This is a genomic window from Streptomyces sp. (assembly GCF_019510245.1).
Classification (GTDB): Bacteria; Actinomycetota; Actinomycetes; order Streptomycetales; family Streptomycetaceae; genus Streptomyces.
Genome location: NZ_JAEKKT010000128.1, coordinates 114,097 through 171,767, shown reverse-complemented (window position 1 = coordinate 171,767; position 57,671 = coordinate 114,097). Strand labels below are relative to the sequence as shown.

38 protein-coding genes and 5 pseudogenes (2 of these 43 only partly in view) are annotated in these 57,671 nt (G+C 71.9%); 24 read left to right on the top strand and 19 right to left on the bottom strand.

What is annotated here, in order from left to right; all coding sequences use genetic code 11:
- Nucleotides 1–279 carry the end of an alpha/beta hydrolase gene (locus JF597_RS16300; protein WP_293994901.1) on the top strand. Its footprint begins 591 nt before the window's first position, so the window shows 279 of its 870 coding nt (coding positions 592–870); its start codon lies off the left edge, out of view; it ends in the stop codon at nt 277–279.
- 133 nt (nt 280–412) lie between these two features.
- On the top strand, nt 413–1,660 hold the full coding sequence (locus tag JF597_RS16295; RefSeq protein WP_293994899.1) for an NADH:flavin oxidoreductase/NADH oxidase family protein: 1,248 nt from the start codon (nt 413–415) through the stop codon (nt 1,658–1,660).
- Nucleotides 1,661–1,871: 211 nt separating this feature from the next.
- Here the strand turns inward: JF597_RS16295 and JF597_RS16290 are convergent.
- Nucleotides 1,872–2,009, bottom strand: a pseudogene (locus JF597_RS16290) (zinc-binding dehydrogenase); the annotation flags it as partial.
- A gap of 190 nt (nt 2,010–2,199) precedes the next feature.
- On the opposite strand from JF597_RS16290, the gene JF597_RS16285 reads away from it, so the two are divergent.
- Nucleotides 2,200–2,505, top strand: a complete 306-nt coding sequence (locus JF597_RS16285) for a CGNR zinc finger domain-containing protein (protein ID WP_293994919.1) — start codon at nt 2,200–2,202, stop codon at nt 2,503–2,505.
- 228 nt (nt 2,506–2,733) lie between these two features.
- On the opposite strand, the pseudogene JF597_RS16280 reads toward JF597_RS16285, so the two are convergent.
- Nucleotides 2,734–2,931, bottom strand: a pseudogene (locus JF597_RS16280) (winged helix-turn-helix transcriptional regulator); the annotation flags it as partial.
- A 157-nt stretch (nt 2,932–3,088) separates the two neighbouring features.
- Here JF597_RS16280 and JF597_RS16275 point away from each other — a divergent pair.
- Nucleotides 3,089–4,102: an NADP-dependent oxidoreductase gene (locus JF597_RS16275; protein WP_293994897.1), complete on the top strand. Its 1,014-nt coding sequence runs from the start codon at nt 3,089–3,091 to the stop codon at nt 4,100–4,102.
- Between the two features lie 502 nt (nt 4,103–4,604).
- Here the strand turns inward: JF597_RS16275 and JF597_RS16270 are convergent.
- Nucleotides 4,605–4,763, bottom strand: a pseudogene (locus JF597_RS16270) (enoyl-CoA hydratase/isomerase family protein); the annotation flags it as partial.
- Nucleotides 4,764–5,293: 530 nt separating this feature from the next.
- Between JF597_RS16270 and JF597_RS16265 the strand changes: the two are divergent.
- The 3 genes and pseudogenes from JF597_RS16265 to JF597_RS16255 form a co-directional block, all read left to right on the top strand.
- A complete protein-coding gene (locus JF597_RS16265; protein ID WP_293994895.1) occupies nt 5,294–6,205 on the top strand; it encodes an alpha/beta hydrolase in 912 nt (303 codons plus the stop codon).
- Between the two features lie 169 nt (nt 6,206–6,374).
- Nucleotides 6,375–8,264, top strand: coding sequence for a propionyl-CoA synthetase (locus JF597_RS16260; RefSeq protein ID WP_293994893.1), 1,890 nt, complete (start codon nt 6,375–6,377; stop codon nt 8,262–8,264).
- 26 nt (nt 8,265–8,290) lie between these two features.
- Nucleotides 8,291–9,253: pseudogene (locus JF597_RS16255) on the top strand (ATP-binding SpoIIE family protein phosphatase); the annotation flags it as partial.
- Nucleotides 9,254–9,649: 396 nt separating this feature from the next.
- On the opposite strand, the gene JF597_RS16250 reads toward JF597_RS16255, so the two are convergent.
- Nucleotides 9,650–12,421, bottom strand: a complete 2,772-nt coding sequence (locus JF597_RS16250; RefSeq protein ID WP_293994869.1) for an AAA family ATPase — start codon at nt 12,419–12,421, stop codon at nt 9,650–9,652.
- A gap of 684 nt (nt 12,422–13,105) precedes the next feature.
- On the opposite strand from JF597_RS16250, the gene JF597_RS16245 reads away from it, so the two are divergent.
- On the top strand, nt 13,106–13,678 hold the full coding sequence (locus JF597_RS16245; protein WP_293994867.1) for a TetR/AcrR family transcriptional regulator: 573 nt from the start codon (nt 13,106–13,108) through the stop codon (nt 13,676–13,678).
- Nucleotides 13,679–14,077: 399 nt separating this feature from the next.
- On the opposite strand, the gene JF597_RS16240 is transcribed toward JF597_RS16245, so the two are convergent.
- Nucleotides 14,078–14,947, bottom strand: a complete 870-nt coding sequence (locus JF597_RS16240) for an alpha/beta hydrolase (protein ID WP_293994865.1) — start codon at nt 14,945–14,947, stop codon at nt 14,078–14,080.
- 535 nt (nt 14,948–15,482) lie between these two features.
- On the opposite strand from JF597_RS16240, the gene purB reads away from it, so the two are divergent.
- From purB to JF597_RS16225, 3 genes are all read left to right on the top strand, one after another.
- A complete protein-coding gene (purB, locus tag JF597_RS16235; RefSeq protein WP_293994863.1) occupies nt 15,483–16,928 on the top strand; it encodes an adenylosuccinate lyase in 1,446 nt (481 codons plus the stop codon).
- A 65-nt stretch (nt 16,929–16,993) separates the two neighbouring features.
- On the top strand, nt 16,994–17,482 hold the full coding sequence (mug, locus tag JF597_RS16230; protein WP_293994861.1) for a G/U mismatch-specific DNA glycosylase: 489 nt from the start codon (nt 16,994–16,996) through the stop codon (nt 17,480–17,482).
- Between the two features lie 134 nt (nt 17,483–17,616).
- On the top strand, nt 17,617–18,774 hold the full coding sequence (locus JF597_RS16225) for an ROK family transcriptional regulator (protein ID WP_293994859.1): 1,158 nt from the start codon (nt 17,617–17,619) through the stop codon (nt 18,772–18,774).
- A gap of 72 nt (nt 18,775–18,846) precedes the next feature.
- Here the strand turns inward: JF597_RS16225 and JF597_RS16220 are convergent, their stop codons facing one another.
- Complete coding sequence (locus JF597_RS16220; protein WP_293994857.1) at nt 18,847–19,608, bottom strand: GntR family transcriptional regulator; 762 nt, start codon at nt 19,606–19,608, stop codon at nt 18,847–18,849.
- A gap of 396 nt (nt 19,609–20,004) precedes the next feature.
- Here JF597_RS16220 and JF597_RS16215 point away from each other — a divergent pair, with 396 nt between their 5' ends.
- The 5 genes from JF597_RS16215 (at nt 20,005) to JF597_RS16195 (ending at nt 28,569) form a co-directional block, all read left to right on the top strand.
- Nucleotides 20,005–20,835, top strand: coding sequence for an alpha/beta fold hydrolase (locus JF597_RS16215; RefSeq protein WP_293994855.1), 831 nt, complete (start codon nt 20,005–20,007; stop codon nt 20,833–20,835).
- A 296-nt stretch (nt 20,836–21,131) separates the two neighbouring features.
- Nucleotides 21,132–22,712: an alkaline phosphatase D family protein gene (locus JF597_RS16210; protein ID WP_293994853.1), complete on the top strand. Its 1,581-nt coding sequence runs from the start codon at nt 21,132–21,134 to the stop codon at nt 22,710–22,712.
- 152 nt (nt 22,713–22,864) lie between these two features.
- Nucleotides 22,865–24,319 carry an SWIM zinc finger family protein gene (locus tag JF597_RS16205; RefSeq protein WP_293994851.1) on the top strand — a complete coding sequence of 485 codons (1,455 nt, stop codon included), beginning with the start codon at nt 22,865–22,867 and terminating at the stop codon, nt 24,317–24,319.
- The gene (locus tag JF597_RS16200; RefSeq protein WP_293994849.1) at nt 24,319–26,985 is read left to right on the top strand and encodes a DUF6493 family protein; all 2,667 of its coding nucleotides are present in this window, start codon (nt 24,319–24,321) and stop codon (nt 26,983–26,985) included. Before JF597_RS16205 ends, JF597_RS16200 begins: the two co-directional genes overlap by 1 nt.
- A 144-nt stretch (nt 26,986–27,129) precedes the next feature.
- A complete protein-coding gene (locus JF597_RS16195) occupies nt 27,130–28,569 on the top strand; it encodes a GNAT family N-acetyltransferase (RefSeq protein ID WP_293994847.1) in 1,440 nt (479 codons plus the stop codon).
- Between the two features lie 103 nt (nt 28,570–28,672).
- On the opposite strand, the gene JF597_RS16190 is transcribed toward JF597_RS16195, so the two are convergent.
- Entirely contained in the window at nt 28,673–29,851 is a 1,179-nt protein-coding gene (locus tag JF597_RS16190; RefSeq protein ID WP_293994845.1) for a PLP-dependent transferase, read from the bottom strand.
- 59 nt (nt 29,852–29,910) lie between these two features.
- Here JF597_RS16190 and JF597_RS16185 point away from each other — a divergent pair, with 59 nt between their 5' ends.
- From JF597_RS16185 to JF597_RS16160, 6 genes are all read left to right on the top strand, one after another.
- Complete coding sequence (locus JF597_RS16185; RefSeq protein ID WP_293994844.1) at nt 29,911–30,402, top strand: Lrp/AsnC family transcriptional regulator; 492 nt, start codon at nt 29,911–29,913, stop codon at nt 30,400–30,402.
- Between the two features lie 33 nt (nt 30,403–30,435).
- A complete protein-coding gene (locus JF597_RS16180; protein ID WP_293994842.1) occupies nt 30,436–32,124 on the top strand; it encodes a DUF885 domain-containing protein in 1,689 nt (562 codons plus the stop codon).
- A gap of 181 nt (nt 32,125–32,305) precedes the next feature.
- Nucleotides 32,306–32,977, top strand: coding sequence for a hypothetical protein (locus tag JF597_RS16175; protein WP_293994840.1), 672 nt, complete (start codon nt 32,306–32,308; stop codon nt 32,975–32,977).
- A gap of 145 nt (nt 32,978–33,122) precedes the next feature.
- Entirely contained in the window at nt 33,123–33,350 is a 228-nt protein-coding gene (locus JF597_RS16170) for a ferredoxin (protein WP_293994917.1), read from the top strand.
- Nucleotides 33,337–34,731 carry an FAD/NAD(P)-binding oxidoreductase gene (locus JF597_RS16165; protein WP_293994839.1) on the top strand — a complete coding sequence of 465 codons (1,395 nt, stop codon included), beginning with the start codon at nt 33,337–33,339 and terminating at the stop codon, nt 34,729–34,731. The genes JF597_RS16170 and JF597_RS16165 overlap by 14 nt, the downstream gene beginning before the upstream one ends.
- A gap of 34 nt (nt 34,732–34,765) precedes the next feature.
- The gene (locus JF597_RS16160) at nt 34,766–35,995 is read left to right on the top strand and encodes a cytochrome P450 (RefSeq protein WP_293994837.1); all 1,230 of its coding nucleotides are present in this window, start codon (nt 34,766–34,768) and stop codon (nt 35,993–35,995) included.
- A gap of 7 nt (nt 35,996–36,002) precedes the next feature.
- On the opposite strand, the gene JF597_RS16155 is transcribed toward JF597_RS16160, so the two are convergent.
- Both JF597_RS16155 and JF597_RS16150 read right to left on the bottom strand, forming a co-directional pair.
- Nucleotides 36,003–36,518, bottom strand: a complete 516-nt coding sequence (locus JF597_RS16155; RefSeq protein WP_293994834.1) for an immunity 21 family protein — start codon at nt 36,516–36,518, stop codon at nt 36,003–36,005.
- A 47-nt stretch (nt 36,519–36,565) separates the two neighbouring features.
- Nucleotides 36,566–37,042, bottom strand: coding sequence for a rhodanese-like domain-containing protein (locus tag JF597_RS16150; protein WP_293994831.1), 477 nt, complete (start codon nt 37,040–37,042; stop codon nt 36,566–36,568).
- A gap of 136 nt (nt 37,043–37,178) precedes the next feature.
- On the opposite strand from JF597_RS16150, the gene JF597_RS16145 reads away from it, so the two are divergent.
- On the top strand, nt 37,179–37,625 hold the full coding sequence (locus JF597_RS16145) for an Lrp/AsnC family transcriptional regulator (RefSeq protein ID WP_093505783.1): 447 nt from the start codon (nt 37,179–37,181) through the stop codon (nt 37,623–37,625).
- A 99-nt stretch (nt 37,626–37,724) separates the two neighbouring features.
- Here JF597_RS16145 and JF597_RS16140 read toward each other — a convergent pair whose 3' ends face one another.
- The 10 genes and pseudogenes from JF597_RS16140 to JF597_RS16095 form a co-directional block, all read right to left on the bottom strand.
- Nucleotides 37,725–40,715 (bottom strand): SMC family ATPase, encoded by a 2,991-nt coding sequence (locus tag JF597_RS16140; protein ID WP_293994824.1) that lies wholly within the window; start codon nt 40,713–40,715, stop codon nt 37,725–37,727.
- A 40-nt stretch (nt 40,716–40,755) separates the two neighbouring features.
- A complete protein-coding gene (locus JF597_RS16135; protein ID WP_293994821.1) occupies nt 40,756–41,919 on the bottom strand; it encodes an exonuclease SbcCD subunit D in 1,164 nt (387 codons plus the stop codon).
- Nucleotides 41,920–42,240: 321 nt separating this feature from the next.
- Nucleotides 42,241–43,026 carry a cupin gene (locus JF597_RS16130; protein ID WP_293994914.1) on the bottom strand — a complete coding sequence of 262 codons (786 nt, stop codon included), beginning with the start codon at nt 43,024–43,026 and terminating at the stop codon, nt 42,241–42,243.
- Nucleotides 43,023–43,949, bottom strand: coding sequence for a PmoA family protein (locus JF597_RS16125; RefSeq protein WP_293994819.1), 927 nt, complete (start codon nt 43,947–43,949; stop codon nt 43,023–43,025). Before JF597_RS16125 ends, JF597_RS16130 begins: the two co-directional genes overlap by 4 nt.
- The gene (locus JF597_RS16120) at nt 43,946–45,064 is read right to left on the bottom strand and encodes a Gfo/Idh/MocA family oxidoreductase (protein WP_293994816.1); all 1,119 of its coding nucleotides are present in this window, start codon (nt 45,062–45,064) and stop codon (nt 43,946–43,948) included. The genes JF597_RS16125 and JF597_RS16120 overlap by 4 nt, the downstream gene beginning before the upstream one ends.
- A 277-nt stretch (nt 45,065–45,341) precedes the next feature.
- Nucleotides 45,342–45,956 carry a cytochrome P450 gene (locus tag JF597_RS16115; protein ID WP_293994813.1) on the bottom strand — a complete coding sequence of 205 codons (615 nt, stop codon included), beginning with the start codon at nt 45,954–45,956 and terminating at the stop codon, nt 45,342–45,344.
- On the bottom strand, nt 45,844–46,467 hold the full coding sequence (locus JF597_RS16110) for a hypothetical protein (protein WP_293994811.1): 624 nt from the start codon (nt 46,465–46,467) through the stop codon (nt 45,844–45,846). Before JF597_RS16110 ends, JF597_RS16115 begins: the two co-directional genes overlap by 113 nt.
- A 159-nt stretch (nt 46,468–46,626) precedes the next feature.
- A pseudogene (locus JF597_RS16105) lies at nt 46,627–46,947 on the bottom strand (exonuclease SbcCD subunit D C-terminal domain-containing protein); the annotation flags it as partial.
- Nucleotides 46,948–47,327: 380 nt separating this feature from the next.
- Nucleotides 47,328–47,669 (bottom strand): hypothetical protein, encoded by a 342-nt coding sequence (locus JF597_RS16100; protein WP_293994808.1) that lies wholly within the window; start codon nt 47,667–47,669, stop codon nt 47,328–47,330.
- Between the two features lie 17 nt (nt 47,670–47,686).
- A complete protein-coding gene (locus JF597_RS16095) occupies nt 47,687–54,415 on the bottom strand; it encodes an RHS repeat-associated core domain-containing protein (protein WP_293994806.1) in 6,729 nt (2,242 codons plus the stop codon).
- A 390-nt stretch (nt 54,416–54,805) separates the two neighbouring features.
- On the opposite strand from JF597_RS16095, the gene JF597_RS16090 reads away from it, so the two are divergent.
- Nucleotides 54,806–57,671 carry the 5' portion of a LamG-like jellyroll fold domain-containing protein gene (locus JF597_RS16090; RefSeq protein ID WP_293994804.1) on the top strand. Its footprint extends 3,290 nt past the window's final position, so the window shows 2,866 of its 6,156 coding nt (coding positions 1–2,866); it begins with the start codon at nt 54,806–54,808; the stop codon falls past the right edge of the window.

Here is a 57,671-nt window from a genome sequence, read left to right as displayed (position 1 = left end):
CGCGACAGGAACGTCTCGCCGCCGTCGCTGCGCGCCCAGCTGAAAGCCGTCAGACGATGGGGCCGCCAGGCACCGTCGGACCTTTCGGCCATCCGCCAACCGGTCCTCGTGGCCAACGGTGAGAACGACCGGATGGTGCCCAGCCAGAACACGATCGACCTGGCCGCCCTTCTGCCCAACAGCGAACTCGTCCCTCTCTACCGTGACTCCGGCCACGGGGGGATCTTCCAGCACCACGAGGACTTCGTCGCAAGGGCGCTCGGCTTCCTCGAGTCCTGATCCTGATCGGATGCCGCTGGAGCGGGCCTCACATTCGCCGGCCGCGTCTCACGTGCACCGGGATTCGCTCCTCAACCCGTCATGCACGCTCGGCGCACCTTCCCGTCACGCTCTACCACACCGAAAGGTCCCGATGAACACGCTGGACACCCCCCTCACTCTCCCGAACGGCCAGATACTGCCCAACCGCCTGATGAAGTCGGCGCTCAGCGAGTCGCTCGGGGACAAGAACAACGCCCCCGACAAGCGCCTGGGCCGTCTGTACTCCACATGGAGCCGAGGCGGCTACGGCCTGATGATCACCGGCAACGTCATGGTCGATCGCGCACAGCTCGGTGAACCGGGCAACATCGTCATCGAGGACGAGCGTGATCTCGACGCGCTCTCTCGCTGGGCCAAGTCAGCCCAGGACTCGGGCGGTGCGATCTGGGCACAGCTCAACCACCCCGGCCGCCAGGCCAATCCCCTGGCACTCGGACATACGCCGGTGGCCCCCAGCCCGATCCCGACGAAACTGCCCGGAGCCACGACGCCGCGCGAACTGCGACCGGCCGAGATCGAGGAGATCATCGAGCGCTTCGCCACGGCCGCGGCCGTGTGTGAGACAGCCGGCTTCAACGGCGTACAGGTGCAAGCAGCCCACGGGTATCTCATCTCGCAGTTCCTGTCACCGCTGTCGAACCGGCGCGACGACGGCTGGGGCGGCGATCCCGAGCGGCGGATGCGTTTCGCCCTTGAGGTCGTCCGCCGCATCCGCGGCCGCGTCGGGCCCGGCTTCGCGGTGGGCGTCAAACTCAACTCGGCGGACTTCCAGCGGGGCGGGTTCACCGAAGACGAGTCCCAGGCCGTGCTGGCCGCGCTCGCCCACGAAGGCGTCGACCTCATCGAGGTCAGCGGCGGTAGTTACGAGTCCATGGCGATGAGCGGCTCGGCGGCGCCCAGTACCAGGGCACGCGAGGCGTACTTCCTGGAATACGCCCGCACTGTTCGCAAACTCGTGGGCGACATCCCACTCGCCGTCACAGGCGGATTCCGCACCCGTGCTGCCATGCAGCAAGCCGTACAGGCCGGCGAATGCGACGTGATCGGCATCGGCCGGCCGGCGATCACCACGCCGGACGCGGCCCGGCTCATCCTCGAAGGGCAGGCCGAGGCACTCACGGCACACCAGGTGCGCTACGGCATGAGAACCCTGCTGGGCAAGATCACCGACGTCAAGGTCCTGGACGGGGTACTGGACATCAGCTGGCACACCGACCAGATACATCGCCTCGGCAACGGCCTGCACCCCGACCTGAACCGCGGCAGCCTTGCCACCACCATCGCGATGGTGCGGCGAAACGGCCGCACCTCGTTCCGCGCCAAGCGAGGCGGGTCGTGAATCCCTGCGGCTGCAACGGTCGGAGCCCTCGCTGAGCCCCTCGGGGTTCAGGCAACAGACTGCGCCGGCCGACGGAGCATCTCGCCGTCGGCTCCGACAACGGCGCCTGCCTGTCGCCTGAACCCCGCTGAGACCGACGCGACCTCACCGATCCACGATGACGGTCGTGCCGCCTCCGTCGGAGACGGTCAGGGAGGGCTTGGACGGCGATCTATGTCGCCGACGTTTCCTCCACGGTCAGCACGATCTTGCCGGTGGTGCGGCCGGTCTCGCCCAGAACGTGGGCCTTTGCGGCCTCGGCGAGCGGGAAGGTGGCCTCGCTGCGGGCGCGCAGGGCGCCGGCCTCGACCCACAAAGCCCTGGCCGCACCACACAGGCCTTGACCTGGAATCCTGGACATCAGCCCCGCGGCTGGGGCCCAACGCCGCGTTATTAGGGGGCTGTTGGGCTCGTCACGGGAGGGGTGGTTTCCATGCGCCGGCAAGCACGTACTGCCCGTAACCGATCTTGCGGAGCCCCGCCGCTGCCGCCGTCCTGGCGTGGGGCCACGACTGTGCGAGACGGTCGACCGAGCCGTCCTCGCGGAGCCTGCCGGCACCACGAGCATCGCCACCGATGCCTCAACCGCGCCGGCACTGATCGCCCAGGACGCCGTCGAGCGGCTCCTGTCGGCGGAGATCCGGCGGGTACGTGTCTGCGGCGCGAACAGGTGCGCCCTGCGCTTCCTGGACCGCTCCCCCGCCCACAACCGCCGCTGGTGCTCCATGTCCCGCTGCGGCAACCGCACGAAGGTCCGCCTCCACCAGGCCCGGGCCAGACGCGGCGAGCACACGCCGGCAGACTGAGCCCGCCATGAGCCCCTGGCGCAACCGCGCCCGGTTCACTCGGCGGGCTTCAGACGAAATGCCGGGCCGGGGATGCTCTCGATGTCCTCCGCCTGCACGGCGTGGCCCCGTTCGCAGCGGATCTGGGCGTCGACGTGCGCGCCGCATCCACGGTGCCGCGGAGCCCGGCTCCCTGTAGGCCTCGGTGGCCAGGATCCCTTCCTCCACCAGCATCTTGAGCCGCGCCGCGAGGAGGTTGCGAGGACAGCCCAGGACGCGTTCGAACTCACCGAAACGGGACGAGCCGTACCAGACCTCGCGCAGGATCAGGATCGTCCACTTCTCACCCACGACCTCAAGGGTCCGGCCGATCGAGCAGTTTGACGTGTCCCGGTCCAGGCGGGGGTCCGCGCCGGCGTCCTGAAGGGTTTCGGTCCTCGCATCCATGCAGTGATACTAACCTCTCCTGAGTTTACTTTTCTATACCCAGCCAGTAGCGTCACGACCAGCAGCCCTCCCGGCCGACGCGAGAAACGGGCGCGCAGGGGACCTGCCCGAAGAATCACATCGACCACCGAAACACGCACGCAGAAAGGCTGCCGACATGAAGGCCTTCGTCGTCGAGAAGTACGGCAAGGACGGCGCGCGCGCCGCGGAGGTGCCCGAGCCCGCCGTCGGGGACCGGGACGTCCTGGTCAGAGTGAGCGCCGCCAGCATCAACCCGCTGGACAAGATGGTCCGCAACGGGGAGTTCAAGCAGCTCCTGAAGTACAAGACCCCGTTCGTGCTCGGCCACGACGTGGCCGGCGTCGTGACCCGGGCCGGCTCCGCCGTACACGGTCTCAAAGTCGGCGACGAGGTCTACGCCCGCCCGCGCGACCTGCGGGTGGGCGGCTTCGCGGAGTTCATCGCGATGGACATGGACGATGTCGCACCCAAGCCGGCCTCCCTCACCCTGCAGGAGGCGGCCGCGGTGCCGCTGGTGGCCCTGGCCGCCTGGCAGATCCTCGTCGACCGCGCCCACGTGAAGCCGGGTCAGAAGGTGCTCGTCCACGCCGGTGCCGGCGGCCTCGGGTCGACGGTCATCCAGCTCGCCAAGCACCTCGGCGCCACCGTGGCGACGACTACGAACACCGACACCGAGAAACTGGTCAGGAGCCTCGGTGCCGACGTCGTCGTCGACTACACCAAGGAGGACTTCTCCCAGGTGCTGTCCGGCTACGACCTGGTGCTGGACTCCGTGGGCGGAACGAACCTCGAGAAGTCGCTGACCGTGCTGAAGCCCGGCGGCCTGGCCATCAGTGTCGTCGGCCCGCCGGACGCCGCCTTCGCCAAGCAGCTCGGCGCCCCCTCCTTCCTGGGCCTGGTCATGAACACGCTCAGCCGTAAGATCCGCAAGCAGGCCAAGGCGCTGGGCGTGCGCTACCAGTTCTTCTTCATGCAGGCCAACGGCTCCCAGCTGCGCAAACTCGGCGCCCTCTACGACAGCGGGAAGCTCCGCCCGGTCATCGACAGCACCTTCCCGTTCGACCGGACACTCGAGGCGATGGCGCACGTCGAGCAGGGCCGCACCAAGGCCGGCAAGGTCGTGGTGTCGATGGTGCCCGGCAACGACTGAGACGCGGCCGGCCACAGACCCTCCGTTCCGGCGCGGTCACCGGAGGGGGCGATACATCACGAAGAGCCGCAGCTGTGGACGTTCGGTGCCATTCCGCACGCCGTATGCTCGCGGCACAGCACGCCGCGCGGCTCCAGACGGCCGCGCAGACTGTGCCCGGCCGTGCCAAACAATCCGGCAGACCTTTCCCGGTTACCACTCGGTCCAGAACGCGGCAACCGCGACGAACGGTCGCATGCTGTCGCCGTGGTCGACGAGATCGGACGCGGCCAGACACGCTTGCACCGACGGCGTACCGGCTGTCGTGGACAGCATCCGCCCGCATGGCTCCCGAGGGTCCGCTCGCGGTAAGCGCGAGGGCGCTCCGGATTCCTCCCGGCCCCGTCGAACGTCTGCCGCGGCAGTCTGCGGGGCCCGGCACTCTCTCTCGTTGACGCGCGCGCCCCTCTCTTGCACGACCGGCCCCTTACGCAAGGCGATGCCCTGCTCACGGCAGACATGCTCAGGACGGCGGCGTCCGTCCGCCGTGCGACGCATGTTGCCGGTGGGGAGTGCGGTCCTCGTCGACCAGGGCCGCGCGGACGCCCTCCAGGAAGTCGGGCGTGCGGATGGTCGTGCGGGTGAGGTCGAGTTCGCAGTTGAGGCACTCGCGCAACGTGTGCTCCCTGCCCCGGCCAGTGGTGCCGTCCTCGTGGCCGGTGCACGACTACCTCCCAGGCGTGCCGTCGGCAGTCATGCGCGCATCCTCGGGGGCTCATGGTTCGCTCGCCGTGGCGAGTTCAACCGGGTTCGACGACGGTGTCGCCTGGTTCGTCCTGCGGCTCGGCGGACTCGGCGCGGCACGCAGGCGGCCCGCGCCGGAAGGGCGGCCCGCGCCCTGGGATTGGCACAAGTGCACCCCCAGCACAGTAAGCACTCGCGAGGGAGGCGCCGAACCAGACCTCGCGCCGGACAAGGGTCGTCCTCGCCGCGCCCACGACCTCAGGGGCCCGGGCGATCGAGCCGTTCGGCGTTTCCCCGGTCGAGACGGGGCCCATCCCGACGCCCTGAAGAGCCTCCTCGTGTCCATGGGTCTGACTCCAACCCATCTGAGTTTACTTTCCTATACTCAGCCAGTAGCGTCATGGCCATCACTTCGGCCCGGCTGCCGCGAGCACCCGGTACGGCACCCGCCTGAGAAGGAGCCCCACCATGGGAGTAAGCCCAGAGGCCCACGAGTTCGCGCAGTTCCTCGCGAGTGTGAGCGCGAAGTCGGCGACACCCGGCCTCGATCTGGCCGTCATCCGTGACATCGTCGACTCGAACCACAAGGCGTCGACCGAGCCGGAAGGCGTCACCTACGCCGAGGTGGACGCGAACGGCGTCCCCGCCCTGTGGGCCATCCCCGAAGGCGCCGACCCCGACCGGGCGCTGCTCCACTTCCACTTCGGCGGATCCGTCACCGCCTCCATGCACTCGGACCGCAAGGCCGCCGGCCACATCGCCAAGGCGGCCGGTACCCGCTCGCTCGTCGTGGACTTCCGCCTGGCGCCCGAACATCCCCACCCGGCGCAGCTCGACGACGCCGAGACGGCCTACCGGTGGCTGCTCTCGCAGGGCTACGAGCCGCGGAACATCGGCAGCACCGGCCACTCGATCGGCGGCACCCTGGCGGTGATGCTGCCGCTGCGCCTGCTCGCCAAGGGCGAACCGACCCCGGGCGCGATCGTCAGCGTCTCCCCGTGGACCGACCTCACCATCCGGAACGCGTCGGTGGACGAGAACGAGGAAAGCGACAAGATGCTCAGCAGGGGCACGCTCGAACTCTTCCGGGGAGCCTGGCTGCAGGAGCCCGGAGTGGACTTCGCCGACCCGCAGATCAGCCTCGTGAACGCCGATCTGACCGGCCTGCCGCCCACGACCGTCCACTACGGTGAGTACGAGACCCTCGCCGACGACGGCGCCCAGCTCGGCCGCCGACTCGCGGAGTTCAAGGTCACCTCCGAAGTCCACCCGCTGCCCGAAGGCCAGCACTCGTTCGTCCTGGGCGCCGGTCGGGTACCCGAGGTGGATCAGGCAATCCAGCAGATGGGCCAGTGGCTCCGTAAGCACCTCGGCGCGTGAGCAGAAGCTGCACCTGACGGCCAGGCCGCCGCACCACCGACATTGCCGGTGACAGGTCGCCGATCTCCGGCATCCTGCTCCGCATACCGGCCGGCATGCGGTACTTGTGTCCGACACCGTTCCGCACGCAGCCCCACCACCGTCCCTCGATGCCACAAAGGAGTGCGCGATGGGAACGTACGAGGATGTCTTCCGCGCCAGTACCGAGGACCGGGAGAGCTTCTGGCTGAAGGCGGCAGAGGGCATCGACTGGGATGTCACTCCGCAACGCGCCCTGGACTCCTCGGGCGCCCCGTTCCACCGCTGGTTTCCCGACGGGCGGCTCAACGTCTGTTTCAACGCGCTCGACCGGCACGTCGAAGCCGGCCGGGGCGAACAGCCCGCGCTCGTCTACGACTCCCCCGTGACAGGCACCCGCCGCACCTACACCTACGCGCAGCTGAGGCACGAGGTGGCGGCCTTCGCCGGAGCGCTCGCACAGCTCGGCGTGGGGCACGGCGACCGGGTGGTGATCTACCTGCCGATGGTCCCCGAGGCCGCCGTCGCGATGCTGGCCTGCGCACGGATCGGCGCGGTCCACTCGGTCGTCTTCGGTGGATTCGCCCCGCACGAACTCGCCCTCCGCATCGACGACGCAGCCCCCAAAGTGGTGGTTTCCGCCTCCTGCGGCGTCGAGGGCAAGCGTGTCGTCGCATACAAGCCCCTGCTCGACCGGGCGATCGAACTCGCGGTCCACAAGCCCCAGAAGAGCGTGATCCTGCAACGCCCCCAGGAGCGGGCCGAGTTGGGGTCCGACGATCTCGACTGGGCCGATCTGGTCGCCGCCGCCGCGCCGGCCGACTGCATTCCCGTCCCCGCCACCGACCCCCTCTACATCCTCTACACGTCCGGGACGACCGGAAAACCCAAGGGAGTCGTACGCGACTGCGGCGGCTACGCGGTCGCCCTGCACTGGTCGATGGGCGCCGTCTACGACGTGGGCCCGGGCGAGACGATGTTCACCGGCTCCGACGTGGGCTGGGTCGTCGGGCACTCGTACATCGTCTACGGCCCGCTCCTGGCCGGCGCCACCACCGTGCTGTACGAGGGCAAGCCGGTCGGCACGCCGGACCCGGCCCAGTTCTGGCGCGTGGCAGCCGAGTACCGGGTCAAGACCATGTTCACGGCGCCCACCGCCTTCCGCGCGATCCGCAAGGAGGATCCGAAGGGCACGCTCACCGCGGGCTACGACCTCTCCGGCCTGCGTTATCTCTTCCTCGCCGGCGAGCGCCTCGACCCCGAGACCTATCACTGGGCGAGCGGCCTGCTGGGTGTGCCGGTGATCGACCACTGGTGGCAGACCGAGACCGGCTGGCCCATTGTCGCCAACCCGGTCGGAATCGAGGCCGCGCCCGTCAAGCCCGGCTCCCCCACCCGCCCGCTGCCCGGATGGGACGTCCGCGTCCTCGACCCCACCGGGCAGCCCGTGCCACCCGGCGTCGACGGCGCGATCGTCGTCAAGCTCCCCCTGCCACCCGGCGCCCTGCCCACCCTGTGGAACGACGACGCCCGCTACATCGCCTCCTACCTGTCCGCCTTCGACGGTTATTACCTCACCGGCGACAGCGGACACATCGACCAGGACGGCTACGTCTTCGCCATGGGCCGCACCGACGACGTCATCAACGTCGCCGGACACCGCCTGTCCACCGGCAGCATGGAAGAGGCCCTGGCCACCCACCCCGACGTCGCCGAATGCGCCGTCATCGGCGTCGCCGACGCCCTCAAGGGACAGGTGCCGCGCGGCCTCGTCGTCCTCAAGGCGGGCACCACCCGCGAACCGGCCGAGGTCGAGGCCGAACTCGTCCAACTCGTGCGCGAGCGGATCGGCGCCGTCGCCTCCCTCAAGGACGTCACGGTCGTCGCCGCCCTGCCAAAGACCCGCTCGGGCAAGATCCTGCGCAGGACGATGCGCGGCATCGCCGACGGCCGTGACGAACCCATCCCCTCCACGGTGGACGACCCCAGCGTCATCGAGGTCCTGCGCCCCGTTCTCCGCCGCGCCGGTCACACACCGTGAACGCCCGACACTCTCGACCCGGCCGTGCCGCGGCCACCATGGGGCGGCTGCGGACGGCCGTCCGCACTCTCGCGGACATCGACCTGCCACCCGACGAGCTGCTGACACACCTTGATGACGTGGTCATCCGCATGCAGCGCGAGGAGGAACGGGGTACGGACGAGATCAGCGCCACCTGCCTGTACGCGGTCTACGACCCTGTCTCCCGTGTGTGCTCCCTGGCCAGTGCCGGACACCTTCCGCCGGCCGTCGTGACTCCCCCGACCACCGACGGCAACGCCACCGCGGCCCACCCGGTCGACGTCCCGGAGCTGCCGGTCGGCCCGCCCCTGGGCCTGGGCGGCCTCCCCTTCGAAACCACCCAGTTCGAACTGCCACAAGGCAGTCGGCTGGCGTTGTACACCGACGGCCTCGACCAGAGCCGCTCTCGCGACGTCGAGACCGCCCTCGCGCTGCTGCGCGACGTGCTCGCCCGAGCACCGGCGTCGCTCGAGGAGACCTGCGACGAACTGCTCTCCGCGCTGCTGCCCAGCCGTCCCGCGGACGACGTCGCCCTCCTTGTGGCACGAACAGAGGTGCTCGACGCCGACCACGTCGCCACATGGGATCTCCCCAGCGACCCGGCAGTGGTATCGAAGGCCCGCGTCCATGCAGCCGATCAGCTGGCCGCCTGGGGTCTGGAAGAAATGGCCTTTCCCACAGAGCTGGTCGTCAGCGAACTGGTGACGAACGCCATCCGCTACGGCAAGAGCCCCATCCGGCTGCGGATGATCCTTCAGTCCGCGCTGACGTGCGAAGTTTCCGAGGCCAGCAGCACCGCCCCGCACCTGCGCCGCGCCCGGGACTTCGACGAGGGCGGTCGCGGCTTGTTCCTGGTCTCCCAGCTCACCCAACGCTGGGGTACTCGCCACGGCCGCGAAGGCAAGGTCATCTGGGCGGAGCAGCCGATTCCGGCATCCCCTGCCGAAGTCCCGTCCGCTCTGCGGTGACAAGCTGCTGTCTTTCCGGGGTTGAGGACTGCGTTTCCACTGGTCAGGTCTGGGGGCGACGGTTCAGTCGCGGTGACGAACCGTCGAGTTGCCGTTCCGGTGGAGGTCGGAGATGCCGTCGGATGTGGGACTGCTGGAACAGCGCGAGTGCGCCCCTCGCCGTCGTGTCAGCACCACCGGAGCCCGGCACCGGCAGTCCATAGATCGACAAGCGACATATCGCGAGGCCGTCGAGCCCGGGCCATGACATCTGGCGGTCGTGCCCAAGGAGGTACTGCCGCCACCGGCCGCGGCATCACCGTATAGGGGGACGCCCCGGGTGTGAACGGCGACGAACTCCACCCAGCGCAGCGCTGGGCATCAGCGGAGCCCCGGTCCAGCCCCGAAGGCGGCCCGTCAGCCGATCAGGTGCAACCCGTCCCCGAAGTCGATGCGGGCGAGGTCGGCGCGCGAGACGATACCGAGCTTGGGGAACACGTTGGCAAGGTGATGGGCCACGGTGCGGGGACTGATCAGCAGCTGTGCCCCGATCTCCCGGTTGGTGAGCCCCTGCGCGGCCAGCCGTGCGACTCTCAGCTCCTGCGGGGTGAGGATGGCTGCGGTGTCCCGGACCGGTGCGAGGTCGCGGTGCAGGTGCTGCCCGGTCAGTTCCTGTTCGGCCCGGGTGCGGGCGAGCAGGGGCGCCGCGTGCAGCCGCCGGAAGATCTCCGCTGCTTCGGCGAGCTGGGTCCGGGCGTCGGTACGGCGGCGGGCCCGCCGCAGCCACTCGCCGTACAGCAGGCGGGTGCGGGCGTGGTTGAAGGGCCGCGACCGCGCTCCGGGAACATCCAGCGCGAGCCGGAACTGCTCCTCCGCGTCCGCCCCCGACGCCAGCAGGGCATTCACCAGGTGCGTCGCGGAGATCGCCCACGCCGCCCCGGTCCGCTCGGCCCACCGCCGCAGCAGCCGCGCCTGTTCCTCGGCCGTCGCCCGCTGCCCGCTCTGGAGGGCGGCCTCGGCGGTGTCCGGCGCGGCGAGCACCGCGATGGTGGGGTGCGCCGCGTGGTGTCCGCCCTCGGTCAGGCGGACCAGGTAGTCCAGGGCTTCTTCGGCCCGGCCGGCGAAGAGCGCCGACATGCCGAGGGTCCACTGCGCGGCGGCGCTGAGCAGGCGCACACTGCGCGGCACGGAAACCTCGAAGGCCCGGGCCGCGTAGTCCGCGACGGCCGGCTCATCGCCTCGCGCGGCTGCCAGCCATCCGAGGCAGCTGTGGCACTGCGACGCCAAGTGGTCGTCACCGATCTCCCCGGCCACCTGGAGCCCTTCCAAGGCGTTCGCCGCGGTCGACGTCCAGGAGCCCTGCGCGACGCCCAGCGCAGCCGCCTGTGCCAGCGCCTGGGTCAGGGCGGTCACCTGGTCCGTGGGCCGCAGCAGGTCGATCTCGAAGCGCAGAGCCTCCTCCTGGGCGGACTCGATTCCCCAGGCGATCGCCACCGGCGCCGGCGGCATCAGGAACCAGGAACTGCCGCTGAGCCGGCTGAGGACCTCGGCGTCGGGGGCCACGGCCTGGTCGCTGTCGTCGGCTCCGTCGCTCAGGTCCTGCGTCCACCACTGGCGCAGCGACGGCAGCAGATCGGCGTTCGGGAAGTTCCCCTGCGGGAGGCGCCGCTCGAGCCGCTCGAGCGCCTCGCGCTGCAGCTCGCCGTGCCCGGCCGCCCACGCCGCCCGCAGCGCCACGCTGCCGAGCTTGAACGCCTGCCCCGCGTCGGCCACCCGCTCCATGTCCCGGATGAGACGACGGCAGGCGATTCCCAGATCGCCGTGCGCGTACTCGATCAGCCCGCTCAGCCCTTCGCTGAGCTCCCCGACCGTGGCTTCGGAGGACATCCCTTCCGCCCGCTCCAGCATGCCCCGCGCCGCATCGACCTGTCCGGCCTCCCAGGCCGCCCTCGCCCCGTAGGACAGTCGCCGTGCCGCGTCGTCCGCGGCGGGTGACAGCCTCGCCGCACGCTGCAGGGCACGGGCAGCCGTGGCACAGCCGCCGCGCGCCCAGGCACGGCGGGCCGACTCCTCCAGCAGCCGGGCCACCTCCTCGTCGGTTCCGCCCGTGGCTTCCACAGCTGCGGCGAGATGCCAGGGCCGCAACTCGCCGGCGTGCTCGCCGCTCAGCACGGAGGCGAGAGCGTGATGCACAGCCTGCCGGTCCACGGGCGGCGCCACGTCGTAGACCACCGCCCCCATGAGCGGGTGGCGGAAGCGGATCCGCCCGCCCGAGCCCGTGGTGAGCAGGCCCGAGTGCTGGGCCTCGTCCCACGCGGCCGCGTCGAGGCCGAGCACGCCACCGGCCTGGCGCACGGTGTCCCGGTCACTGCGGTCGTCGGCGGCGGCGAGGAGAAGCGCGGTGCGGGCAGGCGCCGACAACTTCTCGATCCGGGCGTGGAAGGAACGACGCAGGCGGGGCCCGACGGTGATCTGGTCGTCGCCCAGCGGATACGTCGAGAGGTCACCGGCCGCTTCGGACGTGGGCAGCTCCTGGAGTGCCAGCGGATTGCCGGCCGCCGCGCGGACCGTGCGGCGGATCACCGTCTCGTCCGCGTGCGGAGCGAGGGCACGGGCGAGGAGCCGTGCGTTGTCGTCGTCCAGCCCCCGGACCTCCATCGCCGACAGTTTCTCCCAGGGGCCCTCGACGGGATTGTCGTGGCCGGTGAGGAGCATGACCACGGCCTCGTCGCGCAGCCGGCGAGCGACGAAGGCCAGGCACTGGGCGGACGGCTCGTCCAGCCACTGGGAGTCGTCGGCGACGATCAGAACCGGCCGCTTGTCGGCCAGCTCGCCGACGAGCGTCAGTACGGCCACGCCGATCAGAAACCGGTCCGCCGCATCGTTGCTCGTACCGAGCGCCCCGTTCAAGGCGTTGGCCTGCGGCTCCGGGAGCGTGCTGATCCGCTCCGTCACCGGCCACAGCAGTTCGTGCAGTGCGGCGAAGGCCAGCTGCGACTCAAGGCGAGTGCCCCCGCATCGCAGGACGGTGAAGTCCGCGGCGGCCGACTCAGCCATGTATTCGAGCAGGGCGGTCTTACCGATGCCGGGGTCACCCCACAACATCACGCTCGCACCCAATCCCTGACGGGCACCGTCAAGGATCCGGTCAAGGGCTGCCTGCTCCTGGCGCCGTCCGTAGAGGTCCATTTGCTTGAAAGCTTAATGGGCTGCATTCGCCCCGAGCCACTGCCGCAACCCGAGCTCAATGACACCAGGCCATATGTGACGGACACGGTGACGGATCCGCTTGCCGCGCTTCCTTCGTAGCGTCGGGCGTGATCAGTGAACTCGCGCCTCACGGCAGCAGAAGGACATGGCGACAGGGACATGGCGACGGTGATCCGGGGTCGGGAGCGTCGGCAGGCCAGTGGCTCAGCTCGTTGTGACGGACGCCGATATCGCCGCGGCGGCCACGGACCCGAAACCGCGGCTGCGCTACACCGCCGTCCCGACCGCCGGCCGCGTCAGCACGTTGTGCCACGTCTCCCTGCCCGGCCCTCGGCCAGCAGCCCGGCGCACCCAGCCGGCCAGCTGACACCCCCTCGCCCGTCGGGGGCATCGAGGCAACGGCAAGGAGAAGCACGACATGGCCACGCGTCTGCGAGACCTGGTCCTGCGCGTCGCCTCTGTCAAGTCAGGGTGCCCTGACGAACACGCGTCCCTGACGAACCGTCAGGGGCGCCCTTGGAGCGAACGATGACGCAGAGGTGCGGTGGTCTCCCGGGCGCGGCGGATCGGCCGCAAAGTCGTCTTTCGATCGTAATATTACATGCGTCAGACCATAGATTAGGATGGGAGGCAATGGCCCGGCGGAACTGATGGAGGAACCCTGTGGCGCGCTACACCAAGGAGCACAAGCAGGTGACGCGGCAACGGATCATCGAACGGGCCGGTCATCGGTTCAAGCAGGACGGCATAGACGGCTCCGGCATCTCCACCCTGATGTCGGACGCCGGACTCACCAACGGAGCCTTCTACGCCCACTTCGAGTCCAAGGACGACCTCGTCGCCAACGTCGTCGCCGACCAGTTGCGTACGCAGAAGGAGAGCTACGGCGCGTTGCGGCCCGGCCGCGAGGGACTCGAGGATTTCGTTCGCGAGTATCTGTCGCCCCAGCACCGGGACAACCCCGGCGACGGATGCCCGTCCGCCGCCCTGCTCGACGAGATCGGCCGCTGCGGGGACGGGGCCAAGGGGGCCTACACCGACGGTGCCAGGGGCATCGTGGAAGAGCTCGCTGCCCGCCTGGCACCCGAGGATCCGCAGTCCGCCCGCGGTCAGGCCATCGGGCTCTTCACCATGGCGGTGGGTACGTTGCAGCTGTCCCGCGCTCTCTCCGACCGGAAGTTCTCCGACGAGGTACTTGAGCAGGGAATCGAGAACGCCCTCACCTTCATCCGCTGAGGGGGACGGTCAATCCCCGGGCGGGTGACCGCCTGCCCCCTGCCGCGCCCTGCGTGGTGAGGTTGCGTCCGCACGCGAATGCGATTCCCTGCACGCCGACAACGCGGCCAGCGGGACTTCTCCAGGCCGCCTCACCACTCAGCGGGAGCTCGCCCGACCCGCCTCGCACCGAGCAGCCAGCACCGGCTCAGCCCCCTGGAGGCTCCCGCCGCGTCACTGGCGGGGCGTACCACGCCGTTCTCCGCATCGCCGTCCCGCACGCCGACCACCTCGCCGGCGCCGCACGGCCGGGAAACGGCCAGGTCAGTGATGCCGGACAGACGCCTCGAGTCGCCCGCCCACCGGGCGTCACGACTCTGAGTCAACGTCCTCGGTTTGAGCGCCGACCGGACCGCGGACCTACGGCCGTTCGAGGAACTCGAGAGCGGTCGGCACGAACTGCTCATGGAACTGGAAGATGCCGCCGTGGCCGGCGTCGGGGTAGATCACCAGCTCGGCGTTCGGCAGTCGCCGGGCCAAGTCGACCGAGTTCTGCGTCGGAACCATCCTGTCGTCGTCACCGTTGGCGACGAGCACGGGCTGCTGGACCACGGAGAGATCCTGCGGACGTGCCAGCCCCCAGCGGTGGATGGCCTTGAGCTGAGAGAGGTAGGAGACGAGGGAGATCGCTTTGTCCCGGTCCTTCGTGCGCTCCTTCAGACGAGCCAGGAACTCCTTGCCGGCCCGACGCCCGTTCGCGGTGCGGGTGAAGAAGAGGAACTGCTTCGGATCCTGAAGGGTGAGCAGCGCTCGGAGCGTGTCGAAGTGGGAGATCCGGGTCACGTTCTTGATGCCCTCACCGCCGGCAGGACCGGTGCCCGCAAGGATCAGTCTGCGGATGAGTTGCGGGTCGGTCTGCGCGATCACCTGGGCGATCATGCCGCCCATCGAGAAACTGAGGATGTCCACCTGCTTGAGTCCGAGCGCCCGGATGAAGGTGACGGCGTCCTTGGCCATCTCCTCGATGGTCTTCGGCGTCGAACCGGTGGAGGCGCCGACGCCCCTGCTGTCGAACGTAATCACCCGGTGCCCGGCGGCGATGCCGTCGACGACCCGGGGATCCCAGTTGTCGAGCACTGCGGCGAGGTGGGTGAGGAAGACCACCGGGACACCCGACCGGGGACCGAGCTCACGGTAGGCGAAGGTCACTCCGCCGGCGGTGACGGTGCGGGTCGATGCGTTCTTGTACGACGTCACCACGTCGCCTCGTACTCCATGTGCGTCGTTCACGGTCGTGCCCTTCGATGTGAGGGGTGGCGCCAGTGTGCGCCGCCCCCTTCTTCCTTGCAGGGTGGGCGCAGGGCGGTAACCCGGTCTCCCGACTGCGGCTGCAGTCGGCGGCCAGAGGCCTCGGGCGGGGCCGCTCCGGGTCAGATCCCTGAGGTTTCCCGCGACCTTTAAAGTATGACCGTAATTTCATGAGGGGGCAAGAGGGGACGCGGAACGAGATGGGATAGCGACAGGGATCGCGGGTTCCGCCGAACGTCGGGATGCAGGCCACGCCCTGCCACCAGAACAGGACAGGCCCGTACATCAAGGTGCGTGCAGCCCAGCCACCGCAGTTGAGCTCTGCAGCTCTGGCCCGGCGCCGACAAACGGCCTTCCGCGTGGCGCAGGGCCCCCGGGCCGGTTCACCGAAGGAATGGCCCGGAGCTCGTCTCACAGACCCCACGGAAGAGCGCAGGTCGGAACGCGTCCGACCTGCACTCTCCGGACCGTATGGACGTTCCGGGGGCCCTCTGGATGCCGGGTAAACTCCGTACACGTGACTTCAGCCGCGCCCGCCAAGCCCCGCATCCCGAACGTCCTCGCCGGACGCTACGCCTCCGCCGAGCTCGCCACGCTCTGGTCGCCCGAGCAGAAGGTGAAGCTGGAGCGGCAGCTCTGGCTCGCCGTGCTGCGGGCCCAGAAGGACCTCGGGATCGAGGTGCCGGACGCGGCGATCGCCGACTACGAGCGGGTCCTCGACACCGTCGACCTGGCCTCCATCGCCGAGCGCGAGAAGGTCACCCGGCACGACGTGAAGGCGCGGATCGAGGAGTTCAACGCCCTCGCCGGCCACGAGCACGTGCACAAGGGCATGACCTCCCGGGACCTGACGGAGAACGTGGAGCAGCTCCAGATCCGGCTCTCCCTCGAGCTGATGCGGGACCGTACGACGGCCGTCCTCGCCCGCCTGGGCAGGCTGGCCGGCGAGTACGCCGAGCTGGTCATGGCCGGCCGCTCGCACAACGTGGCCGCGCAGGCGACGACCCTCGGCAAGCGCTTCGCGACGGCCGCCGACGAGCTGCTCGTGGCGTACGGCCGCGTCGAGGAGCTTCTCGGGCGCTACCCGCTGCGGGGCATCAAGGGGCCGGTGGGCACCGCCCAGGACATGCTGGACCTGCTGGGCGGCGACGCGGCGAAGCTGACCGAGCTGGAGGACCGGATCGCCGCGCACCTCGGCTTCTCGCAGGCGTTCACCTCGGTCGGCCAGGTCTATCCGCGCTCGCTGGACTACGAGGTCGTGACCGCGCTGGTGCAGCTGGCGGCCGCCCCGTCCTCGCTGGCCAAGACGATCCGGCTGATGGCCGGGCACGAGCTGGTCACCGAGGGCTTCAAGCCGGGTCAGGTGGGCTCCTCGGCGATGCCGCACAAGATGAACACGCGGTCCTGCGAGCGCGTCAACGGCCTGATGGTGATCCTGCGCGGCTACGCCTCGATGACCGGCGAGCTGGCGGGCGACCAGTGGAACGAGGGCGACGTGTCCTGCTCCGTGGTGCGCCGGGTGGCCCTGCCGGACGCCTTCTTCGCGCTCGACGGTCTCCTGGAGACCTTCCTGACGGTCCTCGACGAGTTCGGCGCCTTCCCGGCCGTCGTCGCCCGGGAGCTGGACCGCTACCTCCCGTTCCTCGCCACCACCAAGGTGCTGATGGGCGCGGTGCGCGCGGGTGTCGGCCGTGAGGTCGCCCACGAGGCGATCAAGGAGAACGCCGTCGCCACCGCGCTCGCGATGCGTGAGCAGGGTGCCGAGCGCAACGACCTGCTCGACAAGCTCGCCGCCGACGAGCGGCTGCCGCTGGACCGCGAGCAGCTGGCGGCGCTGATGGCCGACAAGCTGTCCTTCACGGGCGCGGCCGCCGCCCAGGTCGGTGTCGTCGCCGGCCGGATCGAGGAGATCGTCAAGCAGCACCCCGAGGCCGCCGGTTACACCCCCGGAGCGATCCTCTGACCGGCCGTTCCCCCCGCTTCACCGCGGCGGAACTGGAGGCCGCCCGCGACCGTCTCGTCCCGGACGTGCTCGCGGAGGGCCTCCGCGTCCTGTTCTGCGGGATCAACCCCGGCCTGATGACGGCGGCCACCGGTCACCACTTCGCCCGTCCCGGCAACCGCTTCTGGCCGGTCCTGCACCTGTCCGGCTTCACCCCGAGGCTGCTGAAGCCCGCGGAACAGGCCGAGTTGCTGTCGTACGGGCTCGGCATCACGAACGTGGTGGCGCGGGCGACCGCGCGGGCCGACGAGCTGACGGCCGAGGAGTACGCCGAGGGCGGGCGCCTGCTGACGGCCAAGGTGACGCGGGTGAGGCCGAGGTGGCTGGCGGTGGTGGGCGTCACGGCCTACCGGGCCGCGTTCGCCGACCGCGGGGCCCGGGTGGGTCCGCAGGAGCGGACGATCGGGGAATCCCGGGTGTGGGTCCTGCCGAACCCGAGCGGCCTGAACGCGCACTGGACGGCGGCGACGATGGCGGAGGAGTTCGGGCGGCTGCGGGTGGCGGCGGAGGCCTAGCCGACGCTTCCACGGTTCGCCGTACCCCGCTGATCGCGGATCTCGGGCAGATCGGCGGCGTCCGGCACTCGCCGGGGTCGTCGGCGCCGAAGTACGATCCGGCCAACGTGCAGGGTTAGCTGGGAGGACGGACGTTGGCGGGATTGACCGGCGGTGATCCGTCTCTGCTGCGAAGGATCAATTCCGCGGTGGTGCTGCACGCGCTGCGGGCCACGGACTGTGCGACGCTCACCGAGATCACCCGGGTGACCGGGCTGTCCCGGCCGACCGTCGAGGGCGTCGTGGAGGGGCTCATCGAGGCCGGGCTGGTCGTCGAGACCGCGGCCGAGGAGGGCGCCGCCCGCCGGCAGGGGCGGCCGGCGCGGCGGTTCCGGTTCCGGGCCGAGGCCGGGCACCTGCTGGGCCTGGAGATCGGCCCGCACCGCGTCGCCGCGCTCCTGGCCGACCTGGACGGCCGGGTGCTGGGGGCACAGGCCAAGGAAGTCGACGAGACCGCCGACGCGGACGAGCGGCTGGAGCGGCTGCGCACCGCCGTGGCCGAGCTGCTGCGCCGGGCCGGAGTGGCGCGCAGTTCGCTGCGGGCCGTCGGGGTCGGCACCCCCGGCATAGTCGAGGCGGACGGCCGGGTACGGCTGGGCACCGCGCTGCCCGAGTGGACGGGGCTGCGCCTCGGCGAGCGGCTGAGCCGGTCCTTCAAGTGCCCGGTCCTGGTGGAGAACGACGCCAACGCGGCGGCCGTGGCCGAGCACTGGAAGGGCGCCGCCACCGAGTCCGACGACGTGGTGATGGTGCTGGCCGGGCTGAGTCCGGGCGCCGGATCGCTGATCGGCGGCCGGCTGCACCGGGGGTACGGCGGGGCGGCCGGGGAGATCGGCGCACTGCATCTGCTGGGCCGGGAGGTGACCCCGGAGACACTGCTGTCCACCACCGACGAGCCGCTGCATCCGCTGGACGAACAGGCGGTCGCCGAGGTGTTCGCGCTGGCCCGCAAGGGGGATGCGCGGGCGCGGGCGGCCGTGGACCGGTTCATACAGCGGCTGGTCCACGACGTCGCCGCGCTGGTGCTGGCGCTGGACCCGGAGCTGGTGGTGATCGGCGGCTGGGCGGCCGGCCTCGACGGCGTCCTGGAGCCGCTGCGGCGGGAGCTCGCGCGTTACTGTCTGCGGCCGCCCCGGGTCGCACTCTCGCTGCTCGGTGAGGCGGCGGTGGCGACGGGTGCGCTGCGGCTCGCCCTCGACCATGTGGAGGAGCAGTTGTTCGCGGTGGACGGGACGGTCACCGCGCGCCGCTGAGCGGATGCCCCGCACGCGAAGCGTCGCGCCCCGGCGGATGACCGGGGCGCGACCTGGTGTCAAGGGCGGTGGCTAGGAGGCCTGCCGCTCGGGGCCGTGGTGGATCTCCACGCCGCCGGTGTCGCCGAAGGTCAGCCGGCAGGTGTCCGCGCGGTAGGTGGCGACGGAGAGCGCGGCGGTACGGCCGGCGGCCAGGAACCGGGTGGTGACGACCAGCACCGGGGCACCGGGGAGCCGGTCGAGTTCCTTGGCGTCGTCCGCGCGGGCCGAGCCGAGCTCCACGGCGCGGTCCTGGCTCTCCAGCTCCAGGCGCTGCAGCTCACGCAGCACCGCACGCGCGCGAGGTGCTCCGGACGGCGCGTCGATCGCCGTCAGTTCCGGGATCGAGGCCGCCGGGATGTAGAGCAGCTCGGCGGCGACGGGCTGGCCGTGCGAGACGCGGGAGCGGCGCACGATGTGCACGGGCTCCTTCGCGCCGGTCTCCAGGGCGGTCGCGACGGCGGCCGGCGGCACCGCGAGGGTGCAGTCGGCGGGCTGCCAGGCGTCCCCGGGGGCGCCCGGCCAGGCGTGCTGGTCGGTGCCGACCGCCACGCCCATGCGCGGGGGCGCGACCGTCGTGCCGACGCCGCGGCGGCGCTGCAGCCGGCCTTCGAGTTCGAGCTGTTCGAGGGCCTGACGGAGGGTGGCGCGGGCCACGCCGAAGCGGGCGGCGAGGTCGCGCTCGTTGGGCAGGATCTCGCCGACCGAGAACTCCGAGTCCAGTGCCTCACTGAGCACGGTCTTGAGATGCCAGTACTTCGGTTCCGGCACCGATTCCAGCTGCGTGGTCCCCACCCTGTCCTCCGCAATCGCCGTGGTCCGGCGGCGTTTTAGCGCCCTTGTTTATTAAAGGTTGTTTTACTTATCTGCGACCATAGGGCGGCGCAGACCCTTGGTCAAGACCAATCCTCGATCCCTTGGCCAACGCATAGAAAGCGGTGCCACGGAGCGTTCACGAGGCGTTCGCGCGGGTGGGTTTTCGTGACATGGCGGCAAAGCTCCGGTCGCACGGCGCGGCGTACGACACGTCCTCGCACGGCAGGGCGGAATCGCGGAGCGGCCCGCATCCCCGGCCCAGAATGATCCGGGGACCGTCGGCGTGCGACACGCCAGACCGGGGACTACCCGCGAGTAGTAATTGCTGACAAGCTGTCTACGGCGTCCGCCGAAGTCGCCAGACGAGGAGCCCCCATGTCCGCCACCGTCTCGTTCAAAGCCCCGGCCGCGCACGGCCGGCAGGATGTGACCGTCTCGTACGCGCGCGTGGGCCGCGGCGAACCGCTGGTCCTCATCCACGGCATAGGGCATCACCGGCAGGCCTGGGACCCCGTGGTGGACATCCTCGCGACCGAGCGCGACGTGATCGCCGTGGACCTGCCCGGCTTCGGCGCCTCCCCGGCCCTGCCCGACGGTCTCGCCTACGACCTGCCCACCACCAACGCCCTGCTCGGTGCCCTGTTCGAGGCCCTGGAGCTGGACCGGCCGCACGTGGCGGGCAACTCGCTCGGCGGGCTGCTGGCGCTGGAGCTGGGCCGCGAGAAGCTCGTACGGTCCGTCACCGCCCTCTCCCCCGCCGGGTTCTGGTCCCAGGCCGAACGGCGCTACGCCTTCGGTGTGCTCATCGCCATGCGGCGGATCGCGGAGCGGCTGCCGCTCCCGCTGGTCGAGCGGCTGTCCCGGTCGGCCGCCGGCCGGGCCGCCCTGACGAGCACCATCTACGCCCGCCCGGCGCGCCGTTCACCCGAGGCCGTGGTCGCCGAGACGCTGGCCCTCGCGCAGGCCAGCGGATTCGCCGAGACGCTGCGGGCGGGTGCCGCCGTCCAGTTCACCGACGACGTCCCCGGCATCCCGGTCACCGTGGGCTGGGGCACCCGGGACCTGCTGCTGGTGCGCCGCCAGGGGGTGCGGGCCAAGCAGATCATTCCCAAGGCCCGGCTGGTCCGGCTGCCCGGCTGCGGGCACTGCCCGATGAACGACGACCCGGCGCTGGTCGCCCGCGTCATCCTCGACGGCAGCCGCTGAGGAGGGCCGGGCACCGACGCCGCGTCCGATGCGGTCGGCCGGCGACCGGCGGCCGACAGCACGGAAGCGGTGCACCGACCGCTCGCCCGGAGTTTGACGGCCGCCTGCCACAGCAGCGCGGCCGTTTCCGTGGCGCCAGGGGCACCGGACCGGAACGACCGTGACAGCACCGCCCTCCGGAGAGACAGCGCTTGCGGGGTGGTCCAGTTGTTCACTCGCGGTTTGCGTGTGCGCTGCGGGGCCCCAGTAGTTGTGGCTGTGCACTACTGGCCGGATCCCGCTCTGGAGGCCCTCCCATGTCCTTTTCGCTCCCTGGCCGCCGCAGTGTGCTGCGCGGCTCGCTCGCCGCGTCGGCGGCCCTGACCCTGCCCACGGCGCTCGGTTCCGCGCCGGCGTTCGCACTGTCCGGGCGTCCCCGCGCGGACTGGGGCGTGCAGGCGGGCGACGTGACCGCCGACTCCGGCCTGGTGTGGGTCCGTTCGGACCGGCCGGCCCGGATGATCGTGGAGACCTCGGCCACCGAGTCGTTCCGGGGCGCCCGCAGGTGGCGCGGCCCGCTGCTCGGCGCCGGCACCGACTTCACCGGTACCACCCGGCTGCACGGGCTGCCGTCCGGCGAGCAGATCCACTACCGGGTGCTGCTCGCCGACCCCGACGACCCGCGCCGCACCGGCGATCCGGTCACCGGCACCTTCCGCACCGCGTCCGCGCGCCGCCGCCAGGGCGTGAAGTTCGTGTGGTCGGGTGACCTGGCCGGGCAGGGCTGGGGCATCAACGAGTCCATCGGCGGCTACCGCATCTTCGACGCGATGGCGAAGCTGGACCCCGACTTCTTCCTGTGCAGCGGCGACAACATCTACGCCGACGGCGTGATCACGGCCACCCAGGCGCTGCCCGACGGCAGCCTGTACCGCAACGTCACCTCCGAGGCGAAGTCGCACGTCGCGGTCACGCTGGACGACTTCCGCGGCAACTTCCGCTACAACCTGCTGGACCAGGCGCTGCGCCGGTTCAACGCCCAGGTGCCCAACGTCATCCAGTGGGACGACCACGAGGTCCGCAACAACTGGTACCCGGGCGAGGTCATCGGCACCGGCACCGCCTACCCCGCCGGTACGAAGCTGGACGACATGGCGCTGCGGTCGCGGCGGGCGTTCTCCGAGTACTTCCCGATCTCCACGATCAGCGGCCGCCCGGACGGCCGGATCTACCGCGTCCACCACCACGGTCCGCTCCTCGACGTGTTCGTGCTCGACATGCGGACCTACCGCAACGCGAACTCGCCCGACGACCAGACGACCGACCCGCAGGGCATCCTCGGCGCCGAGCAGCTGGAGTGGCTCAAGCGCGAGCTGTCCCGTTCGCGTGCGGTGTGGAAGGTGATCGCCGCGGACATGCCGCTCGGGCTGGTCGTGCCCGACCCGGTCGAGGGCAAGGCGAACTTCGAGGCCGTCGCCCAGGGCGACCCGGGCGCGCCGCTCGGCCGTGAGCTGCAGATCGCGGAGCTGCTGCGGTACATCAAGCACCGGAAGATCACCGGCACGGTGTGGCTGACGGCCGACGTCCACCACACCTCGGCCCAGCACTACGACCCCTCACGGGCCGCGTTCAAGGACTTCGCGCCGTTCTGGGAGTTCGTCTCCGGCCCGCTGAACGCCGGTGCCTTCCCGGCCAACGCGCTGGACGGCACGTTCGGCCCCGACCGGGTGTTCGTCAAGGCGCCGACCGCCTCGAACGTGTCACCCGCCGAGGGCTACCAGTTCTTCGGCGAGGTCGACATCGACGGTGACAGCGGCGAGCTGACGGTGCGGCTGCGTGAGTACGACGGCACCGTGCTGTTCACGCAGACCCTGCAGCCGGGCCGGGTCGGCCAGTAACTCCCGTACGCTCTTCACAGGGCCGCGCACCGGCGTCATCCCCCGGCGCGCGGCCCTGCCGCATTCTCCGAACTCGTCGTCACGCAGCATGCTTTCGCGGTTGTTGTCGCAGGTCAGGGCCGATTGTCAGTGGTCGCCTCTACGGTTTTTCCATGACGCGATCTTCACAGGCCGTGGCCTATCGCCAACCCTCCGTGCTGCGCTCCGGGGCCGACGGCCGCCACCTCGGGCTGGAGACCTCCCGGGGCGCGACGCCCACCGGGGTCGAGGACCATCCGCGGTTCTTCGCAGGCTTCCTGACCTCTCCTCAGGTGGCCGCGGCCGGGCTGCTCGCGGTGGCGGACGTGGCGGCGGCGCGGTACTACCAGCCGCAGCTGCGCGCCTCGCTGGACCCGGTGGTGACGGGCAACGGCGACCGGCTGCGCTTCGAGTCCTTCTCCGGCTGCGGCGGGGTGTACGCCCGGCTGGACGTCCTCGGCGCGGGACTGGACGGCGGCGAGGTGGGCCAGGGCACGACGAACGTCGACGTCAACAACCCGCTGCGGGAGGCGCTCTCCCGGCTCGGCTCGGACGATCCGCTCCATCTGCGCGTCGGACCAGAGGAGTTGGCGGTCACCACACTGGACGGCCCGCTGGTGGAGAAGAAGGTCCCGCTCCCGGACCGCTGGCTGCGCGGCTTCGCGGAGGCCCAGGTCATAGCCACCGGGTTCGACCTGCGGGCCGAGCTGCCGGCGGACGAGGCGGTGCGGTTCCTGCGCTCGCTCCCCCGCGGCGGTACCGCCCGCCGGGGTCCGGCGGGTCCCGGCTGGGTGGTGCCGGTGGGCCGGGGACTGCGGCCGACGACCCGGCCGGTGCCGGGCACGGTGTGCCTGCCGGGACCGGAGCGGCTGGCCGCGCTGCAGCGGGTGCTGCGCCATGCGACGGCCCTGCGCGTCTACGGCCCGCAGGGCGCCCTCGCCGCCTCCGGTACGGCCGCCGCCTGGGAGGTGGTGCTGCGGGGCATGCGGCTCACACTGACCCTGTCCCCGGACCCGGCCCGGGGGTTCTCGGGCGAGGGCGGTGTACTGGACGCGCTCGCCACCGACGAGGCCGCCGAGGACGCGGAGCTGATCGCGGTCCTGCTGGCCTGGGAGCCCCGCGTCGACGTCGCCGACCTGGCCGCCTCGGCCGGGCTGCCCACGGAGCGGGTCCGGGCGGCCCTGGTCCGCCTCGGCACCTCGGGACGCGTCGGCTACGACACGGCGGAGGCCGCCTACTTCCACCGCGAACTGCCCTATGACGCGGGGCGCGTGGAGCGGCACAACCCCCGGCTCAGGTCGGCCCGGGCGCTGGTGGCGGCGGGCGCCGTGGCGCTCGACGGCCAGCTGGGCACGGTGACGGCCGAGGACGGTCATGTGCACCGGGTGCGGGACACGGCGGGGGTGCTGAGCTGCAGTTGCCTGTGGTGGGCGAAGTACCGCGGCGGACGCGGGCCGTGCAAGCACGCGCTGGCGGTACGGATGGCGCGGCGGGGGGCTGCGACGGGGCACGACGCGCAGCGCAGCGCGGCGCAGGACGTGGCACGGGACATGGCAGAGGACACGGCACGGATCGGCGGGGGTGCGTGATGAGCGCGGTGCTGGAGGCGGTACGGGCGGGGCGCGTCGGGGAGACGGCCCTCCTCGTGGGGAAGCTGACGGATGCCGAACGGCGTGCGCTGCTTCCCGAGTTGCGGGCCCTGCGCAAGGAGCTGCGGGCCATGCCGTGGGAGAGCCGGTCCGAGCGCGCGTATCCGGCGCTCCAGGTGGCCGGGGCCATGTGTCACTCGGGGGCCGCGGCGGCCGCGACCTGGATCGCGGGGGCCGACATGCGCTGGCGCAAGGCACCGGCGGACGTGCTCCTGAAGGCGCTGGCGGACCGGGACACCGGCTGGCAGGCCGACGTGGCCCGGCGGCTGGCCGCCCGGCCGGTCTCCGCGGACGTGCCGTTCCTGCTGATGGCCGGGCTGGTGCGCCGCTCGGGGTGCGAGGCCCCGGTGACGGACGCCTATGTGGTCGGCTGGGTCCGGTACATCGGCCACAGCTGGGGGCGCGTCCCTCTCGTCGACCGGCTGCGCGCCGAACCCGATCTCGCGCCGCTGGTGAACGGCCTGTTCGAGCTCTCCGATCTCGGCGAGGTCCGCTGGCTGTTCGGTGACGGCCCCGGTTCCTGGCACAGCGCCCTCGCGGAGCTGACCGGCGCGGGCGTACTGGAGCGCAAGGCCGTGGTCGACGCCTGTGTGGCCCGGCTGCTGCGCGGCGGCGGCCCGACCGACCACCGGGTCTTCCTGCCGCTGCTGGGCGAGCTCGCCCTCACCCGGGAGGAGGAGCGAGAGCGCGTCGCCGACTGGACGGCGCTGGCCCGGGACGCCGCCTCCCCGGTCGCCGCCCACGCCCAGTCGGTCCTCGCCGCCCTGGCCCTGGACGGCGGCCTCACCCCGCGACGGCTGGCCGAGGCCGGCGAAGGCCTGCTGTTCCGCGCCGAGAAGAAGCTGGTGCGTGCCCAGCTGGTGCTGCTCGGCAAGGTGCTGGCCCGCGACCCGTCCGCGGCCGCAGAGCTGCTGCCGGCGGTGGCCCAGGCGTTCGGGCACGAGGACACCCAGGTGCAGGAGCGGGCGTTGAAGCTGCTGGAGCGGCATGCGAAGCGGCTCGACGGCGAGCCTGCGGTCCGGTCCGGGATCGCCCTCGCGGCCGACCGGCTGAGCCCGGCTCTGCGCGTCCGGGCGGCCGCTGCGCTCGGTGTCGCGGCGACACCGGTGCCCGAGGTGTACGAGGAGGTGCTGCCACCCGCCCCGGAGCCGTTCCGGCTCGCACCGGCACCGGACTCTGCGGTGGAGCTCGCCGAGGAGATCGGCGCCCTGCTGGCGTCCGAGGGGGACGTGGCCGCGTTCGAACGGGTGCTGGACGGCCTGGCACGCCACGCCCACCGTGACCAGGACGCGTTGCGGGAGGCGCTCGAACCGGTCGCGGCCACCCGGTGGTGGAGGCAGTCCGAGCCGGGTCGCGGGTGGCACACCGAGGAGTACTTCGGCAACACCCGCTACGGCCTCCTCGCCGCCCGGGACGGCCTCGAACTGCTGCTGGCCTCGCTGTACGGGATCGTGAGCTCCGACGTCCTGCTCACCGCCCTCCGCCGTGGTCCGGTCGGCCACGAGTGCCCGCACACCGGGTTCTCCCGGGTGTTCGACCTGCGCCTGCGCGAACTCGCCCACCGGATAAGGACGGATCCGCAGCCGCTGCTGCTGGCCACGCCGACCTGGAGCACCGGCCTGCTCGAACCGGGCGAACTGGTCGACCGGCTCGACGCCTACCACCGCGCGGGGGCCCGGGTCGGTGCCGCCGACTTCGCGCAGGCCCTGTTCCGGGTGCGCCGCGAAGACCGTGCGGCTGCCGTGGCGGCGGCCGAGCGCGCGGTCGCGCTCGGCACACCGGAGGGCGAGCGCCTGGCGCGCCTGCTGTCGGCCGAGGAGCCCGCCGCGCCCTTGTCCCGCCGCCGTACCTCGGGGTCGCGGATCCTGGTCGAGTCGGGTGAAGTCCTCGAGTTCCAGGCGGACTTCCCCGAGGAGTTCCGGCGGCTCGGCCGGCCGGTCACCGCCTTCGGCGAGAGCCGGTACTGCTACCACTGGGCCCAGGAGAACCATCCGCACTGGCTGGCCGCGCTCCCGGAGCGGCGTGAGCTGGTGGCCGTCCGGCTGGTGCACGACCTGTCCTGGTCCGCCGTGGGCGACCAGCGGGGCACGACCGCCGTCCTCCCGCTGCTCGCCGAGTCCGGCGGCCCGGCGGGCGAGAGCACCCACCTGTGCGTGGCGTACGGGCTGGGCGCCCGGCATCCGGAGGACCGGCTGGCCGCGGTGGACGCGCTGCTGGTGCTCGCCGCACGCGGACAGCTCGACGCGGAGCGGCTCGGAGCCGACCTCGGCCAGTTGGTCCGGCGCGGTGCGGTGAAGACGCTGCGGCTGGCCGAATCGGCCCGGACGGCGGCGGCCACGGGGGCGAACGCGACCATATGGGAGATGCTCCGGCACACCCTGCCCGTGCTCCTCGCCGACCTCGCGACCGGGGCGACGGCGGGCGCCCCGGTCGCGGCCCGCGGGCTCGGGGAGCTGCTCTCCGTCGCGGCCGACTGCGCCGAGCGGTCCGGGGCCCGGGGTGAGCTGCCCCATCTCTCCGGGGTGGCGGACCGGCGCGGCTCGTCCCGGGTGGTGGTCCAGGCCCGTCGGCTGCGGGACGCGCTGACCGTGGCGGTGGCCGCCTGACGGGGACAGGAACCGGTCGTTCCGCAGAGCCCTACAAGCGTGAAAACCGTCACAAAGACAACGTAAGCATGCTTTACCCATCGGTCACAGAGCGTTCGTGATCACGCAACACCGTTGCTTCACAGTGGCTGCATGAATCGAGACATGTCTGATGTGACGCGCACGAGGAACGGACGCCCCGTGCACCACTGGCGACGGGACGTCGTCGAGCTCGCCGCCCTGTTCACGGCCGTCGCGGTGGCCGACGCGGTGGCGAACCTGGTCGGGCACGGACCCGGCGGTCCGGCGCTGCTGGTGATCTCGGCGCTGGTGCTCGCGTCGACGGCGGGCTTCCACGTCTGGTGGGCGAGGCGCCCGGGACACGCACCGCCGGTGACGGATACCGATACCGGCGTCCGGCCGGCCGTTCCCGGGACGCGGCGGGCCGGACCCGGCGCGGACACCACGGGAACCGGCGACCGGGCGAGCACCCTGTGGCGGCTGCGGACGACGGTGCGGGACGAGCCCGGTTCGCTGGCGGCGCTGTGCGGCGCGCTCGCCGCGCACCGCGTGGACATCCTGAGCCTGCAGACGCATCCGCTGGGGGACGGCACGGTGGACGAGCTCCTGCTGCGGGCCCCGGCCGAACTGACCGCCGGCGAGATCACGCGGGCGGTCACCCCGGCCGGGGGCACGGACACCTGGATCGAGCGGGCCGACGCCCACGATCTGGTGGACGCGCCGACCCGGGTCCTCGGCCTGGCCACCCGAACCGCCCTGGACGCGGCGGAACTTCCGCTGGCCCTCCGGCAGTTGTTGGGGAGGTGCACGATCCGCTCGCTCCCCGCCCACCCGGTCGGCGGGGCCCGGAGCCCCGAGGCGGTTCCCGTCGAGGGGTCGCTGGAGGACACCGTGATGCGGCTGCGTGCCCCGGAGGGGGGAGTGATCACCGTGGAACGGCCGTATCTCCCGTTCACGCCGACCGAGTTCGCGCGTGCGCGGGCGCTGGTGGAGCTGGACGCCCGGCTCGGGCCGCGCATCCCGCGCAGCCAGGACGTGATCTCGTTGCCCGCGGGCAACGAGATCACCGTGCGCCGGGCCGACACCGGTGACCTGGCCGCGGCGAAGGCGATGCACGAGCGCTGCTCGACGCGGACGCTCGGGCTGCGCTACCACGGCCCGGTCGGGGACGCGGACCGTTACCTGAACCACCTGCTCAGCCCCCGCTTCGGCCGCACGCTGGCGGTGCAGACCGCGTCGGGCCGGATCGTCGGCCTCGGGCATCTGCTGTGGGACGGGGACGAGACCGAGGTGGCGCTGCTCGTCGAGGACGACTGGCAGCGGCGCGGAATCGGGAGCGAGCTGCTCGGGCGGCTGGTGAGGATGGCGGTCGAGGCGGGCTGCGAGAGCGTGTACGCGGTGACGCAGGCGTCCAACACCGGGATGGTGGCGGCGATGCGGGGCCTGGGGTTGCCGCTCGACTATCAGATCGAGGAGGGGACGCTGGTCATCACCGCCCGGCTGGAGGCGGTGCCGGGTGACGCCGTGACGGCCATGGGGTGGCTTTCCAGGGCGGGGGACGCGGGACGGGCCGAAGCGCCGTAGGGGGCGTGGACTGCGCGGCGGCTGCGGGTCCGTGCTGGCCGGTCGCGCAGTTCCTCGAAGAGCCTTCAGCCGGGGCCACGCCCAGCGCCCCTTCGGGGGCGAGCTACAGCGACCCCAGTGCCTGGTCCAGGTCCGCCCACAGATCGTCCGCGTCCTCCAGGCCCACCGAGAGACGCAGCAACCTGTCGCTCACCCCGGCGCCGCGGCGGTCCCGCTCGTCGACGACGCGGTGGCTGATGGAGGCCGGGTGCTGGATGAGGGTGTCGACGCTGCCGAGGCTGACGGCGGGGGTGATCAGGCGTACCCGGGCGATGACCTCGTGCGGGTCGTCGTAGACCTCGAAGGCGATCATCGCGCCGCCCAGCCGCGGGTAGTGGACGCGGGCGACGCGCGGGTCGGCGGTGAGACGGTGGGCCAGTTCGGCGGCGGTGGCGGAGGCGGCGCGGACCCGGACCGGAAGGGTGGACAGGCCGCGCAGCAGCAGGTAGCCGGCGAGCGGGTGCAGGACGCCGCCGGTGGCGAACCGTATCTTGCGGAGCTGCCCGGCGAACTCCTCGTCGCAGGCGACCACCCCGGCCAGCACGTCGCCGTGGCCGCCGAGGTACTTGGTGGCACTGTGCAGGACCAGCCGGGCGCCGAGTCCGGCGGGGCGTTGCAGCACGGGGGTGGCGAAGGTGTTGTCGGCGAGCAGCGGGACCGTGCCGCAGGCGTGGGCGACGGCCCGCAGGTCGAGTTCGGCGAGGGTCGGGTTGGCCGGGGACTCGACCAGCACCAGGCCGGTGTCGGGACGCAGCGCGTCGGTGATCCCGGCCGGGTCGGTCCAGGTGACCTCGGTGCCGAGGAGCCCGGCGGTGAGGAGGTGGTCGCTGCAGCCGTAGAGGGGCCGTACCGCGACGACGTGGCGCAGGCCGGCGGCCGCGCGGGCGAGGAGGACGGCGGTCAGGGCGGCCATGCCGCTGGCGAACGCGACCGCGGCCCCGGTGCCCTCCAGACGGGCCAGGGCGGTCTCGAAGCGGGCGACCGTCGGGTTGCCGAGGCGTCCGTAGACCGGCCCTCCCGCCGGGTCCGCGCCGTCGGCGGCGAAGGCGTCGATGCGGGCCGCCTCGGCCCGGCTGTCGTACGACGGGTAGGTGGTCGACAGGTCGATCGGCGCGGCGTGCAGGCCCTGACGGGCGAGGTCGTCGCGGCCGGCGTGCACGGCCTCGGTGGCCAGGGCGCGCGGTGCGCGGGAGAGGGGCCCGCGGGCGGGGGCCGGCTCGTCGTAGGTGCTTGCTGTGTCCATGACGGCAGGGTGAACAACCGACGGGGTGTGCGCGGTGAACCCCGTGCTACGTTCGGGCCGTGGCCGATTCTGTCGTACTGGATCCGGTCGATCTGCATCTGCTGCGGCTGCTGCAGAACGACGCCCGGACCACCTACCGCGATCTCGCCGCCCAGGTGGGCGTCGCGCCGTCGACCTGTCTGGACCGGGTGACCCGGCTGCGCCGCTCCGGGGTGATCCTCGGGCACCGCCTCGAACTCGATCCGGCCAAGCTCGGGCGCGGTCTGGAGGCGCTGCTGTCGGTGCAGGTCAGGCCGCACCGGCGGGAGTTGGTGGGACCGTTCGTTGAGCGGATCCGGGCGCTGCCGGAGTCGCGGACGGTCTTCCACCTCACCGGTCCCGACGACTATCTCGTGCATGTGGCCGTGGCGGACATGACGGACCTGCAACGGCTCGTCCTGGACGAGTTCACGGCCCGCCGGGAAGTGGCCCGGGTGGAGACCCGGCTGATCTTCCAGCAATGGGGGTGCGGGCCGCTGCTGCCGCCGGCGCCGTCGGTTCAATCCCCGTGACGGGCGGCGGTCCGTCGTACGAGGATGGACCGCATGTCACAGACCAGCAACCCGCTCCCCCGTCAGGTCGCCGACGCCTTCGTCGACGCACTCATCGCCCTCGATCCGATCACCGGTACGTTCCTCGGCGACAAGGAGAGTTCGGGCCGGCTGCCCGACACCTCGCCGGCCGGCGCGGAGGCGCTCGCCCGGCTCCAGCGCGACACGCTCGCCAAGCTCGACGAGGCCGAACGGCACCCCGGTGCCGACAGTGACATCGAGCGTCGCTGCGCGCGCCTGCTGCGCGAGCGGCTCAGCGCCTCCCTCGCCGTGCACGAGGCCGACGAGAGCCTGCGTTCGGTCAGCAACTTGAGCTCGGCCGCGCACGCGGTGCGCCAGGTGTTCACGGTGACGCCCACCGCCACCGAGGAGGACTGGACGGCGGTCGCCGAGCGGCTGCGCGCGGTGCCGGCCGCGCTGGAGGGCTACCGGCAGTCCCTCGAACTCGGCATGGAGCGGAAGCTGTACGCCGGTCCGCGCGCCACCACGACCTTCGTCGGCCAGCTCGGCGAGTGGGCCGACACGGGCGACGGCAAGGGCTGGTTCGAGCAGTTCGCGGCGTCCGGGCCCGGGGCGCTGCGCACCGAGCTGGACGAGGCGGCCCGCTCCGCCACCGGGGCCGTCGTGGCGCTGCGCGACTGGATGCGGGACGTGTACGCGCCGACGGTCGAGGGCGCGCCGGACGTGGTGGGCCGGGAGCGGTACGCCCGCTGGGTGCGCTACTTCAACGGCACCGACCTCGATCTGGACGAGGCGTACGCGTACGGCTGGTCCGAGTACCACCGGCTGCTCGGCGAGATGAAGGCCGAGGCCGAGAAGATCCTGCCCGGCGCGGCCACGCCGTGGGTGGCGCTGGCGCACCTCGACGAGCAGGGCACCCACGTCGAGGGCGTCGACGAGGTGCGCGGCTGGCTGCAGGAGGTGATGGACGAGGCCATCGAGAAGCTGGACGGCACCCACTTCGACCTGGCCGAGCGGGTGCGCCGGGTGGAGTCCCGGATCGCTCCGCCCGGCAGCGCGGCGGCCCCGTACTACACGCCGCCGTCGGACGACTTCTCGCGCCCGGGCATCACCTGGCTGCCGACCATGGGGCAGACCCGCTTCCCGGTCTACGACCTGGTGTCGACCTGGTACCACGAGGGCGTTCCCGGCCACCACCTCCAGCTGGCGCAGTGGAAGCACGTCGCCGAGGACCTCTCCCGCTACCAGGCCAGCGTGGGCATGGTCAGCGCCAACGCCGAGGGCTGGGCGCTGTACGCGGAGCGGCTGATGGACGAACTGGGCTTCCTGACGGACCCGGAGCGCCGCCTCGGCTACCTGGACGCGCAGATGATGCGGGCCGCGCGGGTCATCATCGACATCGGCATGCACCTGGAGCTGACGATCCCGGACGACTCCCCCTTCCACCCCGGGGAGCGCTGGACGCCCGCGCTGGCGCAGGAGTTCTTCGGCGCGCACAGCAGCCGGCCCGCGGACTTCGTGGAGAGCGAGCTGACCCGCTACCTGTCCATGCCGGGGCAGGCCATCGGCTACAAGCTGGGCGAGCGGGCCTGGCTGCTGGGCCGGGAGCAGGCCCGAAAGCGGCAGGGCGCCGGCTTCGACCTCAAGTCCTGGCACATGGCGGCCCTCTCCCAGGGTTCGCTGGGCCTGGACGACCTGGTGGACGAGCTGTCCCAGCTGTGACGGGTCGGGCCCGCGCCTGACGGGGCGGCGGCACCGAGCGGGCGTCCACCGCCGGTGGGCGCCCGCCGGCAGCCGTGACCGGGTCGGCGCGGTCTGCCGTTCGGGGGTGCTCCGGTGGCGGCGGCCGGCGGCAGCGGGCTTGCTGGTGCCGGGGGCACCGGACACAGGAAGCGAGCCGCGGATGCAGACCTCCACGCACCCGGGGGAGCCGTTGCAGACCCCCCGTGCGGCCGGTGCGGCCGGGATCGTCTTCGCGCTGCTGCTCGCCGCGGCCATCGTGCTGATGCGGCTGGGCATCCCGCAGGGCGCGGCCGCGGTCACCGCCCAGCAGCCGGATCCCGCCCGGCGCAGCGCCGTCCAGGCGGCCCTCGCCCTGGTGCCGTTCGCGGGCATCTTCTTCCTGTGGTTCATCGGCGCCGTCCGCTCGCACATCGGCGACGCCGAGGACCGGTTCATGGCCACCGTGTTCCTCGGCAGCGGCCTGCTCTTCACCGCCATGATGTTCGGCGCTGCCGCGGCGGCCGCGGCCGTGCTCGCCACCGCGCATCCGGCGGGTACGTCGCCCTCCCGGCCCGCCTGGGACTTCGGCCAGCACCTGGCGTACACGCTGATGATCGGCTACGCGATGCGGATGGCGGCGGTGTTCACCTGCTCCGCGTCGGTGATCGGCCACCGCCTGGGCATCCTGCCCCGCCGGCTCACGGCGCTGGGGCTGCTCGTGACCCTGGTGCTGCTGTTCGTCTCGCCCAACGTGCCCTGGTCCGAGCTGGTGTTCCCGGCCTGGTCGCTGCTGCTCGGCGTGCACATCATCGTGGCGGGCTTCCGCCGCTCCGGCTCGGCCCCGGCGGCCTGACGGCTCGCTCACCCGATCGGCGGCCCCGGCGGGCGACGGCCGGACCGGGCTCCCATGCTGGCGTACGGGGAGTTCTCCGCCGTCCGGGCTGGACCGACGGACCGCGGTGCGCACCGGACCTGGCCACCGGAAGGGCGGAGCCATGATGCGCCTTGTCGTCGACCTCAACAGATGTCAGGGATACGCGCAGTGCGCGTTCCTCGCTCCGGACGTCTTCACCATGCACGGCGAGGAGTCCCTCGTCTACAACCCGCAGGCCGAGCAGGAGCACCGGGAGCGGGTCGCGCGTGCCATCGCCGCCTGCCCGGTGCAGGCGATCACCGCCGACGGCCTGGACGGACTCGCGGGAGGGGCCTCCGATGCCGCCCACTGACTATCACGACTGGTTGCGGCGCGAGGGCCGGATCGTGGTCGTGGGCGCGTCGCTGGCCGGGCTGCGGGGTGCGGAGACGCTGCGTGCCGAGGGGTTCGGCGGCGAACTCACCTTGATCGGCGACGAGCCGTACGAGCCCTACGACCGGCCTCCGTTGTCCAAGGCGGTGCTGCTCGGCAAGGCGGTCCCGCACCACACGGCGCTGCCGCACCGCAGGGAGATCGACGCGAAGTGGCGGCTGGGCGTCGCCGCGACGGGTCTGGACGTCGAGGCCAAACGGGTGCGGCTGGCCGACGGCGACGAGGTCGAGTACGACCGCCTGCTGATCGCGACCGGAGTGCGGGCCCGGCCCTGGCCCAAGGAGGACGAGGCCCGGCTGGAGGGCGTGTTCACGCTGCGCACCCGGGACGACGCGGCGGCGCTGCTGCGGCGGCTGAAGGCCGGCCCGCGCCGGGTGTTCGTGATCGGCGCCGGGTTCACCGGGTCGGAGATCGCCTCGGCCTGCCGGGAGCAGGGGATCGCGGTCACCGTCGCGGAACGCGCGGGCGCGCCGCTGGTGGGTGCCCTCGGCGGGGTGATCGGCGCGGTGGCGGCCGAGATGCACCGCGAGAACGGCGTGGACCTGCGCACCGGCGTCCAGGTCACCGCGCTGGAGGGTGACTCGGCCGGGCGGGTGCGGGCGGTCCATCTGTCCGACGAGTCCATCGTCGAGGCGGACGTGGTGATCGTGTCGCTCGGCGCGGTCCGCAACACCGACTGGCTGACCGGTTCCGGCCTCGGCGCGGGCCCGCGGGGCATCGCCTGCGACGCGGGCTGCCGTGCCTTCGACTTCCGGGGCATCGTCACCGACGACGTCTTCGTCGCCGGCGATGTCGCGCGGTCCCCGCACGCGCTGTTCGGCTACCAGTTCCTGTCGCTGGAGCACTGGGGCAACGCGGTCGCCCAGGCCGAGACCGCCGCGCACAACATGATCAGCCCGAGCGCCGAGCGCAGGCCGCACCTGTGGGTGCCGGCGTTCTGGTCGTCGCAGTTCGGGGTGAACATCAAGTCGGTCGGGGTGCCGCCGATGGGCGAGCAGATCATGATCACCCAGGGTTCGCCGGCCGAGCGCCGGTTCGTCGGGGTCTACGGCTACCAGGGCCGGACGATCGCCGCGGTGAGCTTCGACAACACGCGGTGGCTGGAGTTCTACCAGCGGCAGATCGAGAGGGCCGCGCCGTTCCCGGTGGAGTTCCCGACCGTGGACCGCCGTCCCGAGGGACGGGTGCCGGTCGACGCGGACTTCCCGGACCCGGCCCTGCCGACGCATGACCCCATGGTGACCCTCAGCGGCTACTCGCCGACGGACACGCAGCTGGTCTTCCACCCCGCCCGCCACTGACCGCGACCCGGCCCCGACGCTCCAAGGAACTGTCATGACGCAGACCTCGATGTTGCGCCAGATCACCGACTTCGCGAACCGCGCCGACCCTTACCCGCTGTACGAGGAGCTCCGCAAGACGCCGGTGCTGCACGAGGAGGAGGACGGCCCGTACCTCATCAGCACCTACCACGACATCGAGGCCCTGCTCCACGATCCGCGGATCAGCTCCGACGAGTCCAACGTGACCGCGGGCGGGCACGACGAGCTGTCCGGACCGGAGCCGACGGGGCTGCCGCCGAGTTTCATCCGGCTCGACCCGCCGGAGCACGACCGGTTGCGCCGGATCGCCAACGGCTCCTTCGGGCCGCCGCACCAGCCGCACCGGATCGACGGCATGCGCGGCCAGCTGGAGGAGATCGTCACCGAGCTGATCGACGGCCTCGGGGACGCCCGGGAGATCGACCTGGTCGACCAGGTCGCCTATCCGTTCCCGGTCACCGTCATCTGCCGGCTGCTGGGCGTGCCGCGGGAGGACGAGCCGCGGTTCCGGGCCTGGGTCGACCCGATCGTGGCCGGCCTGGACCCCGACCGCCGTACGGCGGACGAATCCGCGAAGACCGCGCAGGAGGCCCGGCTCCAGCTCGGGATGTACCTGAACGGGCTGGTGGAGCAGCGCGTCAAGGAACCGTGCGAGGACATGCTGTCCGACCTGATGCACAGCCACGGCCCGGACGGCGCCATGACGACGATGGAGGTGCTCAGCACCTCGGTGCTGCTGCTCATCGCCGGTCACGAGACGACGGTCAACCTCATCACCAACGGCATGCTGACGCTGCTGCGGTACCCGGAGATCCTGGAGCGGCTGCGCAACGACCCGGGACTGTCGGTGCGGATCGTGGAGGAACTGCTGCGCTACGAGCCGCCGGTGCATCTCCTGCCGCAGCGCACCTGCATCACCGACATCGAGGTGCACGGGGTGACCATTCCCAAGGGTTCGCGCATCTATCTCATGCTGGCCGCGGGCAACCGGGACCCGCACCGGTTCACTGACCCCGACCGCTTCGACCCGGACCGCCAGGACATCCAGCACCTCGGCTTCGGCAGCGGCATCCACAGCTGCTTCGGCGCCCCGCTGGCCCGCCTGGAGGCCCAGATCGCGCTGGCCCAGCTGGCCCGCAGGCTCGACAACCCGCGCCTCGTCGAGGATCCGCCGCCCTACCGGCCGAACGCGGTACTGCGCGGCCCGCGCCACCTCGACATCGCCGTCGACGGCATCAACTGACGGATCGTCAAGACGGGAGACGACGCAACTGCACCAGACCCAGCCAGGTTTCCGGGCCGGGTCTGGTGTAGGCGGCGCGCACCGTGTAGGTGCCGGGCTCCAGCGGGACCCGCAGATGGTCCCCGCCCTCGGCCTCGCCGCCGGGCCAGGCGGAGTCGAACAGGACGACGGGGCCGGGGACCTGCCAGCGGATCTCGTTCTCCCACACGGCGCCGTCGAGGGCGGCGGGCACCTGTGCCAGGAGTTCCTCCTCCGAGTTGGCGGCGGACCACCGGATGAAGGTGCCGTGGTCCGGCAGGAAGGACGTCGAGGCGGGCTCGTCGCCGAGGACCAGGGCGGTGCTGTCCCCGACCGGGAGCAGTCCGACGTAGCCGTCGACCTCGCAGGCCCGGTCGTAGTCGGTGGCCAGGTCCTCGCTGTCGGCGCCGGCCCAGAACGGCAGGACCGTCTCCGGGACCGCCACGAGCGGGCCGCCGCCCGACTCCACCCACTCCACCGCGCCTGGATCCGCATATCGAGTCATGGGGTGAACCTACACGGACAGCGAGGGCACAGGTTCGCCTCCGGGAATCAGCAACCGCAGTCGCCCGCGACGGGTGCGGTCAGCGGGTCCGGGGCACGGCGCTCGCGGCCCTGCCAGGTCTCGAACTCGAAGCCCTCACGCACCCAGTACTCGAACCCGCCGAGCATCTCCTTGACCTGATAGCCGAGTTCGGCCAGCGCCAGGGCGGCGCGGGTGGCGCCGTTGCAGCCGGGACCCCAGCAGTACGTCACCACGGGCACGGTCCGGTCGAGGAGGGCCGCCGCCTGCTCGGGGACGAGCGCGGTGGGCAGGTGGACGGCGCCGGGAATGTGGCCCTGGTCCCAGGACTCGGCCGAGCGGGAGTCCAGGACGACGAAACCGGGGTCGCCGTCGGCGGCGAGGGCGGCGGCCACGTCGGAGACGTCGGCATGGAAGGCGAGGCTCGCCCGGAAGTGGGCGGCGGCCTCGGCGGGGGCGGCGGGGGCGGCGACGCGCAGGACGGGGTTGAGGGCGGTACTGGTCATGTGAGGCCTTTCGCCGGCCGCCGTCGGTGCGGCGGATCTCCATGGCCGCAAACCTACGAGGACGACGGGGCGCCCTGAAGGCATGATCCCCGGCCTCGCCCTTGTCCGGCCGGGGATTCCCTGTTATCCATCCCCCATGACCGAGTTTTCCCCGGACGCCACCGACCGGCGCATCCTCGACGTCCTCCAGCGCGAGGGCCGGGCCAGCTTCGCCGAGCTGGCCCGGGCCGTCGCGATGTCCCCGAGCGCGGTGACCGAGCGGGTGCGCCGGCTGGAAGAGGCGGGCGTGATCCAGGGGTACGCGGCGGTGGTCGACCCGGAGCGCCTCGGCCTGCCCATCCTCGCGTTCGTCCGGCTGCGCTATCCGAACGGCAACTACAAGCCCTTCCACGACCTGGTCGCCGCCACCCCCGAGATCCTGGAGGCGCACCACGTGACGGGCGACGACTGCTTCGTCATCAAGGTCACCGCCCGTTCGATGCGCCACCTGGAGGAGGTCTCCGGCCGGATCGGCGCGCTGGGCTCGGTGACGACGAGCGTCGTCTACTCCTCGCCGCTTCCGCGGCGGGCCGTCGGTACCTGAGCACTCCGCTGGAAGTCTGCCGACTGCCGCGCCGTCGTGGCTGGTCGCGCAGTTCCCCGCGCCCCTTACGGGGCTCGGTGAAGCGCCCCGAAGGGGCGCTCAGACCCCGCGCTGCCGAAGGGCCGAGCCCGACCTCCCCTTCGAGACCTCCAGCTGGGCGTGGATGCGGCGGCGCAGGTCGGGGACGTGGCTGACGATGCCTACGCTGCGGTCGCGTTCGCGGAGGGAGTCGAGGACGTCGAGGACCTCGTCCAGGGTCTGGTCGTCGAGACTGCCGAAGCCCTCGTCGATGAAGAGGGTGTCGAGGCGGACGCCGCCCGCCTCGTCGGTGACGACGTCCGCGAGGCCGAGGGCGAGGGCGAGGGAGGCGAAGAAGGTCTCGCCGCCCGAGAGGGTGGCGGTGTCCCGCTCGCGTCCGGTCCAGGCGTCCACGACGTGCAGTCCGAGGCCGCTGCGGCCCCGGCCCGTGCGGTCGTCGGAGTGGACCAGGGTGTAGCGGCCGGACGACATGCGCTGGAGGCGTACGGTCGCGGCGGCGGCGACCTGTTCCAGGCGGGCGGCGAGGACGTACGACTCCAGGCGCATCCTGCGTTCGTTGTCGGCGGAGGTGCCGGCGGTGAGCCCGGCCAGCCGGGCCACCCGGTCGTACTCCTCGCGCAGCGGGGCGAGTTGCCGTACACCCTCGGTGGCGCGGGCGGAGAGCCGGTCCAGTTCGGCGCAGCTGCGGGCGGCGCGGTCGCGGGCGGAGGCGGCGTAGCGCAGCCGCCGGGCGGCCAGGGCGGCGGTGTGCTCGGCCGCGCCCAGGTCGGCGGGCGGCTGCTGGGCGGCTGCCGCGGCGTCGGTCTCCGCCAGTACGGCACGCACCGCGGCCTCCTCGGACTGCCGTTCGTCCAGGCGCCGTTGCAGCTCGCGGTGGGCGGCGTCGTCGAGGAGGGCGGCGGCCGCGGCCTGCGGCGTGTCGAAACCGGCCCGGTAGGCGGCGTCGGCGAGCCGGGCGTCGGCGTCCTTCAGGTGCCGGGCGGTCTCCTCGGCGGCACGCGCGGTTTCGGCGGCGTCGGTGAGCAGCGCCGCCTGCCGCTCCAGCTGCGCGGCCCGTTCGGACACGCTGGCGGCGCTCCCCCGGGCCTGTGCCAACTCCTCCTCGAGGGCCGCCAGTTCAGCGTCGAGGGCCTCGCGCCGGGTCAGCCGTGCGGCGGCCCGGAGCTCGGCCTGCTGCCGCCCGGCCAGCCGGTGCTCGCGCTCCTGCTCGGCCAGCCGCAGCTCCTCGTGCGCCGCGTGCAGGGCGGAGCCCACCCGTCGGGCCTGGGCGTACTCCCGCTCCAACTCGTCTGCTTGGGAGACCAGTTGTGCGGTCGGGATGTCGCCCGCCTCGGCGGTGGCGGCGGCCAGGGCCTCGCGTACGGTGCCGAGCCGCCGCTCGTCCCGGGCGCGCTGCTCGTCGGCGCGCTGCAGGGCGGCGAGCGCGCGTTCCTCGGCCTCGCGGTCGACGTGCCCGGCGAACTTCTCGGCCGGGGCAGGGTGTTCGGTCGCCCCGCAGACCGCGCACGGCTCTCCCTCGGTGAGCTCCGCGGCCAGTTCGGCGGCGATGCCGTTCAGCCGCTGTTCCTTGAGGTCGAGCCAGTGCGTGCGCGCTTCCACGGCCTGTTGCGCGGAGGCGAGTGCGGTGCGCTGGGCCTCGTCGGTGTCCCGGCCCAGCTGGTCCCGCAGGCGTGCCGCCGCCAGCCGCCTGCGGGCGGGGTCGCGCTGTACGGCGAGCTGCTCGGCGCGGGTCGCGGCCTCCTGGGCGGCGTCGACACGGGACTGGAGCCCCGCACGCCTGGCGTCCCAGCCGGCGAGCCAGCCCGCGGCCTCACGCAGGGCGTCCTCGTCGTCCCGCTCCTGCCGGTCGAGCCGGCCCCGCTCGTCGACGGCTTCGGCGAGCCGTAGCTCGGCCCGGCGCGCGGACTCCAGCCCGCCCAGCTCCTCCGCGGCCCGGCGGGCAGCGGCGGCGAGCCCCGCCGCACCGGCTCCCGCGAGGGTCTCCGGCAGCAGCGCCCGCGCGCGCACCTCGGCGGCGGCCGCTCTGCGGTGCTCCTCCTCGGCGGCCTCCCGCAGCTCCAGCGCCGGCGCCACCGCTTCCGCCTTCCGGGCCCGCTCCATCCGCGCCTGCGCCGCCCGGTGGTCCGCGGCCCGTTCCTCCAGCCGTACGGCCCGCTGCCTGGCCTCCTCGAACCGGGCCTGCAAGCGCGCCCGTTCACGTTCACCGGCCAGTGCGCGGTCGGCGGCGAACTGGGCGGACTCGGCGGCGGTGAGCCGGCAGTGGGCGACGGTGAGGCGCTCCCGCGCGGTGCTGCGGGCCACGGCCGCGGCGGCGAGGACGGCCGAGGCCAGGCCGGGCTCGCCCGGGGCCAGCTCCGGCAGCTCCATCGCGTCGCCGGCCTCCTGCTGCATGCGGTGCGCGTCGGCCAGCAGCGCGGAGTCACCGTCCCGGACTCGGGCCTCGGTCGTCTTCCGGCGCTCGGCGAGGCGCTTCTCGACGTCGGCGAAGCGCTGGGTGTCGAAGAGCCGGCCGAGCAGCTGGCCGCGCGCGCCGGCGTCGGCGCGCAGGAAGCGGGCGAAGTCGCCCTGCGGCAGCAGCACGACCTGGCAGAACTGCTCGCGGCTCATGCCGAGCAGCTGGGTGATCTCCTCGCCGATCTCCTGGTGGGAGCGGCTGAGGTCCTTCCAGCCGCGGGCCGTCGCGTCGTACTCGCGCAGCCAGGTCTGTGCCTTGTCCAGGGTGGTGCCCGCGCCGCGCTTCTTGGGGCGCTCCCAGGGGGGCTGTCGGGTGATCTCCAACCGGCGTCCGGCGACGGTGAGTTCGAGGCGGACCTCGGTGCGGGTGGCGGGGTCGGCGTGGTCGCTGCGCAGGGTGAGGCCCTGGCCGCTCTGGCGGGCGCCGGGGACGGTGCCGTAGAGGGCGTAGCAGACGGCGTCCAGGACGGAGGTCTTTCCGGCGCCGGTCGGGCCGTGCAGGAGGAAGAGCCCGGCGGCGGAGAGGGCGTCGAAGTCGACGCTCTGGGAGCCGCCGAAGGGGCCGAAGGCGGTGATGTCGAGCCGGTGGAGCCTCATGCGGCCGCCTCCATGAAGGTGCTCGGGTGCGGGCATGCTGTCACCGGGCCACCTCGTGGACCGCGCCGTCCGCGCGCACCGCGTCGAACGCCTCGTCCAGGACCGCCATTTCGCGTTCGTCGGGGCCCGCGCCGCGCACGTGGGCGACGAAGTCCTCGGCGATCTGCCGGTCGGTGCGGCCGGCCAGGCGGCGGGCGTAGGAGACGTCGGGGTCGTCCGGGGCGCGGTCGGGGTCGAAGACCAGGCTGAGGGTGTGCGGGAAGCGGTCGGTGAGGCGGGCGATCGGGTCGGCGGGGCGGACCGGGTCGGTGAGGGTGGCCTCGACCCAGGCGTCCTCGTGGGCGGTGAGGGCGGGGTCGGCGAGGAGGTCGTCCAGGGTGCCGCGGATGCGGGCCAGCGGGCGCGGGACCGGGCAGTCGAGGCGCTCGGCGGTGACCGTGCCGTCGGCGCCGAGGTCGACGAGCCACATGCTCTTGCGGTGGTCGGCCTCGGAGAAGGAGTACGCCAGCGGGGAGCCCGAGTAGCGGACGCGTCCGGTGAGGGTCTGGCAGCCGTGCAGGTGGCCGAGGGCCACGTAGTCGACGCCGTCGAAGACACCGGCCGGGACGGCGGCCACACCGCCCACCGTGATGTCCCGTTCGCTGTCGCTGGGCTCGCCGCCGGTGACGAAGGCGTGCGCGAGGACGACGGAGCGGGTGCCGGGCGGGCGGCCGGCGAGGTCGGCGCGGACCCGGTCCATGGCGGCGGCCAGCACCGCCTCGTGCCCGGCCCGCTCGACCGCGAACTCGTCCTTCACCAGGGCGGGTTCGAGATACGGCAGGCCGTAGAAGGCGACGTCCCCGAAGGCGTCGGCGAGCACGACCGGGGTGCCGCAGGCAGACGGCTCGGTGCGCAGGTGGATGCCGGCCCGGTCGATGAGACCGGCACCGACGCCGAGACGGCGGGCGGAGTCGTGGTTGCCGGAGATCATCAGCGTGGGCACGCCGAGGCCGGCGAGCCGGTGCAGGGCGTCGTCGAACAGCTCGACCGCGGCGAGCGGCGGCACCGCGCGGTCGTAGACGTCTCCCGCCACCACCACGGCGTCGACGGCGTGCTCGCGCACGGTCGCCACGAGGTGGCCTATGAACTCGGACTGAGCGCCGAGCATGTTGACGCGGTGGAAGGCCCGGCCCAGATGCCAGTCGGAAGTGTGCAGGATTCTCATGAAACCACCCCGACCTGCACCCTTACCCCTATTGCACCTATGTAACCCGTTTGTACCAGCACGGGGACTCCCCGGCAACGCCTGCCACGCTAACGCATATCAACCCCCTGACCCATCGCACACCTCACATTCCCTGACCGCCCGGGGGCCTCGGCCGGTCGTCAGCGCCCCGCGTGCCATAGCCCTACGGCGGTGAGCGCCAGGGCCGGCGGCCCTGGGGCGAGGAAAGCGAGCGGCACCAGCATCCAGGCATGCCGAGGTCACCTCATCCCTGCCTCTGGCTTCCTTACGCCCCCCTCGGCCCCCCTGGGGGAACCTCTGCTACTCGCCGCCGTACGGGAGCGTCACGCCCGGCAGGTTGTACTCGTCACGGCGGCCGCACATCCCGAACCCGCCGAGCCGGGTGGGCGCGGTCTCGTACGCGGTCGCCCCGCCGAGGTACGACGGCTCGCCGGCCTGCAGCGCGTCCAGCTGGGCGCCGGTGCGTTCGGCGGCGGCCAGCGCACCGGCCCGCCACAGCTCGCGCCAGCGCGGCACCCGGTCGCGCACCAGTCGGGCGGCGGCCCGCTGGAACTCCGCGTACGGACCGGCGTCCCCGGCGACCAGCGTCTCCCGCAGCCGCAGGTAGCCCTCGACGGCGAGGTCCCGGCGCCCGCGGGCGGCCCGCTCCGCTTCGGCTCCGGTGCCCGGTGGCAGCGTCGCCACGGCCGCGTACCGTTCGGGGTCGGCGAGCACTTCGGACGGGAAGGTGAAGACGGCGTCCCCGGCCTCCGGCAGTCCGCTGTTCTGCATCAGCACGGTGATGCGCAGATCACCGCCCTGCACCATGCGGTGCACGGTGCCCGGGGTGAACCATGCGACGGACCCGGGCTCCAGCGGGATCTCCCGGTAGCCGTCCGGGCTCAGGGTCTGTACGGCACCCCGACCCCCGGTGACGACGTACGCCTCCGTGCACACCAGGTGCAGGTGCGGGCTGCCGCCGCAGACGCCGTCGGCGGCCTCCCAATCGTAGGCGCTGAGGTGGGACAGGCCGACGGCGCCGGGGAGGGGGTGCGGGAGGGCGGGCTCGGGTCCTTTCGGCACGGCGGGCAGTGCGGGGGTGTTCACCACGGCAGGCCCTCCAGGTGCGTGGCGACACGGTCGGCGTCCCAGGCGCCGTCGGCGAAGACGATCCGGTAGCGGTAGGCGAAGGACTCTCCCGGCGGCAGGGCGAACTCGTCGAAGAACGCCCACGAGAACGCGGCCGTGGGGATCGGTTCCGCGCGCACGAACCAGTGCGACTCGTGGATCGCCGTCCGCGCGTCGAGGTTCTCGGGCGCGTGGGCGAAGACGATCGTGGAGTGTGCGTCCACCTCGTCGTGCTCGGTGGTGTAGGCGAGCCACGGGCCCTGGGTGCCCATCAGCTTCTCGGCGCCGGTGACGGAGTCCGGGCCGAACGCAGTCCCGCCGGTGAAGTCACGGGGGCCGCGCCACTGGAGCCCGGTGTACCCGGCCGTCGCGCGGCCTTCGGTGGTGGGGGAACCGAAGGTCAGCGGCTCGGTGCGGACGTTGGTGAGCCGGATCGTCCAGTCGAGCGCCCAGGCACCGGCCGACCCGTCGACGGAGTGGACGGTGAGCCCGCGCACCTCCCGCGCCCATTCCGCGCCGGCGTTCTCCACCCAGGTCAGCTCCTCGGTGAAGGCGAACCGGTCGTCCGCGACGGCGAACTCGGTGAAGCCGTCGTGCCGCATCGAGCCGACCCGCTCGGGCAGCACCTGGTAACCCTGCCCGCGGACATAGGTGTTGCCGCCCCAGAAGTTCTGCCCGGAGAGGTGACTGGCCGTCATCTGGAGACCCTTGTGCCAGCGGTGGTCGCTCGGCCGGTAGCCGGTGACGGTGCGGCCCCCGAGGGTGCGCACCGGGTGGGCGTACGGCTTGCGCGCCTCGTACGCCTCGGGGTCGGGGCGGTAGACGTACCGCAGGATCTCGGTGCCGTCCGGTGCCGCGACCGCGATGTGCTCGCCGTGGACGTGGCTGACGCGGATGCTCATGCGCGCTCCTCGGTGGGGGCCCAGTGGGGGTGGTCGCCGTGCATGGCTGTGTAGTAGGGGTCGTCGGGGCCGATCTCGCCCGCGTGCACGGGGCGGCCCGTGAACGCCGACTTGTAGAGCGCGGCGGCGAATTCGAGGGTGGCGCGGGCGTCCGGTCCGCCGCCCGGCGGCCGTACGTCCGCGTCGAGGGCGTCGAGGAGGGCGGCCAACTGCGCGGTGTGCGAGCTGGGCACGTCCGCGTCCGGGGTGTGCCAGGCGGTGGCGCGCTCGGCGGGTACGTGCGGGGCCGGGGTGTAGACCCAGTCCTCGTTGCGGTGCCCGTACAGGTGGGTGAGCTCGACGGTGGCGTCCGCGCAGTCGACGCGGATGCGGCTCACCTCCTGCGGGGAGAGCACGCTGTTGACGACGGTGGCGGGTGCGCCGTTCGCGAACCGGACGAGTGCAGTGGACACGTCCTCGCTCTCGGTGTCGTGGACCAGCCGGGCCGCCATGGCCCGGGTCTCCGTCCACGGGCCGAGCAGGTGCAGCAGCAGGTCGTACTGGTGGATGCCATGGCCCATGGTCGGGCCGCCGCCCTCGCTCGCCCAGGTGCCACGCCACGGCACGGCGTAGTAGGCGGCGTCCCGGTGCCAGGTGGTCTGGCAGTGCGCGACCAGCGGGGCACCCAGCTCGCCGCCGGTGATCAGCTGCCGGGCGTGGACGCCACCGGAGCCGTAGCGGTGCTGGAAGACGACGGAGGCGTAGGCGCCGGAGGCTTCCTCGGCAGCGGCGATCTCGTCGTACTCGGAGAGGGAAAGGCACAGCGGCTTCTCGCACAGCACCCAGGCGCCCGCCTTGAGCGCGGCCACCGTCTGCTCGCCGTGCAGGGAGGGGGGTGTGCCGACGAGGACGAGGTCGGGGCGTACGGCGTCCGGCATCTCGTCGACGGAGGTGTACCCGGCGACGTCGCCGCCGGCGAGTTCCCGGAAGGCGCCCAGGCGGGCTTGGTCGACGTCGACCGCGGCGACCAGTTCGGCGCGGTCGGCATGGGCGGTGAGGGCGGGCAGATGGCTGCCGCTGACGATCGAGCCGGTGCCGGTCACGGCGACACGGCGGCGGGTCTGGTGTGGGGGCATGCGGTCCTCCTAGGAGTGCCGGGGACCAAGACGTGGAGAAAGCGCTTGCTCCGGAGGGACCCTAGATCCGGAGGAATGTCAGGACAACCCCCCGCGCAGTGATGGCCGAGAGATGCATGCGGGGCGGCCGAGCGGCGGCAAGTCAGCAGGCGCCGAGGAGACTGTTTCAATCGCCATGCGCAAGGAATCCGGAAGTGGCGCATTGTAGGAATCAGTTGAAATGGCCTGTCGAACTGAAAGTTTTCAATGACGCATTGCAAGCAGGAAGGGCCCCTTGTCAGCTTCCGGCCGAGCCGCACATCCGGCCTTCCGTGCGGTGGCGTCGGTCCGGGCGCCGGGCCAGCCGGACCGGGGCCTCGACCGGTCCCTGCACCCCGGACGGCGGGCCCCACCGCACCGGGCCCGTCGGCTCCGGTGCGCCGAACCGGGCCGCCAGGGCGGACAGTACGGCGGTCAGCTGACGCTCGGAGGCCGTGGCGCCTATGCAGTAGTGCAGGCCGGCGCCGAAGCTGAGGCGCGGCCGGGACGGCACGCGCCGCGGCCGGTAGGCGTCGCCGTCGGGTTCCGCGTCGCGGTTGGCCTGCACCGCGCACAGGAGTACCGGACGGCCGGGTTCCAGCGTGCGGTCGGCGAGCGTCAACGGCTGTTCGGTGAACCGGATCTGGATCGGCGCCGTCGGCATCCAGCGCAGCAGCTCCCGTACCGCGGACCGGGCGACGGTCTCGTCCCCGGCCGCCCCCGCGGGTGGTCCGCCAGCACCGCGACCAGCTGGCCGAGCGTCAGACGGTACGGCTCGAACCCGATGAGGAGCGACATCCCGGAGCGTCCAGTCCGGGCGCTCGGCCGCCGCGACGCCCTCCCTGCGCGCCGGCCGGCCGAGGAAGTCCTGCACGTGCTGCTCTGTCGACGTCGAGCAGTCGCGCCGCCTGCGCGTCCACGATCGCGTCGGCGACGTCGGTCACGAACTCGCACGCGCCGTCGACGCCGGCGGTCGCGGCGAGGGCCTCGGCGGCGGCGAACGACGGGTCGAAGGCCGGACCGCGCAGAAGGGGACGCATGCGCTGGCGCAGCACGTCGTGGTCGTCGGCCCGGGAGAAGATGAGCAGCGAGGCGAACCAGGACCCGATCGCGTGGTCCCTCACCCCGGAGCAGCGGAGCTGCCGCCAGGGGTCGTGCACCAGGGTCGGCTGCCGCAACAGCCGTCCGACCGTGGCGTGGTCGCAGACCACGGGTCCGTAGATGCTGTCCGGGAGCAGGCCCTGTGTGCGGGCCGCGTGCAGGCGGGGGTCGTCGAAACGGAACGAGGGGGAGCCGACGTCGACGAACGGCCGCTCCACGCCGGAGGGGGTGTCGAGGGGAGTACCGCAGTGAGTCTCGTCTCCCTCGGCGACCTGCAATGCCATCGCGTGGCCTCACTCGTGGTGGCAAGGGCTCACCCGGCCCAAGCGTCTTCGCGCGTACGCGAGTCATTGTGGGCGGGGCACCCGGCCGCCGGTCAGGTCCCCGAACAGGCGTCCCCGATCGGCCATGGGACGGAGGAGACCGGTCGGTCGGCACGCTCGTCACGCGTCCCCGTAGGCCTCCCCGCCCAGTTCGAGGGTCGCGGTGCCCGCCGTGGGGTCGGCGAGCCAGGCGCAGAAGGTGTCCACGTCGGCGTCCGGCAGGCCGATCTCGATGGTGACGGCCTCGGCGTAGCGGACGTCGCGGACCTCGCGGTCGGTGCGGCCGGCCAGGCGGCGGGCGTAGGAGACGTCGGGGTCGTCGGGGGCGCGGTCGGGGTCGAAGACCAGGCTGAGGGTGTGCGGGAAGCGGTCGGTGAGGCGGGCCATGGGGTCGGCCGGGCGGACCGGGTCGGTGAGGGTGGCCTCGACCCAGGCGTCCTCGTGCCGGGTCAGGGCGGGATCACAGATCACGCCAACGCCTGTCAGTACCTGGTCCATCACGGGCCTCGGTCTGCCACCGACATCTGGAGTCAGGTGGCCGTAGACGTCTGCCGTGATCTGGATGGTTGCGTGGCCGGGCCACCGCGACACTTCGGGAGGAGAGACACCGCCCGCGATGGCACCCGTCGCGAAGTAGTGACGCGGCGTGTGCGGTGCGCGAGGTCAAGACCCGCCGCCTGGGACACGTTCGCGGCGTGTGGGCTCAGGGAGCCCTTCGCGACGTCGGGGCAGGACATGTGGACGCCGGCCTCGCCCGTTCGCGGGCCGGACGAGCGGCGGCCCCACCGGGGGAACCGGTGGGGCCGACGCGGGCAGGCGTGTCAGTCTTCCTGCATCCCCTCGGGGATCAGCTGAGGCGCGCGGTCTCCGAGGACGGCGAGCACCTCCCGAAGCGCCTGCCCCCGCAGCTCCGGGAAGAACGCCTCGTCGATCCGGCCCTCCCGGGCCCAGATCCCGCCGAGCGACTCCGCGCACAACTGGGCCAGGACACTGCTGAAGTCCTCCCGTCGCAGGATCTCGAAGATCGCCTGCTCAAGCCGCGGACCGGAGTGGAACTCCAGGTCCATCGCCGCGTCGAGCTGGTCGGCCTCGGGGGCCTCCGGGTCGTCGAGGATCGCGATCAGCTGGACCCCCACGGGGTCGTCGGGGGGTGGTGTCGACATCGGCTCAACCGCTCCTCTCAGAAAAGATCCTTGATGCCGTCGGCAATGCTCTCACCGACGCCGCTACCGATGATGCCTCCCGCAAGGCCGCCGACGACTCCGCCGACCGCGCTGCCGACAGGGCCGAAGGTGAAGCCGATGGCCGCACCGGTCTCGGCTCCGTAGGCCGCACCGGCCAGACCGCCGGCCAGGCCCGCCGCGTCGCGCGTGGCCGTGCTGACCTTCTGGTCGCTCGGCGCCGAGGCCACGTCGTATGCGTCGTACGCCACCGCTGCCCCGAGCATCAGCCTGCCGCCGATCTTCACCCCGCTCTTCAACAGGTCGATGCTGCCCGGTTTCACCCATGGCTCGTCCAGGGGGATGTGCGAGAGGTTGGCGTTGGGGTCGGAGGATCCGAGGAGCGCGTCAGCCTTCTGTCCCACCTGCCCGCTGAACGGGTTGGTGTACTTGAACTTGCCGCTCTGGAAGAGCCGCGCCGAGACGCGGGGCTGGTTGCTGCCCGGCTGCAGACCGGGTGTGGTGCTGGCCTGGAACTTCAGTTGGAGCATCCAGACGAAGGTGCCGTCGGCTTCGGTGTAACCCCACTTCTCGACAGGGCTGTTCGGCTTCTGGGACCACCCCATGGACTTCGCCCAGCCGCGCAGGAAGGCCGCGTTGCGTTCCGAGTTGGAGAGCATCTTGATCAGGTTCGTGCCCGCATGGACACCGGCGACCGTGCCGTTGACGATCACCGACGTCACGTTGCCGCCGCCCGATCCCTGACCGCCGCCGCCACCACCGCCGCCACCGCCGCCATCGCCACCGCCGCCGCACGGGTCGAGCAGGACGTAGGAGCAGCCGCTGGAACCACTGCCGGGGAGGTACGGCGGATCGCCGCGCTCCTGGGGGGTGCAGTACTTGAGGTCGTACTGGCAGGAGTTGGGCCGGGAGCCGACCTCGAGGCCGGTCGGGTCACTGTTGGCGACCGGGTTGTCCGCGGCGTATGCGTAACCACCCAACTCCTGGGGGCTGTTGGCCTCGAAGACCGGGTCGGCGCTGATGAAGCGGCCCAGCGCGGGGTCGTACTTGCGGGCGCCGACATCCGTGTAGCCGGTGCTCGTGTCCTGCGGCTTGCCCAGGAACGAGCGGGTGGGATCGGGCCAACTGGTGCTGTTGGCGCCGGCCCGTGTCTGGCCGAACGGCGTGTACTGCTTGCGCGCGACCTGCTGGGTGGTGACGTCCATGGCCAGGGTCGCGGTGCCGTGGTCGTCGGTGAACAGGTACTTCACTCCGCCGCCCGACAGGCTGGAGCGCACGGCGACGGGCAGGCCGCTGCCGCCGCCGTGGGTGTAGCTGCGGACCGCGCCGAGGACGACGTTGGGGGTGACGGCCGTGTTGACGACGATCTCGGTGTCACCGGCGAACAGGGTGGTCTGGGTCGGGTCGCGCCGGATGAGCTGGTTGCCGTCGGCGTCGTAGAGGTACTTGGTGGCCGTCGGGGCCGTTCCAGTGGTGTCGACCTCGGCCAGGTGGCCCTCGTCGTCCCAGGTCAGGCTCTGGCCGGGGCCGCTCGTGGGGGTGCGGGTGAGGAGGTTGCCCGCGGTGTCGTAGACGAAGTGCGTCGGGGCGGCGCCTCCGGTGGTGTCGGTCAGGGTGTGGGGCTGGGCGCCGGTGGAGTTGCACGCGGCGGTGCAGCCGTTGACGTAGTTGGTCGTGGTGGTCGTGCCGCCGGAGCCCACCGCGTGGTCGATCGTCTGCCGGCGGTCGCCGACGGCGTCGTAGCCGTAGGACTGCCAGTAGGAGCCGGCCGTGGTGGCCAGGGTGCCCGAGGTGGGCGGGTCGGCCTTGCAGTCGTCGGTCGCCGTCCAGGCGGAGGAGAGCCGGTCGAGGGTGTCGTAGTCGAAGCACTGCTGGTCGGTGACGGTGTTACCGGTCTCCGACTGGCGGTCGGTGATGGAGGTCGGGTTTCCGGCGTCGTCGTAGCCGTACGACGTGTCGTCGACGACGGGACCGGGTGCCTGGGTCCGCTCGATGAGACGGTCGGTGACCCGGCGCGTCTGGTCGTCGTAGGAATAGGTCGCCCAGGCCGGGTTGGTGGTGGGGCCGAACGTCAGCCGCGAGGGCTCGCCGTAGTTGGTGTAGACGGAGGCGTCCACGTAGGTGCTGATGCCGCTGCTGGTCTTCGTCGGGTTGCCCAGCGCGTCGCGGGCGTAGGTGATGGTCTCGTTGTTCAGCCCCTGCGCGCGCGGGTCGATCTGCGTCTTCAGCAGCTGGTCGTTGGTGGTGTACGTGTAGGACGTGGTGTACGAGGTCGGCAGCGGCGCCTCCGACGCGGGCAGGGTGATGGTGCTGCCGGTGGGCTTGCCGAGCGTGGTGTAGCCCGTGGTGGCCAGCGTGTAGCCACCGGTCACGCCCGGCACGAACCGGGTCGACGAGGTGGGCTGCCCGATCCGCAGGGTGTCGTACGTCCAGGAGGCGAACTTGAAGTCCGACTTGCCCTTGTCGGTGCCGGCCAGCTTGCGGCCCAGCAGGTCGTAGGTGTAGTCGAGTTCGGCCTGCCTCGCGTCCGTGGTGGAGACGAGGTTCCCGGCGTCGTCGAAGCCGTACTTGCTCGGGCCCGCGTCCGGGTCGGTCTGCGAGGTCTTGCGGCCCAGCATGTCGTAGCCGAACTTCCAGACCGCGTTGTCCGGCCCGGTCACCTGCTCCTGCCGGCCCGCCTTGTCGTAGCCGTAGGTGGTGGCCGAGGCGGTGCCGCCGGTGGCGGTGAAGCCGGTGGCGGCGGACCCGGACACGGTGGGAGCGGCGGTGTACTGGTCCAGCTCGCTGGTCCGGCCGCGGGCGTCGGTGACCTTGGTGGTGGCCACCCCGCCCTTCGGCGGCACGACCGTGGTGCGGTCACCGGTGTAGGCGGTGGTGGTGGCCGCGGTCCGGTGGCCGTCGTGCTCCTCGGTCACCAGACCGGGCCGGCCCTGCCCGTCGTAGTCCGTGGCGGTGGTGTCCGGTATGGACACCTGGGAGATGGAGGCCAGGACGTCGCTGGGGCCGCCGCCGATGTTGTAGGCGTTGTGGGTGAGGACCGTCCAGCCGTGCGAGTCGTACTGGGTGTCGGTCACCGTCGTCGAGCCGTTCTCGGCGGTGTCCTGCGTCTGCAGCTTGCGCAGCATGGCGTCGTACAGCGTCTTGCCGGTCCGGTAGGTGCCGTCGTCCAGCAGCGTGTTCTCGCTGATGACGGAGGGCGCGTTCTGGGCCAGCCGGTAGCTGTAGGTCATGTTCGCCGGCGCGCTGTTGGCCTTGTTCTCGTTGGGCAGCCAGACGGCCGTGAGACGGCCGAGCGCGTCGTAGGTGAGGGAGGTGAGCAGGCCCGCCTCGTCGGTCTTGGCCACCGGCAGTGCCCGGGCGGCGTCCAGGGTCGTGGTGGAGACCTGGCAGTCCTTCGAGCTGGTGCTGTCGGTGGTGCACGCCGCGCCGGGCGTCACCTGGGTGGCGGTCACCGTGCCGGTCGGCAGGGCGCCGCTGCTCGGGCTGAAGGCGGTGGAGACGGTCTGGGCGAGGCTCTTGCCGTCCGGGGACGTGGAGTTGGGAGTACGCGTGACGCTCTTCGCGCGGCCGTAGGAGTCGTAGTCGGTGGCGGTCTCGTCGACGAAGGCCGTTGCGGTGGAGCCGCTCGCGGCCGACGCCTTCTGGACCAGGGTGACGTCACCGTGGTCGGGAAGGGCCGGGTTCTGCCGGCCGTCGCCGTCGTAGCCGAACGCCTTCTTGTCGTACGAGGTACGGGTGTCGGAGATCAGCGTGCCGCTGGGGGTGGCACCGGCGGCCGTGCAGTCCTGCGCGGTGGTGATGGTCTCGGCGGGCAGGACCAGCAGCGGGCTGGTGTCGGACAGGTAGCGGGTGTACGTGCACTGGGCGACGTTGTGGCTGTCGGTGGTCTCGCCCCGGTCGTCGACCTGCACGGGCATGCCGGTGGTGGGCTTGCCGAGGGCGGTGGTGTAGAAGGTGTCCGTCTCGGTCCTGCGCCAGCCGTAGGAGACGGCCTGACGGGTCAGCGTCCTGGCTGTGCGCACCATCCGCGCCGTCAGGTCCGGCAGGCCGCTGCGGTTGCGGGTGGCGGTGGGGCCGATGACCGTCGGTACGGTCACGGCGGCCTTGTCGAGGCTGCCGCCGGCGCCGGTGTAGCTGTCGGTCTCGAAGACCTGCCCGGCCAGCGCGTCGTCGTCCGCGACGTCGACCGTGCCGTCCTGACTGGTCAGGTCGGGCACCGAACGGGTCTTTCCACCGGGCAGCGTGTCGCCGTTCATGCCCAGGAAGTAGTACGTCTTGGCCAGCGTCCGCTGGTCGTGGACCTGGGCGCCGTCGGTGAGGTGGAAGACGTTCGGGTCACCGGTGGTGACGTCCACCTCCGGGTAGCCGCGGAACTGGCCCCAGGTGCGGTTCTTCGCCTTGACGACCTCGTTGTCGTCGTAGTGCCAGCCGGGCTTGCCCTTGTAGACGTAGTCGGTCTCCAGCCTGGGCTGGGAACCGTCCTGGTAGGAGTTGTGCGGGTCCTCGGTCACCACGGAGGTGACCTTGTACTTGTAGAACCAGTCCATCCAGGGTGCCGGCTGTCCCGTCGGGGTCCAGTACACCGGGAAGCAGGACAGGGTGTTCGTCGAGGCGAACGACCTGGCCGCCGTGTCGGTGGGGTCGTCGGGGTCGCTCGCCGGGGCGGTGGAGCAGTCCGGGCGGTCATAGGTGACGGAGGTCTCGGCACCGGTCTCGCTGGTGACCGTCTGGATGCGGTCGTGGTACATCAGCGGCATCTGCGGGATCGTGCCGACCCGGTTGGGCAGTTGCAGCGGCGGGTCGAAGCTGACCGGCGGTGTGGAGGAGCTGCCCGTGGCACCGCCCTGGGTGTCCAGGCCGGTGCGCTGGACGGAGTCCAGCCACAGGGTGGGGGCGTGGTCGCCGCCGTCGGGGAAGGACTGCGTGAAGCTGAACTTGTCGACCTGCTTGGTGGCGCCGCCCACCTGGATCTGGGTGGTGATGGAGGTCAGGCGCTTGCGCGACCAGAAGCTGGGGCTGTGGGTGGTGCAGTCCGCGCCGGAGGTGCAGTTCAGGTCGACGGGGACGTCCGGCCAGTAGGCCGCGTTGGCCGGGGTGAACTGGCTGTCCGCGCAGGTGTTGCCCGACGGGGTGCCGGGGATGCAGCGCTCCGCGGTGCCGAAGAGGATCTGCTCCGGGGCGGTGCCCGAGTAGACGGTCGAGGCGGTCATGCCGTAGTCGATGCGGGACAGGGTGCCGCCGCGGGTGTAGGCGACCGCGGTGTTCTTCAGGTCCGCGCCGTAGTAGCCGGTCTCCGGCGTGTAGTACCAGGCGGTGGCGTTGCTGTGGGTGTCCACCGCGTAGTCCAGGTTGAAGCGGTACCCGAGCGTGCAGGACGTGTCGGCGAAGGTCGTACTGTCCGGGCACGCCGACACGCCGCCGTGCGCGTGGTAGACGGGTTCGCTCCAGACGGACCTGGTCTCGTCCTTGCCGCTGCTCCAGCCCGGCAGGCGGTTGTAGCCGAAGAAATACTGCACACCTCCTTCGGTGACCTTGAAGTACTCGCCGTTGTCGGTGCCGTTCGTGGTGCCCGTCAGGTCCTCGACCTTGATGGAGGCGTCGTCCTGTGCCGGGTGGAACGTCTTGGTGTCGTCGTCGTAGACCAGCTGGGTCGACCTGCCGTTCAGGGACAGGGTGAGGATCTGTCCGGCCCAGCACTGGTCGCCGTCGTTCTTGGGCGCGCCCGAGGACGAGTCGTCGTCGCAGGGCTTGTAGGTGCGTTCGACGTAGCTCTCCGTCGAACTCCACCCGTCGCCCAGCCACGAGGACTGGTTGTTGGTGCCCTCGGTCCGGGCGTCCTGGCTGGAGGAGTCGTACGAGAGACCGACCTGGGGGGTGGCGCCGGCGATCGCGGGAGGCACGGTGACGGGGTAGCTGTAGGTGAACGCGCCGGTGTTCCCCGACGTCGACCACGTACCCGCGGGAGACAGGCTGGTCGCCGAGTAGTCGCCCGCCGGGCCAGAGGAGCCCGCTGCCGCCGCCATGACCACCATGGCGGCGGGCGACGCAGCGGCCGTACGGGCATGCGCGGTGCCGGCGGATGCCGTGCCCGGCACGGTGACCTGCCCGGAAAGGGGCGCCCCCGGCGCGGTGCGCACCGCCGTCTGCGCCTGGCACTCGGCCCGCTTCGGCGTGGTCAACGCGCACGCGGGGAGCTGCACGAGGTGCAGACGGGTCGCGAAGTCACCGCCGAAGGCGTAACGGAAGGAGGAGTCGTCGACCCGCAGTGCGACCTTTCCGGCGCCCGGGCTGGTGCGCCGTAGCGTGAAGAGCACACCGTGCACACCGGCGGCGCGGGCGGCCTTCTGGTCCAGCACGGTCACGCGGACGCGCTGCGCCCCGGTGACGGCGCTCGCCGCGCGCCGTGCGCCTGCCGCCGGGCCGAGCAGGACGGGTGTGCCGCCGGCCCGCTTCTGCGTCGCCCTGACGGTCAGGTGCCCTGCGGCAGGGGCGACGGGAAGGGTGACCTCGGCGCTGCCCGGCAGGGGGAGCTTCGCGTGGGCGGCGGGGTCGAAGTGCTTGAACCCCTGGTGCGGGGCGGTGTGCCGGGGCTTCGCGTGGGTGAAGGGGATCCGCTTGTCGTGCGGGGCGGCCGGGGCCGCCACATGGCGCTTCGTCTGCGCCGCCTCGGCCATACCGGCGGGAAGGAGTCCCGACAGAACCATGGCGCCGACCGTCACGAAGACCATACGCCGAAATCTTCGGGTGCGTGAGCCCCACCGGGCCCGACTCCACCCCGTTGTGCGCGCCATAGTGCGCGACCCCCTCCTTGAGCAGGAGCACACAGGCCGCCCGACGGGCGTCTGAGTGCACGTCAAACGGGGGCACACAAAGATCGCTTCCCCGTGAGCGTCACGCTAGGTCCTCACAGGCCCTTCACAGGTAAAGAATTTCCTGTGAAATACCCAAGGGGAAACACAAGTTGATCCCCAAGTCTGCACCTATAGATCAAAAACGGACCAACTTCGGTCTACGTTCGGTCATTTGGCAATGGACCCTTCTCGTTCCCGGACCTCAGAATGCACAGCGGCGCGGACCCACGGGGGACCGCAAGAGACCAGCGAAGGATCCCAGCCTGCATGTCCGCATTTCGTACACGCATACGCACATCCAGACGTCCCGCCTCCAGACCCGTCGCCGCGGCCGTCGTCGCGGCCCTGGCCGCCGCGTCCCTGTCGGCGACGGTGCCGGCCGACGCGGCGCCCACCGGATCACCTCACGCGGCATCCCACCGCGACCGGCACCCGCACTCCGCCGCCAGACGGCTCAACGCGACCGAGTCGGCGTCCGCACGGGCGAAGGCAACCGGTAAACCGGTGACCATCGACCAGCTCACCGACACCGGGACCACGGTGGTGGCCAACCCGAACGGCACGTTCACCCGCACCGACTCCTCGATGCCGCAGCGCACCCGCCGGCGCGGCAAGTGGGTGCCGATCGACACCACGCTGGAGAGGCGGGCGGACGGCACCTGGGCGCCCAAGGCCGCCGTCACCGACGTGGCCTTCTCCGACGGCGGTCCCGGCGCGCTGGTCACGCTGCGCGACGGCAGCGACAGACTGGGCTTCTCCTGGCCCGGCACGCTGCCCAGGCCCGTGATATCCGGTGACACCGCGACCTACCCCGAGGTGCTGCCGCAGGTCGACCTCCAGTTGACCGCGGACGCCTCCGGCTACTCCTCGATCCTGGTCATCAAGTCCCCCAAGGCCGCGGCCGATCCGCGCCTGGACAGCCTCGCCCTGAACACCACGTCGGCGGGTCTGAAGCTGGCCCCCACCCGCGACGACGGCGCGCAGGCCACCGACAGGCACACCGGCAGGACGGTGTTCCACAGCGACACCGCGCTGATGTGGGACAGCGCCGGCCCGCCGGCCGGCGACAAGGCCGTGGCCCGCGTAGCGTCCGCCTCCTCGGCGGGGGCCGAGCACAAGGCCGCGGCCAAGGTCGGCAAACACCGTTCGCGGGTCCGTGTCACCCTCAAGTCGGGCAGGCAACTGCTCGGCCTGGACAAGAAGTTGCTGTCCGCCAAGAGCACCGCGTACCCGGTCTACGTGGACCCGGAGTGGAGCGGCAGACCCTCCCAGCTGGACTGGGCGCGGATCTCCGACAACGGCTGGAACGTCTACAACTCGACGTCCACCTCGGGCTCCACGAACGCCCGCGAGGGCTGGGACAACAACACCCCGGGCAACGGTGAACGGGCGCGCACCTACTACCAGATGAACACCAGCGGCATCAAAGGCGCCGTGGTCAGTCACGCTTCGCTCTACGTGAAGCAGCTTTCCGCCGCCTCCTGCGCCGACACCCCGGCCGCCGTCTACGGCACCGACCGCCCCGCCGGCTGGGGCTCCTCCTCTCTGTACTGGGGTCACGAGCCCGGCGGCCGCACCGGCTCGCTCGGCACCAACCCCAAGAGCCACGAGGCCGGCACCTGTCCCGTCACGGACGGCGCCAACTCCTGGGTCAGCCCGCCGTCGCTGGAGTTCGACGTGACTTCGCGGGCGCAGAGCGCGGCCGCCGGCAGCTGGGCCAGCATGACGCTGATGGTCCAGTCGCCCGACATGAACGACGCCCAGCAGTGGAAGCAGCTCGCCTACGGAGGCGGCGCGACCATGTCGGTCACCTACAGCTACCGGCCCAGGCTCAAGAACGGCACCGGCACCCCCGCCATCAAGCCGTCCAGCGTGAACATGGGCAAGACGATGACCACCACCCACACGCCGACGCTGTCCGCGCGCGCGGTCGACCCGGACCTGGCGGGCGGCTGCGAGCTGGTGCGCATGGAGTACAACGTCTACAACTCCTCCGGCACCCTGATCCACCAGGGCTTCGGCCCCAGCACGGACTCGAAGAAGCGCGCCCGGTACAACACCAACGGCAGCGACTGGACCACTCCGAGCCTGCCGGACGGCAACTACACCTGGAAGGCAACCGCGCAGAACGCGGCTGGGTACTGGGCCGGCACCGGCTCGGGCATCTGGACCAAGACGCAGAGCTTCACGGTCGACACCAGCGCCCCACCGGCCCCGACAGTGACATCCAGTCAGTTCCCGGCCAAGCAGATCGGTGCAGCGTTCGGCGACAAGGGCACCTTCACGCTCAGCAACAACCACACCAACAACATCACCGGCTACCTGTTCGCGCTGGACGCCACGCTCGGCAACACGGTCTACAGCAGCAGCGTCACCCACTGGACCACCAGCACGACGATCGTGCCGGGCCACGTCTACTACGGAACGTCGGACAACGGCCCCGGCACCGGCACCTCGGTCCTCAACGGCAGCGCCTCCCCCGCCTTCGCCCCCGCCAAGGCAGGACCGCACACGCTGTACGCCAAGTCCGTGGACCAGGCGGGCTCGACGTCCATCTCCGAGACGAAGTACGCCTTCTACGCCGGTACCAGCACCCCGACGTACGCCTACGGCGACAAGATGATCGCCGGCTGGACGGCGACCAACACCGACGGCACGACCACCTCCGTGCCCAAGGCCACCACCACATCCAAGGGCGGTCAGCTGATCAGCCAGGCCGCCGGCAGCGGCTACGAGTTCGCCGACGGCTACCAGGCCATGCTCGCCAACAAGAGCACCACCTCGAAGGTGGTCAGCGGCGACAGCGCGACGTTCAGCTTCGACATCCCCAAGGACGGTCCCTGGAGCTTCGGGGGCAACCTGACCAAGGCCAAGGACTACGGCATCTACAACCTGGTCCTGGACGCGGGCAAGCCCACCCAGGCCACCCTGCTCAGCGGCCTCGACGCCTACAACTCGTACACCACCACCCGGTTCGTCAACCTGGGCATCCCCAAGGACGCGAGCGGTCAGCTGCTCACTCTCAAGCAGGGCGTGCACACCCTGACCCTCACCCTGACCGGCAAGAACCCCAGCTCGACGGGATACCAGGCGGGCCTCGACGTTCTGCGGCTGGCGCCGGCACTGACCTGCG

Bases quoted from the DNA above. Each gene is read 5' to 3' on its own strand.
- JF597_RS16295 (WP_293994899.1), top strand. From the start codon at position 413: ATGAACACGCTGGACACCCCCCTCACTCTCCCGAACGGCCAGATACTG.
- JF597_RS16275 (WP_293994897.1), top strand. From the start codon at position 3,089: ATGAAGGCCTTCGTCGTCGAGAAGTACGGCAAGGACGGCGCGCGCGCC.
- JF597_RS16265 (WP_293994895.1), top strand. From the start codon at position 5,294: ATGGGAGTAAGCCCAGAGGCCCACGAGTTCGCGCAGTTCCTCGCGAGT.
- JF597_RS16260 (WP_293994893.1), top strand. From the start codon at position 6,375: ATGGGAACGTACGAGGATGTCTTCCGCGCCAGTACCGAGGACCGGGAG.
- JF597_RS16250 (WP_293994869.1), bottom strand. From the start codon at position 12,421: ATGGACCTCTACGGACGGCGCCAGGAGCAGGCAGCCCTTGACCGGATC.
- JF597_RS16215 (WP_293994855.1), top strand. From the start codon at position 20,005: ATGTCCGCCACCGTCTCGTTCAAAGCCCCGGCCGCGCACGGCCGGCAG.
- JF597_RS16210 (WP_293994853.1), top strand. From the start codon at position 21,132: ATGTCCTTTTCGCTCCCTGGCCGCCGCAGTGTGCTGCGCGGCTCGCTC.
- JF597_RS16205 (WP_293994851.1), top strand. From the start codon at position 22,865: ATGACGCGATCTTCACAGGCCGTGGCCTATCGCCAACCCTCCGTGCTG.
- JF597_RS16200 (WP_293994849.1), top strand. From the start codon at position 24,319: ATGAGCGCGGTGCTGGAGGCGGTACGGGCGGGGCGCGTCGGGGAGACG.
- JF597_RS16195 (WP_293994847.1), top strand. From the start codon at position 27,130: ATGTCTGATGTGACGCGCACGAGGAACGGACGCCCCGTGCACCACTGG.
- JF597_RS16190 (WP_293994845.1), bottom strand. From the start codon at position 29,851: ATGGACACAGCAAGCACCTACGACGAGCCGGCCCCCGCCCGCGGGCCC.
- JF597_RS16180 (WP_293994842.1), top strand. From the start codon at position 30,436: ATGTCACAGACCAGCAACCCGCTCCCCCGTCAGGTCGCCGACGCCTTC.
- JF597_RS16175 (WP_293994840.1), top strand. From the start codon at position 32,306: ATGCAGACCTCCACGCACCCGGGGGAGCCGTTGCAGACCCCCCGTGCG.
- JF597_RS16170 (WP_293994917.1), top strand. From the start codon at position 33,123: ATGCGCCTTGTCGTCGACCTCAACAGATGTCAGGGATACGCGCAGTGC.
- JF597_RS16165 (WP_293994839.1), top strand. From the start codon at position 33,337: ATGCCGCCCACTGACTATCACGACTGGTTGCGGCGCGAGGGCCGGATC.
- JF597_RS16160 (WP_293994837.1), top strand. From the start codon at position 34,766: ATGACGCAGACCTCGATGTTGCGCCAGATCACCGACTTCGCGAACCGC.
- JF597_RS16155 (WP_293994834.1), bottom strand. From the start codon at position 36,518: ATGACTCGATATGCGGATCCAGGCGCGGTGGAGTGGGTGGAGTCGGGC.
- JF597_RS16150 (WP_293994831.1), bottom strand. From the start codon at position 37,042: ATGACCAGTACCGCCCTCAACCCCGTCCTGCGCGTCGCCGCCCCCGCC.
- JF597_RS16145 (WP_093505783.1), top strand. From the start codon at position 37,179: ATGACCGAGTTTTCCCCGGACGCCACCGACCGGCGCATCCTCGACGTC.
- JF597_RS16140 (WP_293994824.1), bottom strand. From the start codon at position 40,715: ATGAGGCTCCACCGGCTCGACATCACCGCCTTCGGCCCCTTCGGCGGC.
- JF597_RS16135 (WP_293994821.1), bottom strand. From the start codon at position 41,919: ATGAGAATCCTGCACACTTCCGACTGGCATCTGGGCCGGGCCTTCCAC.
- JF597_RS16125 (WP_293994819.1), bottom strand. From the start codon at position 43,949: ATGAGCATCCGCGTCAGCCACGTCCACGGCGAGCACATCGCGGTCGCG.
- JF597_RS16120 (WP_293994816.1), bottom strand. From the start codon at position 45,064: ATGCCCCCACACCAGACCCGCCGCCGTGTCGCCGTGACCGGCACCGGC.
- JF597_RS16110 (WP_293994811.1), bottom strand. From the start codon at position 46,467: ATGGCATTGCAGGTCGCCGAGGGAGACGAGACTCACTGCGGTACTCCC.
- JF597_RS16100 (WP_293994808.1), bottom strand. From the start codon at position 47,669: ATGTCGACACCACCCCCCGACGACCCCGTGGGGGTCCAGCTGATCGCG.
- JF597_RS16095 (WP_293994806.1), bottom strand. From the start codon at position 54,415: ATGGTCTTCGTGACGGTCGGCGCCATGGTTCTGTCGGGACTCCTTCCC.